Origin of the sequence: Pseudoalteromonas sp. SWYJZ98 (genome assembly GCF_015864495.1) — a bacterium.
Classification (GTDB): Bacteria; Pseudomonadota; Gammaproteobacteria; order Enterobacterales; family Alteromonadaceae; genus Pseudoalteromonas; species Pseudoalteromonas distincta.
The window spans coordinates 1-57,671 of record NZ_JADYXA010000017.1; the positions used below are offsets into that span (position 1 = coordinate 1).

The following is a 57,671-nucleotide window of genomic DNA, read 5'->3' on the forward strand; positions in this document are numbered from 1 at the left end:
AAGGGCCGTTGAAGACTACAACGTTGATAGGCAAGATGTGGAAGTGGTGTGAGCCATTAAGCTAACTTGTACTAATTACCCGTGAGGCTTAACCATACAACGCCAAACGCGTTTTATGCGATAGTGAAACAAGCGAAGAAGTTAATATAACTAAAGTAGATATTACTTAGAAAGACTTAAAAAATATTATCAGATATTTTCCAAATTCAGTTAATGCGTAGAGATACGAATTAACGCCCAAATTTGCTTGGTGACAATAGCGTTTTGGACCCACCTGACTCCATGCCGAACTCAGTAGTGAAACGAAACAGCGCCGATGATAGTGTAGCATTTGCTATGTGAAAGTAGGACATTACCAGGCTTCAAATTGTAGAAAGCCCGACTAGAAATAGTCGGGCTTTTTTACGTCTGCAGAAAAGTGATTCAGGGATTCTTCTAGAGCGAAGGACTTCTTAGTAAATAATTTATATCGATCAGCAATAATATTTAATCAATTTGAGGGATTAAATCTGACCCTAACTGCGTTAAAAACCTCAAATATGAAACACCTGAATAACGAATTTTTGCCCTTCTTTTATCGACTCCGCTTAGTTATTGCTCTAATCTCAATTTATAGTCTGTTCCATTATCTCGTTTATAAAATGTGACAGAGTTCGTTTAGGTAAAATTAGAATAATAAGGGCTTAATCATGAGTAAAGTTGAAAACCATCCGCATGGTATTTTTTGTTGGTCAGAGCTTTGTACGCACAATTGGAAAGACGGTAAGGCGTTTTATACATCATTATTTGATTGGGGGCATGACGATCAACCTATTGGAGAGAACATATACTACACCATGCTACAAAAGCAAGGTGATGATATCGCTGCAATGTACGAAATGCCTAAAGAGCAAATTAGTGCAGGTATCCCAAGTCATTGGTTGGCTTACATTGCCGTCGATAATGTTGATGATTGTGCGCTAAAAGCAAAAGAACTGGGTGCTGAAGTTATTGCCGGTCCTCATGATGTTATGAATGCAGGTCGCATGCTTATGCTAAAAGATCCAGTAGGCGCAACTGTTGCACTATGGCAGGGGAATGAGCATACAGGTTGTAAGCACTTAGGTGAATTAAATACGCCTTATTGGCATGAGTTAGCAACAAGAGATAGTAAAGTAAGTCGAGACTTTTACTGTGCTTTACTAGGCTGGGAAAGCGAAATAAAGCCTATGGAAGGGATGGACTACATTTTATTTTTAGTCGATGGACAACCAATTGCCGGTATGCTTGAAATGACAAGTGAATGGCCTGATGATACCCCTGCTCATTGGATGATTTATTTTGCAGTAGAGAGTTGCGATGTAATTGTTAGCAAAGCCGCTAGCTTAGGTGGACAAGTATGTGTTCCTGCAACAGATATCCCCGATGTTGGTCGTTTTAGTGTTATATGCGACCCTCAAGGTGCTGCATTTTCGGTGATCGAATCTGTTATGGATGACGTTTAAACACAGTTACATTAGCTTTAGCGTTAATTTGCTCGCTAGTTTGATATAATACTCGTCAATTAAATCGTCAGAAAGTGCAGAGAACGCAATGGAATTTGAACAAGATAGTAATTTAACCCTCCCTTTATTTCTATTAGATGAATCATTAAGTAATAGAGACTTAGAGCAGCCTGATTTTGAAATATCAATTGGACTTGATGATGAGTTACTTGCTCAAATTTGCCAGAACCCAAGTGAAGATAGCAGTGTCGCTATTACTGTTAGCGGTTATGAGTTGCTTATAACTAATCCTCTGTACTTAGCTATATTAGATCAAGAGCACGATGCGCAGATAACATTAACGCATGGCCCTCTTTTAAGTATTGTTTTGAATACTGAAGGTCAGAATACATTCGTTTCTCCTCAAATGGATATGATGCCCACATTTGATTTAGGTGATGAGGACGACGAATGAGAAAAATACTAATAAGTACGATAGCACTCATTATTTTAAGTGGTTGTGCATATTTGGGAAATGCTCACTACGATGATCTTTTTGGACCTGAACAAACACAAGAGAGAATGGTGCCTCATACCACAGGTGCTGGTGCTGATTTTTTACAAAATGTAAAACCTGTACTCGATACCCGCTGCGTCGTTTGTCATGGTTGTTACGATGCACCATGTCAACTGAAGCTCTCATCCCCTGAAGGTATTGACCGGGGGTTGAGTAAAGAGCTTGTTTACGATGGAACTCGTTTATTGGCAACGACCCCAAGCCGTTTATTATTTGATGCAACTAATACTCAGCAATGGCGAGAAAAAAACTTTACGCCAGTGCTAAATGAGCGCGTGCAAAGTGAAGAAGCTAACTTAGCGGGCAGTGTGTTATTTAATAGCTTAGTGTTAAAGCAAAGCCATGAATTGCCAGTAAATGAAGTGTTAGGTGATGAGTTTGACTTTTCGTTAGCGCGTTCGCAAACCTGCGCAACAATGGGTGAGTTCGATCGATTGGCAAGTGATCAACCTCATGGCGGCATGCCTTATGGTTTACCTGGTGTTTCGCGTGAAGAGTTTAATCATTTACAGAACTGGCTTAAAGGTGGTGGTAAAATGTCACATATTCAGCCACCGAGTAAATATGATCAGAATAAAATAGCGGGCTGGGAAGCATTTTTAAATCAAGATAGCTTAAAGTATCAGTTATCAGCACGGTATATTTATGAGCATTGGTTTTTAGCACATATTTATTTTACTTCAGAAAACCCACAAAGCTTTTTCAAACTAGTTCGCTCAAGTACGCCTCCTGGTGAGGAAATAAAGTTAATTAACACGCGTCGCCCATACGATGACCCTAAAGTTAGCCGTGTTTATTATCGTTTTATGCAAGAGCGTACAACCATACTTTCTAAAACACATTTACCTCTTGAGCTTAATGAAGCTAAATTACTGCGTTTATATGAGCAGTTTATTGCACCAGATTATAGGGTTACGCAAATGCCGAGTTATGAGGCTAAGGCAGCATCTAACCCTTTTAAAACTTTCGAAGTTATTCCAATTAATTCTAAGTATCAATTTATGCTTGATGAGGCAGAGTTAATTATTATGGGCTTTATAAAAGGGCCTGTTTGTCGTGGTCAGATTGCTTTAAATGTTATAAACGATCATTTTTGGGTGGCGTTTGCTGATCCTGATAAGGTTGCGACCCCTGCTGTAGGGGAAATGCTAATGCAACATGAAGAGGCATTAGAGCTTCCTGCCGCTGAGGAAAGTAATGCCTTACCCATTTCTAGCTGGGTTAAATATTCAGTTCGCGAGAAAAAGTATTTACAGGCGAAAGTTGAGCTGGCTAACAAAATGTTCAAAGGTGGTGAGCACCTTACAACAGACTTACTTTGGAAAGGTGATGGGCATAATAAAAATGCGGCACTAACTATTTTCCGCCATTTTGATAGTGCAACTGTAGTTAAAGGTTTTATTGGTCAAGAGCCTAAAACCACCTGGATATTAGATTATGCTTTGTTTGAGCGTATTCACTATTTGCTTGTAGCAGGCTTTGATGTGTACGGAAATATAGGCCATCAATTAGTGACACGCCTATATATGGATTTTTTACGTTTAGAGGGAGAGCAAAACTTTTTAGCATTGTTACCTGAGGCTAAACGTAATCAAATCAAAAAGCAGTGGTATCGTAACTCACCACCTGACTTATCTAAGTTCTTTAAAAATAACCGAGAATTTAGTCAGCCAAGTGGTATTAACTATAAAACTGATGATCCACAGCATGAGCTATATACTTTGATGAAAGAAGCCTTAGCGCCAGTTTTAAGTGAAAGATACAACTACACTGAAGTACCAAAGCCGTTAAATGTAGTAAGTAACATGCCAGCAAAAGCGGTAAACTTGTTACCTCAGCTTTCCTTTGTACTTGTAAAGCAAAAAGATGATAGCCATAAGGGCTACACTATTATTCACCATAATGCGCACTACAATATTTCTAGTTTACTAAACGAAGATGGTCAACGTGCTTATGAAGAAGATACCGCGACTATTGTTCCTGGCTTTATCGGTGATTACCCCGCAGCTATTTGGTATTTAAATAACGAGCAGCAAGTAAATGCTTTTGCCGAGCAATTGCCTATGATGCAAATAGAAGCCGATTATGGTGCTTTGAAATCTAAGTTTGGTATTCGACGTACTCATCCACAGTTTTGGCAATACAGCGATATATTGCACGATACAGCTAAAAAGTATCGTGGGATAGAATATGGAATGTTCGATTATAATCGATTAGAGAATCGCTAATATAATTTTACTACTATGGCCCAGCTTGATGCTGGGCTTTTTTATTGGGTATTAATAATTCGCTTAATTATTTTGACTGATTCTTCGTTTTAAAAAATTAGTCTACACTTATATAAAAAACTGGTTTATACATGTTCAATATTATTAAAAGCGTGAGAACACGTTACCGATGGGCACTAATTGCAATAGCGCTATTAATAAGTGGCTCTGCTTTATTAATGCAGCATAGTTTTTCTGTTCAGAAGTTTGATGCAAAAATTATTAACATCGCTGGTAGCCAGCGTATGCTCTCACAGAAAATTGCTTGGCACAGTAATGCTATGCTTAACATCAGTAATTACTCGCCAGCTCATACTGAGTCACTTGAGAAGTCCCTCAATACATTTAAAAAGTCCCATCAAACATTATTAACTAAAAACTCTGATGACGAATACATTTACTTAAATCCAGCGTTAGTAGACTTATATTTTGGTGAAACGATAGGGTTAGATAAAGCGGTATTTGACTATATAGAACAAACAGAGCGGCTTTTGTATCAGCAAGGAGAGATAAACCACTCAGTATTTTCTATAAAGCATGTTGAAACGTTATTAACAAAGCTTGATAAGGCAGTGAGCTTATTTGAATCTCAAGCTGTTAAAAAAGTAAATTGGGTCGCCAACCTAGAGATACTATGCTGGTTATTGGCAATGACATTATTACTTATTGAGTTAAGATTTGTTTTTATACCAATGGAAAAAGAGGTTTCAGACACGCTTTTAGAGCTACAAAAACAAAAAGATTTTGTTTATCAAACAAGTCAAAATAAAGAACATTTTATTGCCAGAGCTAGTCACGAATTTAGAACACCTTTGCAGGGACTTATTACGTCTATTGAGGAGCTAGAGGTTTCTGATAAACAGCAAAGCGTTAAAACCCAGCTAACTATTGCGCGCTTAGGTTAATAGCCATATTAGATGAATTACAAGACTTGCAGGCTTTAAGTGCAGGTAAATGGGTACCGCATTTAAATGACGAAAACCTTTTAGAGTCGTGTAATAAAGTAGTAATAGCTTACAAGCATGCGTGTAAGCAAAAAGGCCTAAAACTAGTTAGCTCTTTAGATGAATCGTTAAATTGTGTATGTAAATTGGATCATCAACGTTTGCAGCACACACTTACAGAATTAATTAGTAATGCAATTAAGTTTACACAAAAAGGTGAAATTACTGTTTCAGCTAAGCTTTTAAATGATGAATTTCATTTAACAGTGAGTGACACTGGCAGTGGCTTTTCGAAGAAGATTACCAGTCTTGAATTTGACTCATTTAAACAAACCAATCACTTTCAAGGGTTGAGAACAGGCCTAACCCGGGTTCAATACGTTGTAAAAGCACTGCATGGTGAAATTACTTTTACAAATAATAAAACTCATGGTGCTTTGGTGTCTTTGTGTTTACCAGTAACAATAAGTAAAGCCCTCCCAACACCTCTTAAAGTAAACGACAAGCTAACGTGTTTAGTCGTTGAAGATAATCCATTAAACACCATGTTATTAACCCGCATACTTAGCTTATTAGGTTTAAGCTATGATTGCGCTGAAAACGGCAAAGTCGCGTGTGATATGGTGAGTGAAAATCAGTACGATATTGTTTTTATGGACTTAAATATGCCTGTAATGGATGGGTTTGAGGCGATTAAAAAATACGCTCTGATCTTAATAAAATAATGCCAATTATTGTTATAACAGCAAATACTTCACAAAATGATATAGAGCGAGCTTATAAATACGGGGCTAACCTTCATATGCATAAACCAATAAGTCAGCAAGCAATTAAAGACGCATTAAATAGTATTAGCGTTGTTAGTGAAATAAATTAATTTTGCAGATAACAAGCTTGCTAAGCACTTTTAATATACGTTAACTTGCTGTTTTAAGGTTTATTAGGAAAAGTTAGTGCAGTCAATTACGCTTGAGCAATTTAATGGTTACTTACAAGGACAAGGCAAAAGTCGTTACGACATATGCAACCTAGATTGGCAAGTTAATCTAGGAGAACATTGGCTGCTTCTAGGTGCTAATGGAGCCGGTAAATCTGCTCTGACAGCTGCGTTAATCGGTGAAGCTAAGTGCGAAAGTGGTCAGCGTATAAGTAGTATTAATAAGCTTATGCTCGTGTCTTCAGATTCGCATAAACAGTTACTAGCCCAAGAATTAGCGCATGAAAAGCACAGCCTCGTTAAAGATCTTATTTTTACAGAGCATAGTAATAATGATGAGTTATTAGCGCAGCTAATAGAGTTATTTAAATTTAGCTCATTACTAAATAGGCATTTTAGAGACCTTTCAACGGGTGAAACTCGTAAACTCCTACTTATAAAAGCACTCAGCTCCCATAGTGAGTTAGTCGTGCTTGATGAGCCATTTCATGGACTCGACGTACAATCTTGCCAGCAGCTCAATAAAATACTCATAGAACTTAGCCAAACTATTACTTTTGTTTTTGTACTAAACCGCCTAGACGAAATCCCTTCATTCATTACTCACTATGGCTATGTAAGCCAAGGTTGCTTGTTACATACTTTAGCGAAGCCAGACAGTGAGCAATTGAGTGATTTACTAAAACTACTTCATTTAGAACATACCTCATTGGATGTGCCATCTCCTGATACCGAACAAGAGCAAAAGGCATTCACCGGTAATACCTTAGTTAAATTGAGTAATGCTAAAGTTAGTTACAGTGATGTAAGCATATTCAAAAATCTCAATTGGACTATAGAAAAGCATCAGCATTGGCAGCTCAGTGGAGCGAACGGTTCAGGCAAAACATGCTTATTAAATTTAATAACAGGTGATAACCCACAGTGTTATAACAATGACATTGAAGTGTTCGGTTTTAAACGTGGGACAGGGGAGAGTATTTGGGATATAAAACAGCATATTGGTTTTATATCTAACGCGCTACATATGGATTACCGCGTAAGTATATCGGCTTTAAATACTGTTATTTCAGGATTTTACGATAGCATAGGTTTATATCAAAAACCGAGCGACGCACAAATTAATATTGCTCAACAGTGGCTGGCATTTATTGGTTTAAGTGATAAACAAAATACCTCATTCACCCAGCTATCGTACGGCGATCAGCGTATGTTGTTAATTGTGCGGGCTATGGTAAAACATCCAACGTTACTTATTTTAGATGAACCTTGCTTAGGCTTAGATGAAGCAAACAGGCAACGTGTACTGCTACTAATAGAGAAAATTTGTGCTGCCAATACAAGTACTGTGATTTATGTAAATCATCATGCGGCAGACAAAATTAAAGGAATAGAGAATTACTTAAAAATGGAAGACTTTCATTAAAAGCTCAGAGAAAGGTTGAGGGGGAATTCACTCAACCCATTTTTATTTTAAAGACGAGTAACGCTAAAACCTTTATCTCGAAGTTGTTTAAGTAACCCGTGTTTTTCAGGTAAATGCAGAGCGCCTACAGCAATAAATAGTTGCTCGTTTGCTAAACGCGGTGTGAGTTGTTTAACCCAATTATTATTGCGGTTAGTTAGCATTACTTGCTCGCTAATTTCACCGTAATTACTGTCATCAAAACTCATGTTGTAGTAATCGGTTAGTGTATCCATGTCACCGCTTTTCCATGCATTAACTAACTTGATAAAGTAAGTATTAATATCGGCTAGTTGCTCAAAGGTTTCTTCAATCATTTCATTGCTTAATAGCGCCATACCATCAAACATTTGTAGTTGTTGCTCTAGGGTTTCAAGCTCGCCAATTTTAATATTATGCTCTTTAGCATAACTAAGCACTTGCTTGTCTATACCGGTTTTATCTGAATATCCTGCATTTTGAAATTCAATTTGCATCATAGTCACCATAACAGCCCAAGGCTTTAAGCCATTAAACATAGCAATATCAATCGACTTTTTAGCAAAGTAATCTTTTAGCTTGGTATAATTTTGCTTTGAAAGCTCAGTTTGCAGTGTTTTACCGTCACTTAGCATCATAAATGGCATTGAGCGCTGCTGCATTTCAAGTGGAGTAAGTTTGCTTATATCAACTTCAACAATCACTTCTTTGCTTGCGCTAATCGCATCGGTTACATTTTTAGGTAAGCCTTTCATGCTGGCATCACCAACGTGTACGGTGCCAAATAAGTAAGAGCTAACGCCATTTTTTTCTATTTTATATAAGGCAGGAGCAGCATAGCTGTTAAGGCTAAATGTTATAAGTAATGCCACAATAAAAAAGTGGCTAATACGGGTAAGAGCATTCATGGTTTGTCCTTAAAATCTCAAAATTAGTAGTGTAAATACTAACCTAAATTTACTTCAGAGGTAACGTTAATATAAACGTTAACGTATTGTTTTCGGTATTACTGGCCGTAATAGTAAAGCCATTTAAGTTACATAAGCTCTGTACAATTGATAATCCTAAACCATGGCGCTGGTTATTAGTTCTAGATGAATCTAGCTGATAGAGCGGGTCAAAAATAGCAGTTAGCTGTTCATTACTTAGTGGTTTATTTACTTTGTTACTAACAGAGATGGTCATGTTTGTGCTGTTATTTACGGCAGTTAATTTAATTGGCGCCTCAGGAAGTCCATAAAATAGTGCGTTATCGATTAAGTTACATAAAATGGTATTTAAACTAAATTCGTCAGCATTAAGTGTAATCTCGTCACTTATTTCGTTATTTAAACGCGTTTTAATACTTGGATGCTTAAAGGTCAGCTCATCAATAATTTGATTTACTAAGTTATTTAGCATGATATTTTGTGCATCCAATTGCATAGCACTACTACTTGAGCGCTGCAATAATAAGAGGTTGCTAACAATCGTTTTCATACGCTGTGAAATATTAAGCACATCACTGGTATAGGTGTCGCTAATGCGTTTATCGTCAGGGTAGCGAATAGCCACCTCTGAGAGGCTTATGAGTTCAGCTATTGGGGTTTTAAGCTCGTGTGCAATGTCGCTTGTTAGGCGTTTTTCATTACTATAGAGTTGCTGATTAACGGTAATAAACTTATTTAGCTCGTTACGTATAGGTTCTATTTCTTCTACTTTAAAGTCGCTTTCTATTGTTTGCGCAACACCGGTAATATCGAGTAACTTAATTTGGTCGTTTAAATTGTGTAGAGGATGCAGGCCTTTATTTACAATACGTGTCACTAAATAGCGCACACCAAACACACCAAGCACACAGGTTAAAATAAAGACTACATCAATAATAATCAGTACTTTATTAAGTTCGGCTGTCGGCGCTGCGATTGCAAGCGTCATGGTATTAAAAACAGCAGAGTGAGTGGGATTTCTATCATCTTTTTGGGCTACAAAGTGACTTATAAGTGCTCGGCCATCACGCCTGTTAGGAAGCTCGTAATCTATAATTTTAGATTCGTTTATCGGCATTTCTAAAAAAGGCAGGTTAGCATTTTCATAAAGCGCTAATGAGTCCGAGCGCTCAAACACATCACGGCCATGCCATAACTGGTAAAACTCCGTGGCATCGGCTGCTTCATACTCCGACATAAACTCACCAGCAAAATCAAATTCAACCACGTTGTTGTCATCTTCAACTAAGGTTTTTAAGTAGTTAGCTTTGTTAGTTAAAGACTGATTAAACTGATCTTCCACCCAAGTATCAACACTTAAATCAACGGTTAAAAATATGGTGAATAAAATAACCGAGATCACAGCGCTAATATTATTAACGAGTTTACGTTTTATTGAGTGACTTTTATTTTGTTGTTGCGACATAACCAAATCCACGTTTGTTTTTTATCGGGAGCTCGCCATCAAACTGTCTTACTTTTTTACGTATGGTTGAGATGTGTGCTTCAAGCGCATTTTTAGAGAGCATATCAAACTGACCTACCACGGCTTCACTTATAAGCTCGAGCCCTAATACTCGCTCTGGAGCGTTAAATAAGCATTCTATTATTTTGTATTCATTACGCGTGAGCTCAATGGCATGTTGCTTGTAATGAAGAGTTTTAAGGGAAAGATCTAATACGCAATCACCTACGGTAAGGGTATTTTGTTGGTTTTGCAGTGAACCGCGACGAAGTAATGCAAGGACACGAGCATGGAGTTCTTCAAACGAAAATGGCTTAGTTAAATAATCGTCAGCGCCTTTCATAAGGCCGCTAATTTTATCTTGAGGCTCACTTCGTGCCGATAAAATTAGCACACGGCTTTGGCTATTACTGCTGCGCAGTGCTTGTAAAATACTCATGCCATCAACGCTCGGTAGCATTAAATCAAGTACGAGGAGGTCGTAGTTTCCACTTAGTGCCATACTCAACCCTTCTGAGCCATCACCAGTTTCATCTACGGTAAAACCAAGGTTGCTAAGGCCAACTTGCAAGCTGCGTCTTAGTGCTTCAGAGTCTTCAATAACGAGGATTTTCATGTTTACTCGGTTTATAAAAATAGCCTTGTTACTTTAACAAGGCTTTATTATCAAGTCACTTGGTTAATGATACCAACCATTTGTATAAGCTAGATTACCTAAGTTCGCATGGGCCAGGGCTTTTTTTACTAATTGCTCATCGTTTTCACATGGCACAAGCTGGTTATTGCTATACGTATAGGTGGTTGCTGGTTTTTGTGGTTGTAACACCACCACTTTATTATCGTGCATGTAGGCAAAGTTTTTGTCGTATTGCATCATTGCGCGTTGTTTGTTGTCGCTAATTGGCTTTGATAAATCATGACCTATCATTGGGTGCTTACCACTTGCGCCAATTAAAGACAGTAGAGTAACAGGAATATCGAGCTGACTGGCTAGTTGGCTATCTCGTTTATGGGTAATACCTTTTCCAAAAATAACGGCCGGAATTTTAAAGTGATCAACCGGTACTAAATTTGAACCCGATACGCGCGAGTCGTGATCGGCAATAACTATAAACACGGTATCATCCCAGTAGCTCGATTTTTTAGCTTTTTCGATAAAGCTGCCTAGTGCGTAATCGGCATACTTGGCAGCATTATTACGAGTTTGTTTTTGTTTATCGTACAGCGTTATTTTATCGTCAGGAAAGTCATACGGGCTATGATTAGAGCTTGAGAATATAAGGCTAAAAAAGGGTTTTTTTTGATTTTTAAGCTTAGTAAGTTCTATGTTGGCTTGGTCGTACAAGTCTTCGTCTGATGCGCCCCACGAGCCATTAAAGTCTATTTTTTTAAAGTTATTTGTATCTACGATACTTTTAAAACCGTTGCCTAAAAAGAAGCTGCGCATGTTATCAAAATGGCTTTCGCCACCATAAATGAACTGCGTGTTGTAATTTTGCTTCGCTAAAAAATCAGCAATGGTAAAAAAGTCGCGTTGTGATTTATCAAGCTTAACAACTGCACGCGAAGGCGTTGGTGTAAACCCTGTAATTACTGCCTCAATTCCACGTACTGAACGTGTGCCCGTGGCGTATAAATTATCAAACCCCCAGCCTTGTTTATAAAGGGCGTCTATATTAGGTGTAAGCGGTAAACCGCCAAGCGTGCCTACATAACGAGCACCTAAACTTTCTTGTAAAATAATGACTAAATTTTTGGGTTTACCTGTATTACTTGCGCGATGAAACGTTTTTGTAGGGGCGGTTACATCGCTAAATGCGGCTTGCGTATTTTGCATGTTATTACGCACAATACTAAGTAATTCATCGGTGGGCATTTTACCGTAATAGTCTTGGCTCGATTGCTCATTAGAAAGTTGCTTAACTGCAAACGCGACGCTATAAAGTGAGTTAAGGGTTAAGTCGTTAAGTAAGTGATCAGTAGAAAACGAGACCATGGCGGGGTTAAGTGGTCTGTGCCCTAATGAGTTGCGGGCGCCAAAAATAGTTAAGCATACTAAAATAAGCGCTAAAATTGATTGATTTAAACCTGTTAGTGATGACTTGCTTTGCCATTGATTGCTAAATATTTTACTTGCAAATTTACAGCTTAAAATAAGTGCTATAACAGCAATAAATACTTCTAACTTATAGCCTGAAAAAATCATTTTTGAGACTTCTTTAGGATAAATTAAATATTCTATAAATAAGCGGTTTGGGCGTAAATCGTACTCGTTTATAAACGTAGGCGTAATCACTTCAAAAAAAACAAGTAAAGCAGACATCGTCACTAAATAAATTTTAATGAGGCCGCGTACTTTATTTTGCCACCCTACGCTTTGCATCAGTAAAATAAGTAGTAATGCGGGCATAATAATGTAGCTTAGAGTGGCTATATCAACTCTTAAACCACCTATAAATATAGATAACCACGCATGCGATCCAAATACACGCTCCCCTTGCCATACACTTAATCCAAAGCGAGCAAGTGTTAAAAAGCTAAGTGCCAAAACAGCAAATACAACAAAAATCCATACAGGGCCAAGTGTATTTTGTATTTTAGGTATAAAAGTTAGCTTTATGCCCATAACACAGCCCACCAAATAAGAGCGGCAATTAGCATAGCTATAAACACGCTTGCAGAGGCTATATCTTTAGCTAGCCCCGAAAGCTCATGGTATTCACTGCCAATTCTATCAACTACAACCTCAACTGCCGTATTTACCAGCTCAGCAAACAATACAAAAAGCAGGCTAGCTATAAGCAGTAATTTATCCCTTAGTGCAATTTCTTGAAGCCACACAAACACACCGAGTAATGAAAACAGTGCTAGCTCTTGTTGAAACGCCGCTTCAAATCGACTCATCCATTTTAAGCCGTTAAAAGAATGGCTTAAGGTAAAAATAAGGCGCATTAAGCCTTGGCGTTTTATAACGGTTTTATTACTCATAGTTTTATTTCGCTTGGTGTTGTTTGGCAGTTAGCAAGTAAATCGAGCGATGCCTGATACGTTTTGCTTTTAATGCCAATTAAATTTAAAAGGGTGTGAAAAATATTGTTGTGTGAGCGTGCAGCGCGGGTGTCTAAATTAGCTAAACAGGTATTAGTAATGCGCTGATTATGCTCATCAGCCCACATATAAAGAGGAACGTGCGTTTGTGTGCTAGGTGCAAAGCTATACGGAAAACCATGTAAATAAGCACCGGCTTCGCCAAGTGATTCACCATGATCAGAGACATATAAAAACTGCTTATCTATGTTGTTTGGCAGCGCTTTTAATTGCTCAATTACCTGGGCGTTAACAAAGTCGCTGTACGCAATTGTGTTGTCGTAGGTATTAACTAATTCATCGAGTGAGCAGTTTTGAATGTCGCTTCTGTCGCACGTGGGCGTAAATTGCTTAAATTTTTCTGGGTAGCGTTTAAAGTAGGTTGGTCCGTGTGAGCCCATCATGTGTAGGACGATAACGGTATTAGCTTGGTTTAAATTAGCGAGTTTGCGCTTAAGTGGAGCAAGCAGTGCTTCATCAAAACAATATTTTCCATCGCAAAGCGCTGATGGGGTGATTGGGATATCAATGTTAACAACACGGGTGCATACGTTTTTACAGCCGCTGTTGTTATCAACCCACAGTACGTCGCTGCCAGCTTGTTGTGCTAAATCAATCAGGTTTTGTTGGTTGTCGGCAGCTAATCGATCAAAGTTATCTTGTGTTTGCAGTGAAAACATACACGGCACAGACACTGCAGTAGCGGTGCCACAAGACGCCACATTATTAAAATACGTCACATTATACTTTTGTGTATAAGGGTTGGTGTTGCGCTTATAACCTTGATACGCAAAGTTTTCTGCTCGTGCGGTTTCGCCAACAACCATAACTGTTACGCTGGTGGTGTTAGGCGCAATAAGAGTGGGTGTTGCATCTATATTTTTAAATTCTATATTGGTATACAGCAGCTGATCGCGCATATATTTATAACCGCTAGAGAGGTATTGAAACGGAATAATTTCTTTTTTCAAAATGCGGTTGTTACGACCAGTGGCTGCGTAATCGGCGTAAAAGTTAGCGACCACTAAAGCAATTAGTGAGCAGCACGCTACAATAAGTTTTATACGACTAATTGCTTCTTGGTGAGGGCGGGTAAAGTGTATTTTTACTTTGCTTAATATAAAAACAGGTAGCGCACAAAACAGTAGTAGAAAGCCTATGAGCTGCGGATTTAAATAGCTCAGCGCTTCGCTTGAATCAGTTTCGAACGTGTTTTGAATCATTGAATAGTCAAACACGACGCCGTAATTTAATGAGCCGTAAAGTACGGCACTCGAAATTATCAGTAAAAGGTAGTTAATTGGTTTTAGTAACCACCTAACCGACACTATTGAAAAGAAAATAATTAAAAGGCATAACAACAGCAGTGGCACTGAAAGTAAAAATAGCCATGAAAAAGATGCAAGGGAGGTGATGGCGCTAAACGAACCTTGAATAAAAGGAATGTTTATAACTAAACAGTAATAACAGGCAATCATCACTACAAAGGCATTTGCACTACAGTGAATGTAAAACCGCTTACTACGATTTGGCTTTTTTTGTGCTGGTGTTTGGCTAGTTATGTTCATATTTAGGCTCGTTTAAAATAACAACGCCATGCTATGCAACAACACTTAAGAGTCGCTTAAGAGAACCTACGCATTACCTGAAGGTGATAAATAATTTTATTTATAAAAATATTCTCAAAAATTAATCAAACCTTAAATAAGGGATATAAGAATAGTGAATTTCTGAGATTAAAATTAGAGCATAAAAAAACCACTACCAGCTTGTATAATGAATTTTAAAACCTGATAAATTGCCTTTTAGTCTTTTTGTTAGATTAACTTTGGTGTTGACTTAAAGGGCCTAGCGCGGTACTAATATAAAAAGAGAGCGAAGGAATAACCTTCGCGATAATTGAACAAAATTTGGTATTGATTACATGCTTACAAACGCACTTAACCTAGTCCTGATTATTATCGTGGTGATTATCCCCGCGAGGGCTTCGTAGTGCTTTAAAAACTTAAGCATTAAAAAAGCCCTCCGCACTTAACCGTTCGGAGGGCTTTTTAGTTTTAAGGGTAAAATTTGTAATTGGGTTGTCACTGAGGAATGAGGGTTTATTAATGACAGGCGCAGAACTAACAATCGACTTATTGGCCAAACACGGCGTAAACGAAGTATTTGGCTACCCAGGCGGAGCTATTATGCCAATTTACGATGCGCTGTATGGCGCGCCAGTCAAACACTACCTAACTCGCCATGAGCAAGGTGCAGGGTTTGCAGCTGTTGGTTATGCTCGTAGCACACGTAAATTAGGCGTATGTTTTGCAACATCGGGCCCAGGTGCAACTAATTTAATAACCGCTCTTGCTGATGCGATGATGGACTCAGTACCATTATTGGCGATCACCGGCCAAGTGCCTACTGCAGCGATTGGTTCAGATGCGTTTCAAGAAATAGATGTACTAGGTATGTCGCTTTCGTGTACTAAGCACAGCTACATGGTAGAACGAGCTGAAGACTTAGCAGAGATATTACAAGAAGCAATTCATTTAGCGCAAAGCGGCCGCCCAGGTCCCGTACTTGTCGATATCCCAAAAGATATTCAAATGGCTCAAGTCCCTTTTAAACCTTGGCTAGCAGCTGATGAATACTTACCAGAGTTAGATTTAAAGCAAGTTGCTATTGCTAATCAATTGTTGAGTGAGGCTAAACAGCCTGTAGCGTATGTAGGTGGTGGTGTACAAGCCGCTGATGCGCAAGACGAGCTAATGCAATTTTTAAATAAAACTCAGATGCCAGCTGTATCTACACTTAAAGCGTTGGGCAGTGTATTACCAGATTACGAACATTACTTAGGTATGTTGGGTATGCATGGTGGTCAAGCTGCTAATATCGCAGTGCAAGAATGTGATGTACTTGTATGTATAGGGGCACGCTTTGATGACCGCGTAACAGGCAACTTAGCTAAATTTGCAGCTAAAGCTAAAGTAATCCATTTAGATATAGATGCTGCTGAAGTTGGTAAGCGAAAACCTGCTAAAGCTTCATTAATTGCTGATTTAAAGACGTCGTTACCCGCACTTGAATGCTTTGTAACACCTAAAGCTTGGTGTGACACAAATAAAGAAATGAATATTAAGCATGCGTGGCGTTACGACTACCCAGGTGAGAAGGTTTTTGCACCGTACTTATTAAACCAACTAAGCCAACGCATGCCAAAAACAGGGGTTGTGTGCTGCGATGTAGGTCAGCACCAAATGTGGGTAGCACAACACATGAAGTTTACTCATCCGAGTAATCATTTAAGCAGTGGTGGTGCAGGGACAATGGGCTTTGGTCTACCTGCGGCTATTGGTGCACAAGTAGCACGCCCAGATGACTTTGTTATCACTGTATCGGGCGATGGTTCTATAATGATGAATATTCAAGAATTGGCCACTATTCGTCGTAACAATTTACCTGTAAAAATATTAATTTTAGATAACCAGCGTTTAGGGATGGTTCGCCAATGGCAAGAACTATTTTTTGAAGGGCGTTATTCTGAAACTAACCTGTCGGATAACCCAGACTTTGTGCAATTAGCTGCTGTATTTGGTATCCCAGGGCAAACAATTACTCACGCTAACCAAGTTGATGATGCGATAACTGCATTAGTTAACAGTAAAGGTCCGTACATAGTACATGCCTGTATTGATGATAAAGAAAATGTTTGGCCACTTGTACCACCTGGGGCTGCTAACGACGAAATGATGACGGAGAAAGCAAAATGAAACATAGCCTAACTATTGCATTAAAAAGCCAAAGTATAGCGGTAGAGCGCTTTTTACGAGTGGTGCGTCATCGTGGTTTTGACCTTACGCATTTTCAGCTCAATATGGACGATGGTTTTTATAATGTAGACATGACGGTAGATAGTGATAAACCAATTCACCTTTTAACCAGCCAGTTAAATAAGCTGGTGGATGTCAAAGAAGTCACTTTACAAAATTTACAGCAACAACAGGCTGTGTAATTACGAACTGAAAAACAATTTACGAGTAACTGAATCACTCGGTTACTCACCAATTTTAGAATGAGGAATGCCCGCTTATTTTGCGGCAAAAACTGAGGTAACTATGGCTAAATTAAGAAGTGCAACAACAACTGAAGGGCGTAAACGCGCAGGCGCTCGTGCATTATGGCGCGCAACAGGTATGACCGACACCGATTTTGGTAAGCCGATTATTGCCGTAGTTAACTCGTTTACACAATTTGTACCAGGGCATGTTCACCTTAATCAGCTAAGTGAACTTATGGCTGAAACCATTACACAAGCCGGTGGCGTCCCTAAAGAATTTAATACTATTGCGATTGATGATGGTATTGCAATGGGTCACGGCGGCATGCTTTATTCGCTGCCTTCACGCGACTTAATTGCTGACTCAGTTGAGTATATGGTAAATGGTCATTGTGCTGATGCGATGATTTGTATTTCAAACTGCGACAAAATTACTCCAGGAATGATGCTTGCAGCACTACGCTTAAATATTCCGGTAATATTTGTATCAGGCGGTCCAATGGAAGCTGGTAAAACTAAGCTTGCTAACATCGATATTAAACTTGATTTAGTAGATGCCATGGTTAAAGGCGCTGATGAATCGGTAAGTGATGCAGATTCAGAGCAAGTAGAGCGCTCTGCGTGTCCAACATGTGGCTCGTGTTCAGGCATGTTTACTGCAAACTCAATGAACTGTCTGCTAGAAGCGATTGGTTTAGCATTGCCAGGTAACGGCACGACGCTTGCGACTCATAAAGACCGTAAACAACTTTATGTTGAAGCGGGGGCTCGTATTGTTGATTTATGTCGTGAGTATTATCAAAAAGATAATCAAGATGTATTGCCACGTGCTATTGCTAACAAAACAGCCTTTATGAATGCAATGGTTGTTGATATTGCAATGGGTGGCTCGTCAAATACGGTATTGCATTTACTTGCTGCAGCGCAAGAAGCGGGCGTTGATTTTGATATGTCGCACATTGATGCGCTCTCTCGTAAAACACCATTTTTATGTAAAGTTGCACCAGCGACACCTGAATATCACATTGAAGATGTGCACCGCGCAGGCGGCATGATGGCAATCGTACGTGAACTTGGCAAAGCAGGCTTAGTTGATATGTCAGTTAATCATGTTGCTGGGTCAACTATGGCTGAGCTCGTTAAAAAATGGGATGCAACAGATCCTACTAACGAAGCAGCGCGCAAATTTTACCGTGCTGGCCCTGCGGGCATTCGTACCACTAAAGCAATGAGCCAAGAGTGTCGTTGGGACGAGGGCGATAACGACCGTGTTAATGGGTGTATCCGAAGTGTCGAACACGCTTTTCGTCAAGATGGTGGCTTAGCTGTACTTTCGGGTAATTTAGCAGTTGATGGCTGTATTGTTAAAAGCGCTGGCGTTGTTGATGAAATGCTACATTTTGAAGGTACTGCAGTCGTGTACGAGTCACAAGATGATTCTGTAGAGGGTATTTTAAACGATGAAGTAAAAGCCGGTGATATCGTGGTTATTCGTTACGAAGGCCCTAGAGGCGGCCCAGGTATGCAAGAAATGCTATACCCAACTAGCTACTTAAAATCAAAAGGACTAGCTGAAAAATGTGCACTTATTACTGATGGTCGCTTTTCGGGTGGTACTTCGGGTTTATCAATTGGTCATGTGTCACCAGAGGCGGCAAGTGGTGGTGCAATTGCTTATGTTGAAAATGGCGACAAAATCATTATTGATATCGCAACCCGTGAAATTACGTTAGCGTTAAGTGATGAAGAGCTTGAAGCACGTAAACAAAAACAATTAGCACGCGGAAAACTGGCTTACAAACCAGTTGATCGTGAGCGCTATGTATCGTCTGCTTTAAAGGCTTATGCATTACTTGCAACAAGTGCTGATAAAGGCGCAGTGCGTGACTTAGCTAAATTGGAGGCGCTTAGTTAATTATGGTCTCTCAAGAGCTCGATTATTTTCGCGCTATTATTCAAGCAAACATGGAGCCTTTGGCTAAAGTTACCGAGGTCAGCGAAATGGCTGAGCTCGGTGCTAAATTAGGTAACCATGTTTGGTTAAAGCGTGAAGACCAACAGCCCGTGTATTCATTTAAATTACGCGGTGCGTATAACAAATTAAATAAATTACCTAAAGGCTCAGTGGTTATCACTGCTTCAGCGGGTAATCACGCTCAAGGGGTTGCACTAAGTGCTTCTCACTTAGGGCATCAAGCTACAATTGTAATGCCAGTAACAACGCCTGAAATAAAAGTAAGTGCGGTACGTGCGCTAGGCGGTGAAGTTGTGCTACATGGGCATCATTTTGATGCCGCAAAAGCACATGCGCTTGAGCTTACAGAGCAACGAAACGGTATATTTGTTCCACCATTTGATGACCCAGACGTCATTGTTGGTCAAGGTACTGTAGCGCGTGAGCTTATGCAGCAATTAAACGAGCTTGATGCGGTGTTTATTCCTGTTGGCGGCGGCGGTTTACTTGCTGGGATGGCGGTTTATATTAAATCGCTGCGTCCAGATATAAAAGTAATTGGTGTAGAAGCCGACGAAAGTGCATGTTTACAAGCGGCACTTAAAGCAGGTAAACCGGTAGAGCTTGAGCGCGTTGGCAGTTTTGCTGATGGCGTAGCGGTTAAAATTATTGGCACTGAAACATTTCGCTTAGCGCAAAAGTTTTGTGATGAAGTTATAACCGTCACCAGCGACGAAATATGTGCTGCCATGCAGGATATTTTTGTATCTACCCGTGCAATAGCAGAGCCTTCAGGTGCACTTGCAACGGCAGGGCTTAAAAAGTGGAGCCAGCAGTCGGGGTTAAAAGGGTTACATTTAGCGGCTGTTTTATCCGGTGCTAATTTAAACTTTGATCGCCTGCGTTATGTTGCAGAGCGCACTGCGCTGGGTGAAAAAAACGAAGCGTTATTAGCGGTTACTATTAAAGAAGAAAAAGGCAGCTTTAAACAGTTTTGTGCTTCTTTAGGTGGCCGTGCTATTACTGAGTTTAACTACCGTTATGCAGGACCTGGTGAAGCACAAATATTTGTAGGTATTGCCCTGCGCCAAGGCGAGCAAGAGCTTAATGAGCTAAAGCAAGACTTAACAAATAATGACTACCAATTTTGCGATCTGTCGGATAACGAACTCGCTAAATTACATGTGCGCTATATGGTTGGCGGAAAAGCACCCGAGCAATTGCATGAGCGCTTACTTCGCTTTGAATTTCCAGAGTATCCAGGTGCGCTTGCACGCTTTTTAGATACTTTAGGTAGCAATTGGAACATTACCTTATTTCATTATCGTAATCACGGTGGTTCGATGGGGAATGTACTGGCAGGTTTTGCTATTGAGCCGAGTCAGTATGAGATGTTTAACGAGCACTTAAACCGTTTAGGTTACAGTGTACAAGATGAAACACAAAATCCGTGCTTTAGCCAATTTTTAACATCAAAGCCCCAAGCAGAAAAAGCCGAAAAACTCGCCTCAGTATAATCCTTCTTTAAAGGCAGGCACCTAACTAGGGTGCTTGCTTTATCGCACGTTTTACATATAGTTACAGGTAATCAACATACTTTTTGAGGACACCTAGTTGCTATTTAAAGGATTAATCATTGGATTGTGCTTTTTTTGTAGCCATATCGCGGCGCAAGAATCAGTCACATTACAGCTAAAATGGACACATCAGTTTCAGTTTGCTGGCTACTATATGGCAAAGCAAAAAGGCTTTTATAATGAAGCGGGCCTTGATGTAACCATTAAGCAAGCTAATCCAATGCAACCTGATACCTTTGCTCCTGTCGCCAGTGGCGAAGCACAATTTGGAGTTGGGCACTCTGGTATTTTACAGCAACGTATTAATGGACAACCTCTTGTTGCTATGGCTGCCTTATTGCAATTTTCACCTTACTGCTGGATGGTTAAAGACACGTCTGATATTTTTCATCCACGTGACTTTGTTAATAAACGTATCACTGCGGTAAGCAAAAATGATGGTACCGAACTACTTATTATGCTTAAACGCAGTGGCGTTGATGTGGATAAACTCAAAGTTTACGATGGCGAAAATCCAGGCCAGGCTTGGATTGAAAACAAGCTAGATGCTATGCAAGTGTATGTTACTACAGAGCCTTATTATATGACTCAACAAGGCGTAGCTCATCGACTTGTTTGCCCACAGCGTTATGGTATGGACGTATATAGCGACATTTTATTTACCAGCGAAAACATGCTGAAGAAAAATCCTCAAACGGTCGAAAAATTCTACCAAGCGAGCCTAAAAGGATGGCGTTATGCAATGATGAACATGGATGAAGCCATTGCAGTCACCCAGCAAAACTATGCACCGGGTAAAAGCTTTTATCAGCTCGCTTTTGAGGCTGAAGTACTAAAAAGTTATATAACCCCACCCACCACCAGTTTAGGACATATGTCGATAGCAAAGTGGCGCTTAATTGCGGACTTATATGGCATACCGCAAAACGAATTTGACGAAGTAAAATCTCACTTTATTTATAAATACCAAGAACCTGAAAAGATGCAGTTATCGTGGATGCTCATGGCAGCTATTTTGGTAAGTATTATTTCAATACCTTTGTATTTACGGCTGATTTTTAGTAAAAATTAACTGCTTAGGTAATTCCCGAAACTGATATAATTAATTGTCTTTTTTATTTTTTAAGCTGTTATGACTTTAGCTGAGCAATTTTTAGCACTTGATTCACTTTTAATGCGTCATCGTCAGTATTGGCAGTGCACTGCATTTGATTTTGACACTATACCTTGGCCAGAGCTACAAGGCATACTTAGCGAACTAACTGATGACCAGGTAAGCGTTCTTGATAACGATCAAAACCAGCTATACCAATTTTTTAGCCAGCACATAAACCAACTTGATGAACTTGTAAAGTTATGCGAGTTACCTAGCACAGCCCACTCTCGAGCTGATTATCCATTTTGGATAAGTAACGGCATTAAAGGTCGTAAGTTTGCACAGTTACAAGATTTTGTATCTGCACTACCTAATACCAAACAACCTGTTTTAGAGTGGTGCGCGGGTAAAGGGCACTTAGGTCGAATGCTTGCGTTTAATGGCGCAAGTAATGTACATAGTATTGAACTTCAACAAAGCTTATGCGAGCAAGGACAAAAAAGTGCACAGCAACAAGGCTTAGCAATGCACTTTAGCCAAGCAGATGTATTAAAAGACGATATCACTCAATTTTTTAATACAGACATGCATGCTGTAGCGCTTCACGCATGCGGTGGCTTACACCAAGCATTTATGCGCCAAGCAAGTTTAGCGAAAGTACAGCAAATTAGCTTTTCACCTTGTTGCTACCATTTATTTACGGCTAATGAGTACCGTGCAATGAGTGAGGTTGCAAATAAAAGTGAGCTTAATTTAACGCATCGTGATTTAAAGCTCGCATTACAAGAAACCGTCACAGCGCCCTCTCGTCTGGAAAAAGTACGTAAAACAGAACTTGAGTGGCGACTTGGTTTTGATGCACTAAGAAAGTCGATCACTGGCGAGCAATATTACGTAAGCGTACCGTCGGTTAACAAAGCTATATTCTCAGATTCGTTTAAATCGTTTTGTTCATGGGCTGCAGATGAAAAGGCAATGAAATTACCTCAAGGTATTGATTATATTAAATATTTAGAGGTTGGGGTGGCTCGAAAAAAAATAACTGACCGAGTTGAACTGGTTCGACATGTGTTCAGAAGAGCGATTGAAGTTTGGCTTGTGCTCGATCGTGCTTTATATTTGCAACAGCAAGGTTATCAAGTAAGCGTTAAAACGTTTTGTGAAAAGCAGTTAACGCCTCGTAATATTTTGATTCTTGCTAATGTCCATTAAATTTCCGTCCTCGACTTAATAAGAGATGCAATGAGAAAGTTAAAAAATTTATTCGATAACAACAAACGTTGGGCTGCTCGTACAAGTGAAGCAGACCCTGAGTTTTTTAAAATTTTATCTATGCAACAAAATCCAGAGTATTTATGGATTGGTTGTTCAGACTCTCGTGTACCTGCAAATCAAATAGTTGATTTATTACCAGGCGAATTATTTGTACATCGTAACGTTGCTAACGTGGTTGTACACACTGACCATAACTGCTTATCGGTTATGCAGTACGCTGTAGAGGTTTTAAAAGTAAAACATATAATGGTAGTAGGTCACTATGGTTGTGGTGGCGTACAAGCCGTTTTAAACAATGCTAAATTTGGCTTTATTGATAATTGGCTACGCCATGTAGGAGATGTAAAAGAAAAGCATCTTGAACAACTTGACGCAATGCCAGAAAGCGAACGCTTAAGCCGCCTTATTGAGCTAAATGTAATTGAGCAAGTACGTAATGTGTGTCGTACTAACATTGTGCAAGATGCCTGGGAGCGCGGCCAAGAACTAAGCGTTCATGGTTGGGTTTATGGTTTAGAAAACGGCCATCTTCATGATTTAGAATCTGTAGTAACGTGCGCGAGTGAAGAAACGCAAAGCTACAAAAAAGCAGTGCAACACGTATTTAAAAAAGTGGGTGAAAATAAATAAATCCATGACTAAAACGGCGGTGTTGATAGGTGCTACAGGCTTGGTCGGTAATGAGTTGCTCCATAAGTTACTTAATAGCGATCGTTATACAAAAGTAGTTACGTTAAGCCGTCGAGTTCTGCCTGTCACACATGCAAAGCTAGTTAATCACGTTATTGATTTTGAAAAATTAACTCAATATGTTGAGCTTTTTAAAGGTGATGTATTGTTTTCGTGTTTGGGCACAACCCGTAAACGAGCGGGCTCGATACACGCTCAGCGTAAAGTAGATTTTGATTATCAGTTTATAGCGGCGCAGTTAGCGGCATGTAATGGCGTTACGCATTATTGCTTAGTGTCATCAAGCGGGGCGAATACGCACAGTAATAGTGCTTATTTGAAAATGAAGGGAGAGCTTGAGCAACATATTAAAGCACTCCCTTTTGATAAAATAAGTATTTTACAACCATCTTTATTATTAGGCGATCGTGAGCAATTTAGAGTGGCAGAAAAGATAGGCAGTATTATTTTTCCTGTTATTACACGATTTGCGTTTTTAAAGCGTTACAAACCAATAACTGGCGAACAAGTTGCGCAAAAAATGCTGAGTGTGAGTTTAGCTCAGCAGGCTAAGTTGTCTTATTATGTACTTGATGAGCTATTTGAATAAACTTGGTAAAACGCAAAAGGCAGCCTGAGCTGCCTTTTTTGTACATTAAATTAATACCAATTTTATTAAAAAAATGATCATCCTAGTGTATTAAATAACTCACTAACTACGTTAAAAATTATTTATATAGAACAACTACGTACCATAATTTTAGCCTTGTTATTGAGCTATTTTCTTATCGCTATAATAGAACACTAATTTAATGCAATTGGTATAATTATTCAGCGTCAGTTTTAGCGCTAAGTTGTTGCTCAAGCAATGAAATTTTAGCTTCAAGTTCGGTTAACTTTTCGCGAGTACGAATAAGTACTTGGCTTTGCACATCAAATTCTTCACGGCTCACAAAGTCCATCTCAGCAAGCTTGTTTTGTAGAACTTGCTTTGTTTTACCTTCGAGTGTGTCTGCTAGGTTTTTTACACCTTGCGGCATATTGCTAGTAATTTGCTTAGCAATTTCTTCAAGTTTTGCTGGGTTGATCATATTTGTACCTTCGGCATTGCCTAAATGATAATAACTAATATTACCTTATACCCACGGTATTTAACACATGATCATCTTTACCTTAATTAATTAAGGCAATTGCTATGCTCGCTGTAATGGTTACGTTAAAATTGCGCGTCTTTTAAATTTCTTTGGTCGTTATGAAACTCAATCCTAAACAAGATGAAGCCGTAAAATATATTAGTGGTCCCTGCTTAGTACTCGCGGGCGCAGGCTCTGGTAAAACCCGTGTTATTACGAATAAAATCGCTTATTTAGTGAAAAAATGTGAGTACAAAGCGCGAAATATAGCCGCCGTTACTTTTACCAATAAAGCAGCCAAAGAAATGCGTGAGCGAGTACTGCAAACGCTCGGTAAGCAAGACGCTAAAGGTTTATGGGTATCAACGTTTCATACACTCGGTTTAGAAATAATAAAAAAAGAGTTAAGCACATTAGGGTTTAAACCCGGCTTTTCGCTATTTGATGATCAAGATACCAATCAGCTTCTTAGTGAACTCACCGAAGATGAGCTCAAAAAAGACAAGGACTTACTCAAACTACTTAAAATGGAAATTGGTAGCTGGAAAAACGAATTAGTACTGCCAGAGCAAGCAATACGCGAAGCGCGTGATCCGCAAAAAGCATTGTTCGCGCAGTTATATGGGCGCTATCAAAACCAGCTGCGTGCTTATAATGCACTGGATTTTGATGATTTAATTATGATCCCTACTTTGTTACTTACTAATAACGCCACATCTCGTGAGCGCTGGCAGCAACGCTTTAAATACTTGCTGGTGGATGAGTATCAAGATACCAATACAAGCCAATATCAACTTGTTAAATTGCTAGTAGGCGAGCGTGCCCGTTTTACTGTGGTAGGTGATGACGATCAATCAATTTACTCATGGCGTGGTGCTCGCCCGCAAAACTTAGTGTTATTAGGTAAAGACTACCCAGGGCTTAGACTTATAAAGCTTGAACAAAACTATCGAAGTGCAGGGCGAATACTAAAAGCGGCTAACATTTTAATTGCCAATAATCCTCACGATATTGAAAAAAAGTTATTTAGTGAACTAGGTTATGGTGAGCCGATTAAAGTAATAGGGTGCCGCGATGAAGAGCATGAATCTGAGCGTGTGGTTGCTGAAATAATTTCACATAAGTTTATGAAGCGAACCAGCTATAAAGATTACGCGATTTTATATCGTGGTAATCATCAAGCACGTGGCTTTGAAAAATCACTAATGAGTAACCGTATCCCTTATAAAATTAGTGGCGGTATGTCGTTTTTTGCTCGCTCAGAAATTAAAGATATTATGGCGTACTTACGCCTATTAGTTAATCAAGATGATGACAATGCGTTTTTACGTATCGTAAATACACCACGACGCGAAATAGGTACGGTTACCCTTGAAAAGCTTGGTACGCTTGCTAATGAAAAGCACGCGAGCTTGTTTGCTACCTGTTTTGATAACGATTTGGGCTACAGACTAAAAGGGCGTGGCTTTAATGCGCTTGCTGGGTTTGCACGCTGGGTTGTTGAGCTATCTGATAACGCAGTACGCGGTGATACGCTCGAAGCTGTTAAAGACTTAGTGCGTAATATTAATTACGAGGCATATTTGTACGAGTCGTCACCGAGTGCAAAAGCGGCTGAAATGCGTATGAAAAACGTATCAGAGCTGTATCGTTGGATAACAGATATGTTGACCGGTGATGCCGACAACGAACCAATGACATTAGCCGAGGTTGTTAGCAAGCTAACCCTTCGCGATATGCTTGAGCGTAACGAAGAAGAAGATGAAACCGATGCAGTGCACTTATCAACACTACATGCATCAAAGGGCTTAGAGTACCCGTACGTATTTATGGTGGGTATGGAAGAGGGTTTACTTCCGCATCAGGTAAGTATTGATGAGGACAACGTAGATGAAGAACGTCGCTTAGCTTATGTTGGTATTACTCGCGCACAGCAGGAGTTAACACTTACTTACGCAAAGGTACGTCGTCAATTTGGTGAAACCTCACAAACTGAATTAAGCCGATTTGTACAAGAGTTACCGCAGGACGATCTCGCGTTCGAAAACAAAAAGGCGCCAAATACCCAAGCAGAGCGCATGGAAAAAGGCCAAGCAAGAGTCGCTAACCTTCGCGCCATGTTTAAAAAGCCTGAGTAATACCTCAGGCTAACTTTATAGAGACTGAGTTGCTTGCACTTCAGGTAACTCAGAGCATACTAAAGCGTGTTGTTTACCTACAAAAAATGCCAAACCGTGTTTATCTAATAAAGCTCTAAAATTAAGTATTGAAGGGCCTTTAGCAATGACCTTCATTGCTTTGAGCTTTGTAATTGCAAGCACGCCCTGTAGCTGAAAATCGTAACTTTCTTGTTGTAAAACACGTTTACTAAAGGTCGAGCTAAGTAGTAAATAATCAAAACTAATATCGGTTAGTAAATTAAGTTCGCACCTGTCTTTAGCAAAATTGTTTAAACCAATTGAATAACCAAGTTGTGATAGCGTTTTGAGGTTTTTTATTTGCGTTGCACATGCGTGGCGAATTTCTTGTTCATCAAATAATAAACAGAGTTGGCTTTGTCCTTGTTGTTTATTTAGCGTATCTGTAAATAAAACAAATTCGTGTTCCTCAAGTAGCAAACCAGAGCAAGGAACCAATGCCATAGCTACATTTGCAGTAATTGCTTGTGCATAGGCGCGTTGTAATAGTTGTAACTCTACTTGCAGATGCTGCTCTTTATCTGATGCAAACTTTTTCAAAATATCAAAGCTAGTAAAGCCAAGCATTGGGTGTTCACCAAATGCTTCAAATAAAGATTCAGACTGTTGTTGCTCATCAAGCGTAATTATTTCTGAGCTTCTAAAACTCATAGGTAATATATCAAGGTGATGTTGTGCTTTTAGAGTCTGCGCAGGTATTGATTGCGTTAATAGCGGATGAAATAACTCGTAACGATTTTTTCCTGAGTTTTTGGCGTGATACATGGCGGCATCGGCATCACGAATAATTTCATCTGTATGCGTATAGCTTTTCTTTGAGTAGGTTATCCCTATACTTGCGCCACTTTGTAAAGATTCACCTTTGAGATAAAAGGGTTTTTTCATTAAATCTATAATACGATTTGCAACATCTTCTGCTTGTTGAGGCTCAGTTAAATGGGTTAATAAAATAACAAATTCATCCCCGCCTAAACGTGCTAGTAAATCATGCTCGCGTATACATTGGGCAAATAACTCACTCACGTTAATTAAAAATTGATCGCCTGCATGGTGGCCAAGCTGATCGTTAATATCTTTAAATTTATCTAAATCGATAAACAAAACAGCAAAGTGGTGCTCAGGAAAACGTTGATAATGTTGTAGCGTTTTTTCGAGCTGAGTTAAAAATAGACTACGATTAGGCAAGCTCGTAAGTGAATCGTGATGTGCATCATGATAAAGCTGCAGCTCTATTTTTTTTCGCTCATCTATTTGCATTTGTAAGTGCAGATTAGTTTGACGCAATTCTTTGGTTTTTTCGTTTACTCTAAATTCGAGTTCTTGATGGCTTTTTGCAATTGCTTGATTGACGAGTTTTGTTTGTAAAACAGCTGCAATTTGATGCGATACAAAGGTAATTAACTCGCAATCATCCCGGCTAAAGATATGTTTGTTATCGTAGGCTTGGCAAACAATAAGGCCGATAACACCTTGAGCTGTTTTAAGTGGAGCGCCTAACCAGCTAGTGGCCATTTGCTCTTTTGGTACAGGTGCTGAACGTTGTACTACACCGCTTTCTATTAATTCTTTTGCTCTACATGGGTGTATTAGTTGTGTTTCTTCGGTGCTTATTACCAGTTCGCTATAACCTTTAGCAAAGCGTCTTGGCTGTGTATTTTCTTTAAATTCATCGACGCAATAAGGAAAACTAATCCACCCTGTTTCTTTATCATAAAGTGCAATATATAAGTTTTCTGCGTAGGTAATTGTTTTTATTATTTCGTGTATTTTAAAATAAGCGTCATCAAGGTTTTTAGCTTGTGTTGCTATCTCAGATATTTTAAATAGAATTTGTTGGCGTTGAAGTGCGCGTTTACGCTGCTCTATTTCAAGGTTTAGTGCATCGTTACTTTGAGTGAGTGCGCGGGTGCGAATTTTAACTTCTGACTCAAGAAGCTCTCGTTTTTTTACACGCTCTATTGCTGTTGCCAAATAAAGCGACATAAACTCAAGTAATTGTATTTGCTGTGAGCTATAGCCTTGTTTTGTATCGTAACTTTGAGCTGCTAATACACCGATAATATTGTGTTCTTGGTAAACAGGTACGCCTACCCAGTGTTCGGCAGGAGTGCCTAATGCTTTAAATAAACCTTCTGCTGCAGCATCTTGCATTTGCTGCTTGGTAAAACATGTGGTTTTACCCTGTTTAAATACATAACCCGTGGCGCCTTCATCAAAGCTATTTGATTGGTTAAGGGCGACGGCAATACCATCTTTTTCATCTGAAAAGTAAGAAAGTTCCAGTGATTGACTGTATTGATTTAGCAGCACCACATAAAAACTTTTACTAGGTACGTACTTTTGTAAAATATCATGGATGGCGGGGTATAGCAGGGTCAGCTCGGCCACAGTACTTGCCTGCTCTGATAATTGGATCAGGGCATTTTGTAAGTGATGTGATTGTTTGTATTTCTCGAGAAGCGCTCTAAGGCGTTTATTTTGATACGCCAATTTACTCGATACTGATAGTTTATCTTCCAATGATCTAACCGGCTATTTTTATTGTATAGTTATTAGCCTTATACTTTCACTTTTAGTGCTTATCGTCAAGTTGATATTCCTACTAAAGCAGTAGCTAGATACACTATTTTAGGCATTAAAAAAGGCTTACAGAAGTAAACCTTTTTTATATTTCAATCGAGCTTATTTAGATGTCATAAAGTCGATAGCAGCGCTAATCTCATCATCAGAACAATCCATACACGTGCCTTTTGGAGGCATAGCATTAAAGCCATTTAGCGCATGCTCAAGTAAAGTATCTTTACCTTTAGCAATACGTGGAGCCCAATCGTCAGCCGATTTAGGCGCGCCTAGTGCACCGGTGCCGTGACATGCAAAACATGCACCTTGATATACTTGCTCACCAGAACGAGGACCTGTAGGCACCGCTGCAACTGCAGCTTTATCGCCTTCAAGGTATACAGCACCAACCGGCGCGAGACGTGCTTTAATTGCATCTTCAGTCATAGAGTTATCATATGGCTGTGCGTATGCAGTGGTTGCTAGCAATAATAATGCTGCAGCTGTTAATTTTTTCATTTTGCCTTGCTCACTTCGATTTGAACGTGATCAATCACGATTAAAGATGACGGAAATTAAACCGATTATAACTCTCTGAGCCAATTTATAAAATGCTAAGAGCCGTTTTTATTAATAAAACTGACTACTTTTTGCGTTAACGCAATAAAATTTAATTATTTACTGTTTTTTGTTAAGCAATTTAATAAGCGTAATCAGTCATACAATTAACTTTTTAGATCCTAAGATCAAAATCAATTTATTGATAATACGCTACTAACTAGTTTTGCGATCCCTGCGTCGGCTTCAAGAATCGATTCTGCCAACATGTAAGCAGGGGTGGTAACTAACTTATTTGGTTCATCGATAACTACACCGTTAACCGCACAATCTATATGTTTAGCGCCTAATGTGCTTAGCGCTTGTGCTGTCTCTACATCGTTACCAATAGTAAGTGCGGCGTTATCGTAAATAAATGGGATCAATGCGGGTGCAATACACATATAACCTGCAGGCTTATTTGCTTTTGCAAATGATTTACAAGCATTAAGGACTTCCTGATTGATATTTGCTTTTGCGCCTTTAATTGCAAAATCGCATAAGTTTTTTGCAGCACCGAAACCGCCAGGTACAATTAATGCGTCAAACTGAGTCACGTCTAGTTCAATCAGCGATTTAATGTCACCTCGTGCAATGCGAGCAGCTTCTGTTAATACATTGCGTTTATCAGGCATTACTTCACCTGTTAAATGGTTTATGGTATGAAGTTGCTCAATATCTGGTGCAAAACACTGATACGTTGCGCCATTTTTGGCTATATGTAATAAAGTTAAAATTGCTTCATTAATTTCACTACCATCGTACACACCAGACCCTGCTAATATTACTGCTACGTTTTTCATGCTTTTGTGCCCCTAAAGTCTTTTTTATAAGTCGATCGGATGAAGTTTAACATGCTCAAAATTTCTCGCGAAAATAAATTTTTAGTACAAAAATCATTCGCAGTGCAAGTCGTTTTGCGGTTTATGCCATTTGCGATCACTTTGCCTTTAAAAAAATTATAAAGGATCGCTATGATCTTCGATCCATTGTGCTAGAATACTCCTCCGGTTATTTAAATGAACGCGAATAATCAAAGTGAATAACAACAGAAGTAGTCGTTAGAAAACCTTTTTCCACATTGGTTTAAAATAATAAAAAAAGAACCTCGTATTATTTTTTTTAAATTAAAACATACAGTTAAAGTATTTTCTAGGCATTTTATAATGCTTTGGAAGAATAGCTCGTGGCTGTTATCTACACACTTATCCACAGCTTGCTCTAGTTTTAATAACACGATAAACAGTAATTCACAGTCGTTTTATTTACTACCTTATGGCATGCTTATAATTACCTTAATTTTTTGCATTTAGGATCCAAATTCACCATGGCTCAGATCCCCGAAAACCCGCTTATTTTAGTTGATGGTTCGTCATATTTATTTCGTGCTTATCATTCTCCGCCGCATTTAACTAATTCTAAAGGTGAGGCTACGGGCGCTATTTATGGCGTGATCAACATGCTTAAAAGCTTGATCAGACAATATGATCCCTCACACATGGTGGTTATATTTGATGCTAAAGGCAAAACGTTCCGTAACGATATGTATAGCGAATATAAGGCAAATCGCCCGCCGATGCCGGATGACTTACGTACGCAAATAGCACCAATACATAGCATTATCAAAGCGATGGGTTTTCCGCTAATTAGTATCGAAGGCGTTGAAGCTGATGATGTTATTGGCACATTTGCACGCATTGCAACTGAGCAAAAACGGCATGTCCTTGTCTCCACTGGTGATAAAGATATGGCGCAACTTGTAAATGAACACGTTACATTAATAAACACGATGACCGACAGTATTTCAGATCCCGTTACCGTAGTTGAAAAGTTTGGTGTAGGCCCCGAGCTTATTATCGATTACTTGGCACTAATGGGCGATAAGGTCGATAATATCCCAGGTGTTGAAGGCTGTGGTCCAAAAACGGCCGTTAAGTGGTTAGAGAAATATGGCTCGTTGCAAGGTGTAATGGATCACGCAAGTGAGATTAAGGGTAAAATAGGTGAAAAGTTAGCTGCAGCTCTCGATCATCTGCCTTTAAGCTACGAGCTTGCAACAATTAAGTGCGATGTTGAAGTCGAATCAGATCTTGATACGTTCAAACTACAAGAGCCAAATAAAGACGAATTAATTGCACTATATGGTGAGTGCGAATTTCGTCGTTGGTTAGCTGAGTTACTAGATAACCCCAAAGATGCAGAAACACATCTAGCTGTACCTACCGAAGCCACTGAATTACCAAAAGTAGAAGATGCTCATTACGAAACTATTTTAACGCAAGCGCAATTTGATACGTTAATAGAGCAATTAAATAGTGCCGAGTTATTTGCATTTGATACAGAAACTACCAGCCTTGATTACATGAAAGCGCAATTAGTGGGTATGAGTTTTGCCGTAAAAGCGGGTGAAGCTGTGTATTTACCTCTAGCGCATGACTACCCGGGTGCGCCTGAGCAACTAAGTCTGGAATTTGTAATGCAAAAGCTAGGTCCAATTTTGGCCGATGAAAACAAAGCTAAAGTAGGGCAAAACCTTAAATACGACAAAAGTGTATTAGCGAATGCAGGTTTTGCGTTAAACGGTATTAAGTTTGACACCATGCTTGAGTCATACGTATTTAATAGTGTGGGTACACGCCACGATATGGACTCGCTAGCACTTAAATATCTAGGTCATAAAAATATTAGCTTTGAAGATATTGCTGGCAAAGGTAAAAAGCAACTTACCTTCAACCAAATTGAACTTGAAAAAGCTGCGCCTTACGCTGCAGAAGATGCCGATATTACTTTGCGCCTACATGAAGTGCTTTGGCCAAAAATAGCGGCTGATGAAAAGCTAAAATCTGTATTCGAAGATATAGAAATGCCACTTGTTAGTGTGATTTCTGATATTGAACGAACCGGCGTTGCAATAGATAGTAATATGCTTGCAGCACACAGTATGCGTTTAGGCGAGCGTTTAATTGAGCTTGAAAAAGAAGCATTTGAAATAGCAGGGGAACCATTTAATTTAAGCTCTCCTAAGCAACTACAAGTACTGTTGTTTGAAAAGCTTGGCCTGCCTATTATCAAAAAAACACCTAAAGGTGCACCTTCTACCGCAGAAGAAGTATTGCAAGAGCTTGCTCATGATTATCCACTACCTAAAGTAATCATAGAGCATCGTGGTTTATCAAAGCTTAAATCAACTTACACTGATAAATTACCATTAATGGTGAATGAGAAAACCCAGCGTGTGCATACGTCTTATCATCAGGCAATTACAGCAACGGGGCGCTTGAGTTCAACCGATCCTAATTTACAAAATATTCCTATTCGTTCAGAAGAAGGGCGTCGAATTCGTGAAGCGTTTATAGCTGCAGATGGTTATAAAATTGTCGCTGCCGATTACAGCCAAATTGAGCTGCGTATTATGGCGCATCTTTCACAAGACAAAGGTTTATTAAATGCATTTGCTAACGGCTTAGATGTACACAGTGCAACTGCCGCTGAAGTATTTGGTGTAGAGCTTGATGATGTAACTACCGATATGCGCCGCAAGGCAAAAGCAGTAAATTTTGGCTTAATTTACGGTATGTCGGCATTTGGTTTAGCACGTCAACTAGATGTGCCGCGCCACGAAGCGCAGCATTACATAGATAAGTATTTTGAGCGTTTTCCAGGTGTATTAGAGTACATGGAAACAACACGCGAAAAAGCGGCTGAAAATGGCTATGTTGAAACAATATTTGGTCGCCGCCTACATTTGCCAGAAATAAACGCACGTAATGGGGCGCGCAGAAAAGGAGCCGAACGTGCTGCTATTAATGCGCCAATGCAAGGTACTGCTGCTGATATTATTAAAAAGGCAATGCTGAGCGTTAACCGCTGGGTACACGAACAAGCGCCAAATACGATTAAGTTACTTATGCAAGTTCACGATGAATTGGTATTTGAAATTAAAACAGACTGCGCACCAGAATACACAAAGCATATTTGTGAGCTGATGTCGCAAGCTGCAGCGCTTGATGTGCCGCTTATTGTTGAAGCCGACGAAGGTGACAACTGGGAACAAGCCCATTAATGCAATTTGAGCATTTTAATTAAAGCGCCTTTTGGCGCTTTTTTTATGTTTAATAAAAATGGCGAATAACAGCTATTTAATTAGCTATATGCAAGCTTTAGTTAAAATAAGGTTAATTTAAGCAACTATTTGTATTAAATAGTTATATGTTCGTCAATTCGAGCTATTTTACAGGAATATGATTGTATTTTAATGCGTGCTTTTGCTAAAGTCCCGCCTGTCCTATCCTGTAGGACATCCTGTTGATGATGCATCTGAAAGGGTGCAACAAATTGATAGCTTCTCCCCAGTTTGCTATACCGGCCTACCAACTTGTTTGGTGGGCCGTTTTTTGTTTTATGCCTAAAAATCCTATCTAATTAATTCTTTTTTTGCGCTATACCAATTGTATTGTTCATTCGTCACTTCGAGGTGGTTTGGGTACATCGCAGGTGATACCATCGAAGTGCTATCATTTTTATTCTTTTCATTTTATTACTAAGGAGTGCGTTATGTTTAAAGCATTAGCTATTGCAGGTTTTTCTTTATCAAGTTTAGTTATTTCTAATGTTGCTCAGGCCAATTGGCAGCTAGTGAATGATAAAAGCCAACTAAGCTTTGTTTCAATTAAAAAAGATTCGATTGCTGAAGCTCACCATTTTACTAACCTTGAAGGTATGCTTTCTGATAAAGGTGAGTTTAGCGTTAATGTTGATTTAACATCAGCCGAAACTCTAATCCCTATTCGTAATGAGCGTTTAGCTACATTTTTATTCGAAGCGGCTAAATTCCCCAATGCTGTTTTAACTGCAAATTTAACTAAAGAGCTAAGTAATATCAAAAAGCCTGGTCAATATGTATTGAAGGGTATTAAAGCTGAGCTTGATTTTCATGGTAATAAAAAACCATTGGCAATTGATGTACTCGTTAACAGCACGCAAAGTGGTGATTTAACGGTATCATCATTAACACCTATTATTATTAATAGTGATGATTTTGGTGTAACCGAAGGCGTTAAAAAGCTGCAAGAGTTAGCGGGCTTGCCTTCAATTGCCACAGCTGTGCCTGTTACATTTGCAATAACACTTAAAAAACAGTGATTTCTTTAAGTGAGCTTAGCAAGCGATTAAGCGAGCCAAGCAAACCTTTTGATAGTTGGCAGCCTAACCATTGTGGGGAGCTGCCAATTGTTATTAATAATGAAGGGAAATGGTTTTACGATGGCAGCGGAATAACACGCCCAGCCATGGTGAAGCTGTTTGCTTCTGTATTGTGTAAAGAAGATGAGCAATTTTATTTAAAAACCCCTGTCGAAAAAATAACAATAACGGTTGAAGATGCACCGTTTATTATTGTTGATTGGCGTTTTGAAAATACAGCGCAAGGGCAAGTGTTGTGTTGTATTGATAATTTAGCTAGGCAGTGGCTAGTGAGCGCTCAGCAGCCTTTGTATATAAAAGACTACAAAGGTTCAAAGGTGCCTTATTTAAAGCTACCGTATGGTTGTAGTGCGCGAGTTTCACGCAGTGTATTTTATCAGTGGGCTGAAAAAGCCGAGTCTGATAAGCTCGGCTATTTTATTAAATCTGCAGGAAAGCAGTTTTATTTATCGTAACGCCAGCGTTTAAGCCTCTGGGTTTGTTTCGTCAGTGATTGTTTCATCGGTAGGTGGTACAGCAATAACAGGGCCTAAAAACCATTCATCTAGCTTTTTAGCTACTTCTGGTAAACCGGTGCCTTTTAATGATGAAAACGCATGAACTGTAATATCCCCATCAAGCGTGCTTAATTCACGGCGAACTTGCAGTACTTGTGATTTACGAGGGCCTTGCTTTAGTTTGTCGGCTTTAGTTAATAGTGCCAATACTGGAATCTCACTACCAATTGCCCAGTTAATTAAATCACGGTCTAAATCTTTTAATGGATGACGAATATCCATTAAAATAACAATACCTTTTAAGCTTTGACGCTTTTGCAGATATTCACCTAACGACTTTTGCCATTTCTTTTTCATTTCGATTGGTACTTTAGCAAAGCCATAGCCTGGTAAATCGATAAGGCGCATATCGTCAACATCCGCTAAATCGAATGTATTGATTAGCTGAGTACGTCCAGGTGTCTTACTTGTACGTGCTAGCTTCTGATCGGTTAATGCATTTAATGCACTCGACTTACCTGCATTGGAGCGACCGGCAAACGCAACTTCAATTCCCGTATCAGCAGGTAATTTAGTAATGTCGGGAGCGCTTGTTACGAAAGACGCAGTATTATATTTGATACGAGATTTGAGCACAGGCTCTCCTAAAACTTAAAAAAATAACATTGAGTAAACCAAATTCACTCAGGGCGCGTATTTTATACTATAAAGGATGTATTAAAAAGCGTATTTAACCACCTAAAAACAGCACCTATGGTACATTTAAAACATGTTAAAGCTTAATCTAAGTCAAAACCCTGTAAATTATAAGCTTAATATGTGTAGAAAACGTGCCAGAGAATTTATTATCGTGTAGAATATATGTATTACAACATCACGATTGTAGATGATACAGGGTCGGAAACAGAGAATTCACCATGAAAAAAATAGCACTATCTTTAACAATATTGCTTGGTGCGTTGTCAGCAAGCAACGCAACAGCATTTGATGGCGATGTAAACGCAGGTAAAGAAAAATCAGCAACGTGTGCGGCTTGTCACGGCCCAGACGGTAATGCGCCGGTTAATATTTACCCAAAAATTGCAGGTCAACATCCAGATTATATCCTTAAGCAACTTCAGGATTTAAAATTAGGTATGACGTCAGGCGGCAAAGAAGGGCGTATGGATCCAGTAATGAGCGCTATGGCTATGCCACTTAGCGAGCAAGACATGAAAGATCTAGCTGCTTATTTTTCTTCAATGAACATGACTGAAGGTGCTACACCTAAAGATGTTGTTGAAGTTGGCGAAATGCTCTTTAAAGCAGGCGATGCGGAGCGTGGGATTCCTTCATGTGCAGCATGTCATGGTCCACGTGGTAACGGTTCATCACTTGCTAAGTTTCCAAAAATTTCTTTTCAGCATCCTGGATATATCAAGTCTCAACTTGAAAAATTCCGTGATGGAACTCGTCACAATGACTTAAATGGCATGATGGGCGATATAGCGAAGAAATTAACAGATAAAGATATTGAAGTACTTTCTCAGTACTTAGGTGGTTTACACTAAAGTCGTATTTATTTAGCAATTAATAATAAATACACTACAATGTTTTACAAAAAGCAGCCTTGGCTGCTTTTTTTGTGCGTAAAATTAACGATATCACCCGTTAAAATGTAAGACATTGACCATGCGTTAGTGTGAGAAAAGTCTTCTTTTTATTTTTTATTTGTCATTAACCTATTGTATTTTATTGTTTATTTGAGTTTAGAATGTAATAAGTATAATAAAAGTTATATAAGCCAGTTGTAACAAAATCATTAACGAGTAAATTAACCACTGTCGCAAAAGAACAATAACAAAACGGAAACAAGCTATAAGGAAAGTGGCGCGGCATGACTACATAGCACAAGATTGGTGCTACTAAAGGAAATAATAAAAAAGTGTCAGAATGACCGAAAATAATAAAAAACTCATGGAAGTTTAATAACAAAAACAAAATGGAATGTAACAAGGAACGTAAAAATAATAACAATACGGACTGATAATAATAAAAATAATAAAGACTAAAAAAAGTCGAAGGGAGAAGTGTCCAGATAATGGCGCTCAGATTAGCAGGCGGTAGAGATGTTTTCTCTACCGCCTTTTTATTTGTCCTGTTACAATACCCACCGTTTAAAATTAGCGATTAATTAGCTAAGGCGCTTTTAAATGAGAAACCCAACCTCTATAGCGCAAACTGAATTCTTCTGGCTAGGCCAGCACTGCGATGCCCATTAATTTGCGCTTCGCTCAAAACCTCTTAAGTGAGATGATCAAGATATGAGTAGAACTAAAAAGTCACGCAAAAGCCCAGCAAACGGACCTGTTCGTATAAGCCAAGATAAGCTTAAAGAAATGCGCGCATTAAAAGAGCAGCGAGTTAAAAAAACCAAAGGCGCAAAGCCGGGTTCTCGTAATGCGCCAGATTTACTAGATAGCGAAAGCCAAAATAGTAATCATGCGCCTAAAGATAAGCGTGTAGGCAGTAAAAAGCCTGTGCCGTTAATCGCAACCGCGCCTGAGCCTAAAGTTGAAATGAAACGCAACTTAAAGCCAACTATTGAGCTGAAAAAAGTAATCGAGCCTGAATTTACACCTGAACAAGAGCTAGAAGCACTTGAGAATGACGAACGTTTACTTAAACTAGTAGAGCGTCATGAAAAAGGTGAAATGCTAACAGGTAAAGATGCGAAGTACTTCAATAGTCGCATTGCCCGTCATCAGGCGTTATGTGAAATTCTTGGTATTGAAGATGAGGACGAAGACGAGTTTGAAGATGACCTTGAAAGCCAAGGCAATTCTGACTTCGATCAATACTTATCTGATGATTTAGCCAACGAATGGTTAGATGAAGACGACAAATAGTAAGGATAAATAATGAGTACCTCGGTAATTTTAGCCTTACTTTTAGGCGCTGCTATCATAGCTGGTTTGGCATTTTATGCGGGTCAGTTGCTGTATAAGTTAAATGCGCAAAAAAAGTTAATTGCTAAAACGCAGGCTGAACAAAAGCAAAAGCTTGAAAAGTCGCGTTTAAAGCGAAACGCAAAACTAGCCGATAGTATTCATTTAATCGCACGTGCAATGAATGAAGAGCAGTGTGAGTTTTCTGAAGGCTGTTTACGCATATGGGTACTTATCTCTCAGTATGCCTTTGAAAGCGAGCGTGATTTAACGACGCAGTATCCTGGTATTTATAAAATGTATCAGGTAGTTAAAGAAATGCCGACGCACGACGCACGTAAAAAATACTCTAAAAAAGAGATTTTTAAGCTGGATAAAGCTCGTTGGCAAGCTGAAAAAACACTTAAAGATGAAGTTAAAGCTGATTGCGCTAAAATTATCATCGAGTTTAAAGCCGCTCCAGGTAGCGATAAAGTCGTTTTTAATTAAAGCTACAACTTAAATACAAAAAGCAGACCTAGGTCTGCTTTTTTTGTGCTGATGTATTTATTATCCATAGTTCAGGCTAAATCACTCTTGAAAAGCGCGTTGCGTTAATTTGTTTTTGTAAGTGAGCATCGAAGCACATACAAATAATACGAATGAATAAGTTACCGCGTGGTGTTACGCTAATTTTATTATCAATTATAGTTACTAGTTCATCTTTTATAAGTGGCGCCAGCGCTACTAATGCATCCTCAAAGTAGTCATTAAATATAAGCGCGTGTTTTTCACTAAAGTCTTGTATATCTAATTCAAATTGGCAAATGAGCTGTTTAATTGCATCAGCACGAATTACATCATCATTTGTTAAGTGCACTCCTTTATTAAGAGCACTGCCGCTTTGTGTTTCTACGCTGTGGTAATAATGTTTTAATTCTTTTTGATTTTGTAAAATGGCGGTGCCAATTTGTGAAATTGATGACACGCCTAAACCTAATAAATCACAATTTCCATGGGTTGTATAACCTTGAAAATTACGGTGTAACTTGCCTTCATTTTGCGCAACAGTTAGTTCATTATCAGTTTTTGCAAAATGGTCCATACCAATAAATTGATAGCCTGCTTGCGTCATCTGCTCCAGCGTATTTTTAAACATGGTGAGCTTATTATGAGCACTGGGTAAATCTGCATCTTTAATCTTACGCTGTGCAGCAAAGCGCTCTGGTAAATGCGCGTAGTTAAACACTGATACTCTATCAGGGCTTAACTCAATAAGTTGCTCTATAGTTTGTTTAAAGCTTTGTGGTGTTTGCAGTGGCAGACCGTAAATCATATCTGCATTAATAGATTGAAACCCCAACTGGCGAGCTTGTGTAATTAATTGCTTGACGGTATCTGCATTTTGCGGGCGATTAACAGCAAGTTGCACGTCATCGTTAAAGTCTTGAATCCCAAACGAGACGCGGTTAAAGCCAAGCATCCTTAAATCAACAAGCATATTATCGGCAAGTGAGCGTGGGTCTATTTCAATGCCGCGCTCTGTCGTGCGTGTAAAATTAAAGTGTTGTTCTAAAAGCTTAATTAAACGGGTCATTTGTTTTGCGGTTAAAAAGGTGGGAGTACCGCCACCTAAATGTAATTGCTCAACCGTGTAGCTTTTAAATAAAGGCGCTTGGGCAGTAATTTCTTTTGCTAAAAAGTCGAGATACGTATCTGCCTTAGATTGATGACGGGTAATTATTTTATTACAGCCACAGTAGTAGCAAAGCTGACTACAAAACGGGATGTGAATATATAAAGAAAGAGAGCGACTTGTTGACGATTCTATAGCGCTTAGTAGGTCTTGTTGCTGATATCCGTCACGCAGTGATAAAGCCGTGGGATAAGAGGTATAACGCGGACCAGACACATTATATTTGTTTATTAGGGTTTCATCCCATTGTGGAAGTTTAATCATCACGCGCACCTAAGTATTTATTTAGGAGGGATTATAAAAAAGTACTCAGGAAGGCGGTTTGATCTATAACAAAAAAGGTGCCGAAGCACCTTTTTTAATAAAATATCAATTAATACAGTCTAATTAATATGTAACAGTATGAGCATCTTTAAGGTATTGAAATAATTCTTTATAACCTTTACCTGGCTTTTCAGCTTTCGCTTCTTTTGCTGCATTACGAACTAATTGGCGCATTTGTTGACGATCAAGAGACGGAAACTGCTCAATAGTCTCATTGATAAGGTCATCACCTTGCTCAATTAAATCTGAACGTAATTGCTCAATTTTTTTGACCAATACTTCAGCTTGGTTATTTTTATTAAGCATCACATCGATAATCGCTTTAATATCATCAATGTTTTCTACAGTACGCAGTGTTTTAGCGATGTAATTTAAGTGGCGGCGATACGCGTCGCTTTTGTTACTTATTTTATCAGCAACAACCATCGCTTCTTTTAAATCGTCATTTAATGGCAGGCGTTCGCGCTGTTTTTTACCCATTTCGGCAATTTCAGTACCTAACTGATGAAACTCTTGCGCTTCGCGTTTAAGCTCCGTTCTTGATACATATTCAATTTCTTCTTCAATTTCAGCAGGCTTGCCTTTTTTCTTTGCCATGGGGTGCTCTTAAATAAAAATAACTTTTGCCATTATACATGAATATGATACTTAGGAATATTAGCTGATGTGATGCATTGAGTGTGTTAGCATTTAAATATAAGAAATGCGTGCATTATGCCTCTAAGGCTCAGGACTTAATTTATGAAAAGCCAACAAAACGATCCAATTTATTCTCAAATATCGCAAGTTAAAGATGCGGTAGCAGAAGTACTCGAACATGCTAAAAAATTAGGCGCTACAGCTGCAGAAGCTGCGATGTCTAGCACGTCTGGTTTATCGGTTAGTACACGAATGGGTGAAGTAGAAACCATTGAGTTCAACCAAGACGGCGGCTTAGGCATTAGTGTATATGTTGGTAATAATAAAGGCTCGGCGTCAACTGCTGATTTAAATCCAAAAACATTGCGCACGGTAGTCGAAAAAGCGATTGATATAGCCAAATTTACATCTGATGACCCATTTAACGGCGTTGCTGATAAAGAGTTACTTGAATTTAATCCTAAAGATTTAGATTTATATCATCCTTGGGATGTAAGTCCTGAGGAAGGCATTGAGCTTTGTCATGCTGCTGAGCAAGCTGCATTAAATGCAGATGAGCGCATTGTTAACTCTGATGGTGCGAGTTTTTCATCGCATCAGGGATTACGTGTTTATGGTAACAGCCACGGTTTAATTGCAGGCTTTCCACGTACTCGTCATAGTATTAGTACTATGGTAATAGGTAAAGATGGCGAACACATGCAGCGCGACTCTGCTTATACAGTTGCTCGCGATCAGGCTGGTTTAAATGATGCGGCGGCAGTGGGTCTTGAAGCGGCAGCTGAAACCTTAGCTAAATTAAACAGCCAAAAGTTAGGCACAATGAAAGTGCCTGTTATTTTTAGAGCAGATATTGCAAATTCATTGTTTGGTCACTTGGTGTCGGCAATTGGTGGTGGCGCGCTTTATCGTAAATCAAGTTTTTTACTTGATAGCTTAGGCACTCAGGTATTTAGTCATTGTGTGAATATTGCTGAGCGCCCACATATTTTAAAAGGGTTGGCATCGTCACCGTTTGATAGCGAAGGTGTTAAAACATTCGATAGAGAAATTATTCAAGGCGGCGAGTTACAAACCTATTTATTAGCAAGTTATGCCGCGCGTAAAATGAATATGACGCCAACAGGGCATGCAGGCGGTATACATAACTGGCTCGTTGAGCAAACTCATAACGATTTAACTGCACTATTAAAAACCATGGGTACTGGCTTATTAGTTACAGAGCTAATGGGGCAGGGCGTAAATACCGTAACGGGTGACTACTCTCGTGGTGCTGCAGGTTTTTGGGTTGAAAATGGTGAAATCCAATATCCGGTAAGTGAAATTACTATTGCTGGTAATTTAAAAGACATGTTTAAAGGTATTTCTGCCATTGGTGGTGATATAGAACGCCGTGGTGGTATTCAAACAGGCTCAGTACTAATAGAGCAAATGCAAATAGCCGGCGCGTAGTATTAATACGCAGTGTATACTTAGACCCAGAGTATTATCTCTGGGTCTAAGTGAGTTTTTACGAGGTGTAAAATGGCTAAAGATAGATATGCACCAAAACCGCTAACCGATATTATGGCGGGGTTAAATAATCGTTTATCGGCTTATGCAGGCAAAAGCCAAGCACTTGATACACAGCAAACCTTATTAAAAGATTTTTTAGGCCCTAAATTGGGTGATAAATGCCGAGTTAGTAATTACCGAGACGGCACGCTAATGATAGAGGCGGTATCTGCGCCTATCGCGCTTAGGCTTAATTATTTAAAAATGGATATGCTTTCACACTTTAGAGCAGCTGGAATGGCAGAGCTTGGACAAATAAAAATAACTGCAAATCCTCAAGCAACTCAGCGATTAAGTACCGCGAATAAATCGGGCAGCCCTACAGTTACCAACTCACGGAAAATGAGTGAGCAAACCGCTAATTACTTAAATGCGATAGCGGCTTCTGCCCCCCCTTCATTAAAAGAAAAACTAGAGCGTTTAGCGCTCCACGGAAAGAATAAAAGTTAGCCTTAGCCACCCACTATATTGTTATTGGTAGGGCTATTTTTGCAGCTCACCGCATTCAAAATACTTTGTTACATATTCCATTTTATTGTTGGTCTAATGAGGTTTATGATACTGCGTGGTGTGCTTTATTATTTAAAGCTCCCTTGATACCCATTCCATTAAGTAAAAGCGTACAGGCAGTGCTATTTTTACTCCTGCTATATTCAAGAATTTAATGGAGTTGGTATTAAATTCTAACTAACAAACGGAATCATTATGAATAAAGTAACAATGGCCGCTGCGAGTATAGCGCTTGCACTTGGTCTAGTAGGTTGTGGTGAAAAACAACAAGAAACTAAAGTAACCGATACTTCTGTAGTAACAGCACCCGCTGAAAAGCCACTAGAGCTTGGTATTGAATTAGCTAATATGGATAGTTCAGTACGCGCACAAGACGATTTTTATTACCATGTAAACGGTGAGTGGCTAGCAAAAACTGAAATACCAGGTGATAAATCTAACTACGGTTCTTTTTCGCAGTTATATGATGAGTCACAAAAAGCGATGAAAATTGCCCTTGAAAGTGCAGCCGCGAATAAGGCCGCTAAAAAAGGCAGCGATGAGTATAAAATTGGCGCATTTTATAAAAGCTACATGAATAAAGATGCGCGTAATGAGTTAGGTATTACGCCATTACAACCGTCATTAGATACGATTGATAGCATTAAATCTAAAGCTGATTTAGTGGGTTTAATGGCTAAAATTCAAAAACAAGGCGGTACTTTACCATTTGGTTGGTTTGTAAATAACGATGCTAAAAACTCAAGCGAGTATGCATTGTATTTATCTCAGTCGGGTCTTGGTTTACCAGATCGTGATTATTACTTAAATGATGACGAAAAATTCACTAAAATTCGCGCTTCTTACGAGCAATACATCACAGATGTTTTAGCAACGTCAGGCGTTAAAAATGCAGCAGAAGCTGCCAAGAGCGTACTTGCATTTGAAAAAACACTAGCTGATGCTCAGTGGAGCCGTGTGCAAAGCCGCGATGCAACTAAATCTTATAACAAGATGACAGTAGCAGATGCTAGTAAGCTAATGGGGGAACTTGATTTAGCCGCATTCTTTAAAGATGCCGGCGTGAGTGTAAGTGATATTATTGTACGTCAACCAAGCTACTTAGAAGCGCTTGCTACTATTTATAAAGATACTGATTTAGCAACGTGGAAAAACTACTTAAAATTTCATTTTGTAAGCGGTTATGCAGAGCTACTTAGTGAAGACTTAGTTAACCTTAACTTTGACTTTTACAGCACAACACTTCGTGGCGTAGAAGAACAAGCACCACTTTGGAAGCAAGCGGTTGACGCATCTAACAGTGTACTTGGTGAAATTTTAGGTAAGGTATACGTTAAAGATAACTTCCCGCCAGAAGCTAAAGCGCGCATGGAAGAGTTAGTTGATAACGTAATTAAAGGTTATGGCGTTGCTATTGAAAATCTTGAGTGGATGAGCCCTGAAACAAAGCTTGCAGCGAAAGAAAAATTAGACAAATTTACGCCTAAGATTGGTTATCCAGATACATGGAAAGATTACTCAGAGCTAGAGATTAACTCAGATGAACTAGTAGGTAATTACATCCGTTATAGCGAATGGGCATACGCAGACATGATTGCTAAATTGGGTAAACCAGTTGATCGCTCTGAGTGGCACATGACTCCGCAAACAGTAAATGCGTATTACAATCCAGTAAATAATGAAATTGTATTTCCAGCCGCTATTTTACAACCACCATTCTTTAATTTAGAAGCAGATGATGCTGTAAACTACGGTGCAATCGGCGCGGTAATTGGGCATGAGCTTGGCCACGGTTTTGACGACCAAGGTGCTAAATACGACGGTGACGGTAACTTACGTAACTGGTGGAGTGAGACTGATCTTAAGCAATTTGAAGAGCGTACAGCGGCTTTAGTTGCACAGTATAACGAATATAAACCATTTGAAGATGCAAGTGTTAATGGTGAGCTAACGCTTGGCGAAAACATTGGTGACTTAGGTGGGTTAACAGTTGCGCATAAAGCGTATATGCTATCTTTAGGTGATAAAAAAGCACCCGTGATAGATGGTTACACAGGCGATCAACGTTTCTTTATGGGTTGGTCACAAATCTGGCGTCGTAACTACCGCGATGAAGAGCTACGTAATCGTTTATTAACAGACCCTCATTCACCAAGCCACTACCGTGTAATCGGTATCTTGTCGAACATGCCTGAGTTTTACGAAGCGTTTGACGTAAAAGAAGGTGATAAAATGTATATCAAACCAGAAGATCGCGTAAAAATCTGGTAATTGCATTACTATAAATAACAAAAAACCAGTAAGTTTTTAGCTTACTGGTTTTTTTGTATCTAGAATTTGTTCATCGACTAAGCACGCGTGCATCCATTCTTCGTTACTCAGTATGTTTTTATAAAGCGCGAGTTGGTTTTGTGCTCGCTCTAAATTATGCTCTGCATGAGATACTTTAAAGTACACATCGTTATTTAAGTAATCAGTTAAAAAGCGCACACTTAACATGAGCGGCATTATTTTAGCGCCTAATAATAAGCTTTCTTGCTCTAGTATACTCATGCTACTTTTTAATGGCGTTACATAGCCTTTAACAATGGCTGAAAATATATCTTTTCGAATAACAACGTTGTGTAAGTTAGTTGAATCCTCGGCTTCGGGGGAGCAAAATGTACGTACCATGTCGCCAAAGTCATAAAGCCAAAATCCTGCCATGCAGGTGTCTAAATCAATAACTGCTTTTGCTTTGTGAGTTGTATTACAAAATAGCATATTATTTATTTTTGTATCGTTATGACACACTCTAAGGGGTATATGTTTAGCTACCTGACTAAGCTCAGTAATTAAATGCTGCTGCGTTAAGCAATACTCTATTTCACCATTGCAGTGCTTTACTCTATTAACTACGTTGTTAGTGATTGCGGTATTTAATTGCTCAAAGCGCATCGCTAAGTTATGAAAACCAGGAATTACAGTGTGTAGCTGTTGCGCATCAAAATCTTGTAATGCATGAGCAAATACGCCAAAGGCGTAAGCCGCTTGCTCGCACTGCTGGGTATTTTTAACAACGTCTTCGCTGTAGCTATCGCTAATATAGTTAAGGACGCGATAATACGCATTATCAATTTTTATTAAGTGTTCGTCGCTTTGTGTCGCTATATGTTTGATTATTTCAAGCGGGTAATTATTTTGCAGTTGTTTAGCATTTAAATGCTGCTCAATTAGTTTTGCATTACTCACTAACTGAGCAGGGTATTTAAATACCTCAGTATTTAGTTTTTGCACAATAAACTGTTTATCAATACTTGTAAGTAGCCATGTACTATTTATATGGCCGCTACCAATCGCACTAACTTGAGTTAGCTCAGGGGGCAGTGCTAACAGTTCGCTTAGCTTATTTTGTATTGAGATATTCATTGTGCTCACTTATGCTCTTTTTTTATGCGTATCGGGCAACTATTTTTTCGATAATTTCAGCATTCGCTTCAGGAAAGTCATAATTTTCTAATTCAGTAATTGCTACCCATTCGCTAGGTTGCCCTTCAGCGCCATATGCCTCACCGCTAAAGTTACTTACTACGTGTACATCTAATTTAACGCATTTATCGCCGTAGTCATGTTCAATCACCATCAATTGGCTAGAGCTGTGAATGGTTAGTCCAACTTCTTCAATAAGCTCGCGTTTAAGTGCAACAAACACACTTTCTCCAGCTTCAACTTTACCACCAGGAAATTCCCATAAACCGCCTTGATGTTGTTCATCTGCACGTTTACAAATGAATATAGCGTTATTTTTCTTAATAACACCAACAGCTACATGTACAATTTCTATAGTCATTACTTTAAAACTCCATAAAAAAAAGCGACGCTAGCGCCGCTTTTTAATAAGCTACTGACAATATTGGGTTATTTTAATTTACCGCAACACTGTTTGAATTTTTGACCTGATTTACAAGGACAAGGGTCATTACGACCTACTTTTGGTTCTGTACGAGCCATTACTGTCGCTGTTTCTGGCGCTTCGCCACCTACGTGCTCAGCTTCTTCATGTTGGTATTCGCGAGGAGCATTTTCACTTTTACGGTGTTGCTCTTCTACTTTTTCAACATCTTCTTCTGCGCGTACTTGTACTTTACTTAGAATGCTTACAACATCTACTTTCAAGTTTTCAAGCATTTCAGAGAACAGCTCAAACGATTCACGCTTGTACTCTTGCTTAGGATTCTTTTGCGCGTAACCACGTAAATGAATACCTTGGCGTAAATGATCCATTGCAGCAAGGTGATCTTTCCAATGCTGATCAAGGCTCTGAAGCATAATCGCTTTTTCGAATTGACGTAATACAGAATCGCCAACTTGCTCTTCTTTTTGCTTGTATGACTGCTCAACCGCCTGCTCAATACGCTCACGAAGCTTTTCTTCGTATAGTTTATTGTCATCTGCTAACCACTGAGTAATAGGTAACTCAATTAAGAAGTCTTGTTTTAAACGCTCTTCAAGGCCAGGAATATCCCACATTTCAGCAAGGCTTTGCGGTGCAATATATTGATCAATTGTATTGCTAAGTACGTCACCACGAATTGCAGTAATAGTTTCTGAAATATCGCCTTCTTCAAGTAGTTCGTTACGCTGAGAGTAAACAACACGACGTTGATCGTTTGCTACATCATCGTACTCAAGTAGTTGCTTACGTACATCAAAGTTACGTGCTTCTACTTTACGCTGTGCATTTTCAATCGCACGGTTAACCCATGGATGTTCAATTGCTTCACCGCGTTGCATACCGAGTTTACGCATCATGTTCGTCATGCGCTCACCGGCAAATATACGCATTAGCGCATCGTCCATCGATAAGTAAAAACGGCTTGAACCAGCATCACCTTGACGACCAGAGCGACCACGTAATTGGTTGTCTATACGACGAGATTCGTGACGTTCAGTACCAATGATATGTAAACCGCCGGCATCAATTACTGCATCATGGCGAATTTTCCAAGCTGCTTTAATTTCAGCAATTTGCTCATCAGTTGGGTTTTCAAGTTTTTCAACTTCACTGTTCCAGTTACCACCTAACACGATATCGGTACCACGACCGGCCATGTTTGTTGCAATTGTTACTGTTCCTGGTAGGCCAGCATCTGAAACGATGTCAGCTTCTTGCGCATGAAATTTAGCATTAAGTACATTGTGCTTAATTTTTTCTTTGCGTAAAAACTGCGATAAATACTCAGAGCTTTCAATTGAAATAGTACCAACAAGCACCGGTTGTCCACGGTCTTGGCAGTCTTTAATATCAATTAAAATAGCTTCGTATTTTTCTTCTTGCGTTAGGTAAACTAAATCGGCGCGATCATCACGAATCATCGGTTTATTAGTTGGCATAACAACGGTATCAAGGCCGTAGATTGACTGAAATTCAAATGCTTCAGTATCGGCTGTACCTGTCATACCTGCTAACGTTTCGTATAAACGGAAGTAGTTTTGGAACGTAATAGAGGCAAGTGTTTGGTTCTCGTTTTGAATTTTTACACCTTCTTTTGCTTCAACAGCTTGGTGTAAACCTTCTGACCAACGACGACCTTCCATTGAACGACCAGTATGCTCATCGATAATAATTACTTCGTTTTCTTTTACAACGTAATCAACATCTTTTTGGTATAGCTTATGAGCACGAAGAGCGGCATAAACATGGCTTAGTAGCGTAATGCTTGCTGCTGAATAAAGCGAATCGCCTTCTTCAATTAAGCCGCGCTCAGTAAGTAGCTCTTCTACTTTAATTTGACCACGTTCTGTTAAATGAACTTGCTTAGATTTTTCATCGATAGTGTAATCGCCGTCACCTTCAATGCCTTCTTCGTCTTCTTTTTCTTGAAGCTCAAGTAAAGGAACGATGGTGTTTATTTCAGTGTATAGCTCAGAGCTATCCTCAGCTGGGCCTGAAATAATAAGCGGGGTACGTGCTTCATCAATTAAGATTGAATCCACTTCATCGACTACAGCATAAAATAATGGACGTTGAACTCGTTCATCAATGCTAAAAGCCATGTTGTCACGAAGGTAGTCAAAACCAAATTCGTTATTAGTACCGTATGTAATGTCAGCAGTATAAGCTAGCTTCTTTTGCTGCGGCATCATACCTGGTACGTTACAGCCTACTGTAAGGCCTAAAAATTCAAATAACGCACGGTTGGTTTCAGCATCACGTTTAGCAAGGTAGTCATTCACGGTAATTACGTGAACACCTTTGCCTGTTAAGCCGTTTAGATAAGCTGGTAGAGTAGCTGTAAGTGTTTTACCTTCACCGGTACGCATTTCTGCAATGCGACCTTGATGTAAAACCATACCACCTAATAACTGCACGTCGAAATGACGCATGCCATTTACACGCTTTGACGCTTCACGTACCACAGCAAAAGCCTCTGGTAGAATGTCGTCAAGGCTTTGTCCGTTATCGTAACGTTCTCTAAACTCAGCTGTTTTAGCTCTTAAATCTTCATCAGAAAGCGCTTCAAGTTTCGTTTCTAGCGCATTGATTAGCGCGACCGTCTTTCTTAAGTTTTTAATAGTGCGGTCATTGCGACTACCAAAAAGCTTGGTAAATAAATTAGATATCATGATAAAACCGTTACAATGTATTCTTTGTCAGCCGAGTATCGGCTAACCCATTTTTAATAATTGGTAATTAATATGTGCTTTTAAGTAACACTTAGAACATATTAATTAGCAATTTTGTAATAAACTGTTCAAAAAGCACTGTTTATTACGTGCGCTACTATACCAGACTCTGCCAAACAACAAACTATCTCAATAAAAAGATCGGTGTATAAAATCGAAAAATTTGATCTGGTTCGTAAAAATCACTTTGTATTACTCAATTACAGTAAAAATAGCAGCGAACTGTAAAGATATGGTGCTAAATAAATTAAAAACAAGGGTTATAGTTGCGCTTAAGTTTTACGCTTAAACACAACTATTAAATACATGTTTTATAATTTAAATTGATTAACCGTTTTGTTAAGCGCCGCAGCTAAATCACTTAAGTCACGAGCTTCGTCAGCGAGGGTGTGCGCATGGTCAGCGGTACTGTTCACTAAGTTATTAATTGCCGAAAGGCTCGTATTAATATCCTCAGCAACAACAGTTTGCTCCTCGGTAGATGTGGCTATTTGATGACTTTGGTCTTGTACTTTAGTAACCGACTGCGCAATATTGTGAAGTGAGCTAAGCACTTCTTTAGTTTGAAGCACTGAGCCCTCGGTTTGATCTTGTCCTTGTTGCATCATTACTGAGGCTTGTTGAGCTATTTGCTGCAAGCGCGAAATCATATTTCGAATATCGTCTGTTGATTCTTGTGTGCGACTTGCAAGTGAACGAACTTCATCAGCAACAACGGCAAAGCCTCTACCGTGTTCACCGGCACGAGCAGCCTCTATAGCCGCATTAAGTGCAAGTAAGTTGGTTTGATCAGCAATGGAATTAATTACATCGACTAATGCACCAATGTTATTACTTTCTTGCTCAAGACCTGCAACCACTTTAGATGCTTCGCCAATATGTAATGCCAGTTCAGTCATTACTGTTTGCGCCTGTGTAGAACGGCTAGCTCCTTCAGCTGTAATTGCTTGTACTTCTTCAGCTGCGTTATTTGTGTGTTGTGCGTTACGTGATATTTCAAGCACAGTAGTCGCCATTTCAGTTACCGCTGCGCTCACGCTATCAACTTGCTGCTTCTCTTGCTGAATTTCAGAATTTGTTTTCTCAGAAACACTTCTTAACTGGGCCGCTGCATTACTTAGTTGTTCTGCTTGCGCTGCGGTATCAAGCATCATGGCGTGCAACTTATCAATAAAAGTGTTCATATGATTGGCCAGCTGTCCCACTTCATCTTGACTATTAATATCAATTTTTTGAGTAAGATCGCCTTCGCCCGATGCTATATCACGCATAATGTGCGTAAGCGTTGTAATGGGTTTTGAAATCATGTGGGTAGCCCATAAAATCATGGCTAATATAATGATTAAGATAATAATTACCGCCGTTGTTGTAGCGGTTACAGCAGCATTTACGGGCTCATCAATCATAGTAGTTGGGATAAGTAGACCTACATACCAATCTATATAAGGCTGCTCTAGCTGCAAACGATGGTAAACCACATAAAACTGCTCACCTTTAAAAGTAACCATTTGGCTGCCTTCAAGGTTATTTCGCATTTGTGTATTTAACTCTTTAAAGCCTGCTGTATTTGTAAATTGTTGCTCAAGCGCATCGAGCCCTTCTTTACCATTTGCACCTTCATCTGTAATTGAAAGTTTATGCCCAGTGGCCTTTGAAAAATGTACTACTTTTTGATTGCCATCGAGTAAAAATCCATAACCTTGGCCGTTAAAGCGAATATTTTCGACCATGTCGTTAATTTTGTTTAATTGTAAATCAACACCGCCCATACCGATGAGTTTTCGCTGAGCGTTATAAACAGGTTGTTGTACTACTGCGGATGCTACGCCTGTGGTTAAATCAACAGAGATTGGACCTACATAAAGCTTGTTAACTTGCATGGCTTCTTGCCACCACCCACGCTTGTAGGCGTAATAAGGCTGGCCGTTGTAGTGACTTGTACGCTCGTTTTCTTTAAAGTATTCACCGGTGGTTGCTGAGGCAAAAAAGGCCGATAAAATGTTTTCGTCATTTGAGCTTAAACGCACAAAGTCTTGGTTTACTTCGTTGTAACCTGGCGCGCTTTCGAGTGCTTGATCGCGTGTATCCCAATTTTCAAAAAAGTTGATTAAATGTGGGTTATTAACAAAGGTTGATACCATTTTACCGTACATCGCGAAGTAACTTTGCATTGAAAGTTGCTCGGCCTGTAGATAACTTTGTGCTTCGTTTTCTATGTTTTCTCTAGAGAGATTGGCAATGTGTTTAACAAAAAATGTTGAGGCGATAATTAGTAAAACGGTAATTGTTCCACCAATCAATAATAATATTTTCTTCCGTAATGATAAATTATTTAGCATGAGTACACATATTTTTATTATTTATGAAATTATATCTAATCATATCTTACTTAAAATCTCTATAAAGTTAGATAGAAAGAACTAATTATGCGTTTAAAATAAAGGCTTATACAAAAATGACAAATAAAAGTAATAAATTAGTAGTATTAGGTGCAGGCTGGTTAGGACATGCTTTGTGCGTAAGTGCACAAAAAGCTGACTGGCAAGTACAAGGAACGCATAGAACAGATATACACGAGTTTGACTTTGAGCGTCAGTTTACACTTGAAGATGGACAATTAAGGCATCAAGTTGATTTACAAGGTGCTTATTGGGTATGTGCTATTCCACCACGTAGCAGGCACAGTGAAAGTAATTATCCTGAAACACTCACCGCAGCGCTTAAGCTTTCAAAGGAGCTAAACGCAAAGGGCTTTTTATTGTGCTCATCAACCGGGGTGTACGATCAAGAGCCTGGTGTATATAGTGAAAGTAGCGATATTTCATGCACAAACGAGCGCCAAATAAAGCTTTACGAAGCTGAAGAGCAAGTGCTTGAACAAGATGGCAAAATACTTCGTTTAGCTGGCTTACTAGGGCCTAATAGAGAACCGGGGCGTTTTGTGGAGGGTAAAGAACTCAACACATCAAGTGAGCAAGTGGTGAATATGGTGCATCAACAAGATGTGATCAATGCTATTTATGCGGTGATAGAGCACTGGCAAGTAGGGCAAAATATTTATAATGTGGTTAATCCCGCGCACCCCACAAAAGCTGAATACTACGCGATGAAGTGTCAGCAACATGGTGGTGAAATGCCAACGTTTACAGGAACTGAACCGGCTGAGCGAAAAATATTAGGCTCAGCCATTGAAGCCTTAGGGTTTAGCTATCAGCACGGTATTTAATATGCTGAAGGCAGGGGACTGCTCTCTATAAAGTCGCATAGCTTACCTTCACTTAGTAATGTGTTAGCAGCTTCGATATCGGGAGCAAAGTAGCGGTCTTTATCATAATAACTCACATGCTCGCGTAACAACGCTTTAGCGCTTTGCACTTTATTTGATGGTTCAAGCGGCTTTCTAAATTCTAGCCCTTGAATCGATGCTAACCATTCTATTGCCAAAACACCTTGGGTATTATTGGCCATTTCATCTAAGCGCCTTGCTGCAAAGGTTGCCATAGAAACATGATCTTCTTGATTTGCAGATGTAGGCAAGCTATCGACCGAAGCCGGATGCGCTAATGATTTGTTTTCTGACGCAAGCGCTGCTGCGGTAACTTGGGCAATCATAAATCCTGAATTTACCCCGCCGTTTTCAACTAAAAATGGCGGTAATTTGGATAGGTTTGAATCGATAAGTAATGCAATTCGCCTTTCTGCTAATGCGCCAATTTCGGCAATTGCGATAGCTAAGTTATCGGCGGCCATAGCAACGGGCTCAGCATGAAAGTTTCCACCCGATATTATGTCGCCTACATCGGCAAAAACTAGCGGATTATCGGTTACACCGTTTGATTCACACAGTAGTACTTCGGCGGCTTGACGTATTTGGGTTAAACATGCACCAAGAACTTGCGGCTGGCAGCGCAGGCAATATGGGTCTTGTACTTTTTCACAATTAATATGTGAGTCACTAATTTGTGAGTGCGTATCGAGTAATTCTCTAAATACGTGCGCGGTGTCTATTTGTCCGCGCTGACCACGAATGTCATGAATACGTGCATCAAATGGCGCGCGACTGCCCATGGCAGCTTCTATACTGATAGAGCCAATAACACAGCTTTGTGCGTACAAGTCTTCGGCTCTAAATAATCCCTGAAGTGCAAATGCAGTAGAGGCTTGCGTGCCATTTAATAATGCTAAGCCTTCTTTGGCTGCAAGTGTTAGGGGTTCAAGTCCCGCTATTTTTAACCCTTGTGCTGCGCTAATTATTTCTCCTTTATGTCGCATTTGACCTTCAGCTAATAAAGGTAGACACATATGCGCAAGAGGAGCTAAATCTCCCGATGCCCCCACGGAGCCTTTTTTAGGCACGCATGGATATACTTCGCTACTAAGCAGCTGCATAAAAAATTGGATTACTTGCAGGCGAATGCCCGAATAGCCACGTGAAAGCGAGTTTACTTTTAAGGTGATCATTAACCTTACTGTGCTGTCATCCATGTATTCACCAATACCCGCAGCGTGTGAAAGTACAATGGAGCGCTGTAATAATTCAAGTTGGTCGTCGGCAATTTTAGTATTGGCTAATAATCCAAAGCCGGTGTTAATTCCATATACAGTGCGGTGTTCATTGATAACGTTTTGAACGGTTTGCGCGCTGGCTGCTATTTGCGACTCGGCATGCTTTGCAAGGCTCAATTTTACCGGTGAATTATTAATTTTTCTTAGTGTGTTTAAATCAAGTGATCCGGGTGTGAGAGTAAGTTCAAACATGATCATTCCTCGTTTAACATAGGTAGGTCTAAATTTTGTTCTTTAGCGCAGTTTTTTGCTATGTCGTATCCGGCATCAGCATGGCGCATTACACCTGTTGCAGGGTCGTTCCACAGTACACGAGCAATACGCTCTTTAGCTTCATCAGTACCATCGGCAACAATAACTACACCAGAGTGCTGACTAAACCCCATGCCTACACCACCGCCATGATGAAGCGATACCCAAGTAGCACCGCCTGCGGTATTAAGCAGAGCATTTAATAGTGGCCAATCGGAGACCGCGTCGGAGCCATCTTTCATACTTTCAGTTTCACGGTTAGGACTGGCAACTGAGCCTGAGTCGAGATGATCTCGTCCAATAACTACCGGCGCTTTAAGCTCACCGCTTTTAACCATATCGTTAAAGGCAACAGCAAGGCGCGCTCTATCTTTTAAACCGACCCAACAAATACGTGCAGGCAAGCCTTGAAATTGAATTCGCTCACGCGCCATATCAAGCCAATTATGCAAATGCTTATCATCAGGAATTAGCTCTTTTACTTTTGCGTCTGTTTTGTAAATATCTTCAGGATCGCCAGATAGTGCTACCCACCTAAACGGACCAATCCCTTCACAAAATAATGGACGAATATACGCAGGCACAAATCCAGGGAAATCAAATGCATTACTCACGCCTTCTTCTAGGGCCATTTGACGAATATTATTGCCATAGTCGGTTGTTGCTGCGCCCGCATCTTGCAGTGCCAACATCGCCTTTACTTGGACTGCCATTGACTGTTTAGCCGCTTTTATAACTGCTTGTGGGTTATCGATTCGCATTTTAGCTGCGTATTCCATACTCCAATCTTGTGGCAGGTAACCGTTAAGTGGATCATGAGCTGAGGTTTGATCGGTGACTATATCGGGAGTAATACCACTTTTTACTAAGGTACTAAAAACATCAGCCGCGTTACCGAGTAAACCCACAGAAAGCGCTTCACCTTTTATGCAAGCATCTGTTATTAATTTTAGTGCATGCTCAAGATCTGTGGCTTTTACATCGACGTACCCTGTTTTTATCCGAAAATCGATACGGCTTTCATCACATTCCACCACTAAGGCACTAAAGCCAGCCATGGTTGCAGCTAATGGTTGTGCACCGCCCATTCCTCCCAAGCCACCTGTTAACACCCACTTACCTTTGGCATCGCCTGAGAAATGTTGTTTTGCCATAGCTACAAAGGTTTCGTAAGTGCCTTGAACAATTCCTTGAGAGCCAATATAAATCCAAGAGCCAGCGGTCATTTGGCCGTACATCATCAAGCCTTTCTTATCTAACTCATTAAAGTGTTCCCAGTTAGCCCAGTGCGGAACAAGGTTAGAATTTGCAATTAATACCCGCGGTGCATTGCTATGAGTTTTAAATACCCCCACTGGTTTACCTGATTGCACCAATAAGGTTTCGTCATCTTCAAGGCGCTCAAGCGTCTCAATTATTTTGTCATAGCTTGGCCAATCACGGGCTGCACGGCCAATACCACCATATACAACAAGTGCATGAGGATGCTCTGCAACTTCAGGGTCTAAGTTATTCATTAGCATGCGCTTAGCAGCTTCTGTTTGCCAGCTTTTAGCACTTATTTTATCTCCATGAGGTGCACGTATTACGCGACTTGTGTCGAGTCGGTTGTTCATGTTTTGCTCCTGTTGTATATACAAGGTGATTTGTTATAAAAAAAGCGCAGTAAGCGCTATTGTTTGTTATTTTTTAAATGTTAAGTGGCCACCTAAGCGATATTTACTGCCAGGTGATACAAGGCGCGCAAAGCTTACAATGCCTTTAACAGACCAGGTGCGTCGGATCACTTGTAAGCATGGCTCTTCATTATATAAGTTTAACCATTGGCACATTTCGCTGTTTGGCATAATGGCCTCTACTGTATGCCTTGCTTGGGTAAGTGGGGCAACACTAGATAGATATTCATGAGGTGTAAGCATGCTAAAGTCTTGTTGTAAGTAGCCAGTCGCAAGGGCAGGGTTTACAAAACGCTCTTCTAGCTGCAAAGGGCTGTCGTTTTCGTTATGCACAAGTACACTTCGATATACAACACTGTCAACCTCAACACCAAGTGCAATGGCAATAGGTGCGACTGCATTTATTGATTCGAGTATGAGTACACTACAGGTGTAGTTGCCGTTACGCTCTTTTACTTCATCAGCAATATTTTTTATTTCAAGTAACGATGACTGCGATTTAAATGTAGCTACAAATGTACCTAACCCTTGGCTGCGGGTTAAAATACCTGCCTCGGTTAATTCGCTTAGTGCTCTGCGGGCTGTCATCCTGCTTACACTAAATTGACTACTTAGTTCGTTTTCAGAGGGAACACGTTGGTTTTCTTGCCACGTACCGCTGCGAATTTTATCAACAATGAATTGTTTTATTTGCGCAAATTTAGGTGTCGTCATTAAATTTATGGTTACATTAAAAATAAACTATATAAATAAGATGACACAATTACCTTGTATATACAAGATGGGTTGTTAGACTATATTTTCATTATTCACGGTGTAAAAAGGGCTGCGATATGCAAAGCACAACACAAAATTATGAGTTAGAAGAAATCGACTTACTTTTAACTGATGCCAATATTGCCACTATGGATAGCAATATAAATGCCCC

44 protein-coding genes, 2 rRNA genes and 1 pseudogene (1 of these 47 running past the window's edge) are annotated in these 57,671 nt (G+C 39.5%); 27 read left to right on the forward strand and 20 right to left on the reverse strand.

All coding sequences use genetic code 11. The features are described from left to right. The 7 genes and pseudogenes from I6F10_RS11445 to I6F10_RS11475 form a co-directional block, all read left to right on the forward strand. A 23S ribosomal RNA gene (locus I6F10_RS11445) occupies positions 1-96 on the forward strand; the annotation flags it as partial. Positions 97-246: 150 nt separating this feature from the next. Further along, positions 247-361 (forward strand): 5S ribosomal RNA (rrf, locus tag I6F10_RS11450). Positions 362-689: 328 nt separating this feature from the next. Then, on the forward strand, positions 690-1,484 hold the full coding sequence (locus I6F10_RS11455; protein WP_165742830.1) for a VOC family protein: 795 nt from the start codon (positions 690-692) through the stop codon (positions 1,482-1,484). Positions 1,485-1,572: 88 nt separating this feature from the next. Beyond that, on the forward strand, positions 1,573-1,938 hold the full coding sequence (locus I6F10_RS11460) for a hypothetical protein (protein ID WP_002959878.1): 366 nt from the start codon (positions 1,573-1,575) through the stop codon (positions 1,936-1,938). Then, the gene (locus I6F10_RS11465; protein ID WP_197098863.1) at positions 1,935-4,268 is read left to right on the forward strand and encodes a fatty acid cis/trans isomerase; all 2,334 of its coding nucleotides are present in this window, start codon (positions 1,935-1,937) and stop codon (positions 4,266-4,268) included. Before I6F10_RS11460 ends, I6F10_RS11465 begins: the two co-directional genes overlap by 4 nt. A gap of 131 nt (positions 4,269-4,399) precedes the next feature. Continuing rightward, positions 4,400-6,128, forward strand: a pseudogene (locus tag I6F10_RS11470) (response regulator). A 76-nt stretch (positions 6,129-6,204) separates the two neighbouring features. Next, positions 6,205-7,614, forward strand: coding sequence for an ATP-binding cassette domain-containing protein (locus I6F10_RS11475; protein WP_197098864.1), 1,410 nt, complete (start codon positions 6,205-6,207; stop codon positions 7,612-7,614). 47 nt (positions 7,615-7,661) lie between these two features. Here I6F10_RS11475 and I6F10_RS11480 read toward each other — a convergent pair whose 3' ends face one another. From I6F10_RS11480 to I6F10_RS11505, 6 genes are all read right to left on the reverse strand, one after another. Next, complete coding sequence (locus I6F10_RS11480; RefSeq protein WP_033038531.1) at positions 7,662-8,540, reverse strand: TraB/GumN family protein; 879 nt, start codon at positions 8,538-8,540, stop codon at positions 7,662-7,664. Positions 8,541-8,589: 49 nt separating this feature from the next. Then, positions 8,590-10,026, reverse strand: coding sequence for a sensor histidine kinase (locus I6F10_RS11485; protein ID WP_197098865.1), 1,437 nt, complete (start codon positions 10,024-10,026; stop codon positions 8,590-8,592). Beyond that, positions 10,007-10,681, reverse strand: a complete 675-nt coding sequence (locus I6F10_RS11490) for a response regulator transcription factor (protein ID WP_024591423.1) — start codon at positions 10,679-10,681, stop codon at positions 10,007-10,009. Before I6F10_RS11490 ends, I6F10_RS11485 begins: the two co-directional genes overlap by 20 nt. A gap of 63 nt (positions 10,682-10,744) precedes the next feature. After that, positions 10,745-12,691: an LTA synthase family protein gene (locus I6F10_RS11495; RefSeq protein ID WP_197098866.1), complete on the reverse strand. Its 1,947-nt coding sequence runs from the start codon at positions 12,689-12,691 to the stop codon at positions 10,745-10,747. Next, positions 12,682-13,053, reverse strand: a complete 372-nt coding sequence (locus tag I6F10_RS11500) for a diacylglycerol kinase (protein ID WP_007582120.1) — start codon at positions 13,051-13,053, stop codon at positions 12,682-12,684. The genes I6F10_RS11495 and I6F10_RS11500 overlap by 10 nt, the downstream gene beginning before the upstream one ends. Further along, positions 13,050-14,720, reverse strand: a complete 1,671-nt coding sequence (locus tag I6F10_RS11505) for a phosphoethanolamine transferase (RefSeq protein WP_165742834.1) — start codon at positions 14,718-14,720, stop codon at positions 13,050-13,052. The genes I6F10_RS11500 and I6F10_RS11505 overlap by 4 nt, the downstream gene beginning before the upstream one ends. Positions 14,721-15,260: 540 nt before the next feature. Here I6F10_RS11505 and ilvG point away from each other — a divergent pair. From ilvG to I6F10_RS11545, 8 genes are all read left to right on the forward strand, one after another. Continuing rightward, a complete protein-coding gene (ilvG, locus tag I6F10_RS11510) occupies positions 15,261-16,910 on the forward strand; it encodes an acetolactate synthase 2 catalytic subunit (protein WP_002959891.1) in 1,650 nt (549 codons plus the stop codon). Continuing rightward, positions 16,907-17,152: an acetolactate synthase 2 small subunit gene (gene ilvM, locus I6F10_RS11515; protein ID WP_002959893.1), complete on the forward strand. Its 246-nt coding sequence runs from the start codon at positions 16,907-16,909 to the stop codon at positions 17,150-17,152. Before ilvG ends, ilvM begins: the two co-directional genes overlap by 4 nt. 103 nt (positions 17,153-17,255) lie before the next feature. Continuing rightward, entirely contained in the window at positions 17,256-19,112 is a 1,857-nt protein-coding gene (gene ilvD, locus I6F10_RS11520; protein WP_024596945.1) for a dihydroxy-acid dehydratase, read from the forward strand. Between the two features lie 2 nt (positions 19,113-19,114). Next, the gene (gene ilvA / locus I6F10_RS11525) at positions 19,115-20,668 is read left to right on the forward strand and encodes a threonine ammonia-lyase, biosynthetic (RefSeq protein WP_039485942.1); all 1,554 of its coding nucleotides are present in this window, start codon (positions 19,115-19,117) and stop codon (positions 20,666-20,668) included. A gap of 97 nt (positions 20,669-20,765) precedes the next feature. Continuing rightward, positions 20,766-21,800 (forward strand): ABC transporter substrate-binding protein, encoded by a 1,035-nt coding sequence (locus tag I6F10_RS11530; protein ID WP_165742835.1) that lies wholly within the window; start codon positions 20,766-20,768, stop codon positions 21,798-21,800. Positions 21,801-21,860: 60 nt separating this feature from the next. Beyond that, positions 21,861-23,036 carry a methyltransferase gene (locus tag I6F10_RS11535; protein WP_165742836.1) on the forward strand — a complete coding sequence of 392 codons (1,176 nt, stop codon included), beginning with the start codon at positions 21,861-21,863 and terminating at the stop codon, positions 23,034-23,036. Between the two features lie 30 nt (positions 23,037-23,066). After that, positions 23,067-23,729, forward strand: coding sequence for a carbonate dehydratase (gene can, locus I6F10_RS11540; protein ID WP_002959903.1), 663 nt, complete (start codon positions 23,067-23,069; stop codon positions 23,727-23,729). 4 nt (positions 23,730-23,733) lie between these two features. After that, positions 23,734-24,378: an NAD(P)H-binding protein gene (locus I6F10_RS11545; protein ID WP_024596948.1), complete on the forward strand. Its 645-nt coding sequence runs from the start codon at positions 23,734-23,736 to the stop codon at positions 24,376-24,378. 217 nt (positions 24,379-24,595) lie between these two features. On the opposite strand, the gene ubiK is transcribed toward I6F10_RS11545, so the two are convergent. Next, the gene (gene ubiK, locus I6F10_RS11550) at positions 24,596-24,859 is read right to left on the reverse strand and encodes a ubiquinone biosynthesis accessory factor UbiK (RefSeq protein WP_165742837.1); all 264 of its coding nucleotides are present in this window, start codon (positions 24,857-24,859) and stop codon (positions 24,596-24,598) included. Positions 24,860-25,020: 161 nt separating this feature from the next. Here ubiK and rep point away from each other — a divergent pair, with 161 nt between their 5' ends. Continuing rightward, positions 25,021-27,039, forward strand: a complete 2,019-nt coding sequence (rep, locus tag I6F10_RS11555) for a DNA helicase Rep (protein WP_165742838.1) — start codon at positions 25,021-25,023, stop codon at positions 27,037-27,039. Between the two features lie 15 nt (positions 27,040-27,054). On the opposite strand, the gene I6F10_RS11560 is transcribed toward rep, so the two are convergent. The 3 genes from I6F10_RS11560 to elbB all read right to left on the reverse strand — a co-directional run bounded on the left by I6F10_RS11560 (position 27,055) and on the right by elbB (position 31,058). Next, positions 27,055-29,619 carry a diguanylate cyclase domain-containing protein gene (locus tag I6F10_RS11560; RefSeq protein WP_165742839.1) on the reverse strand — a complete coding sequence of 855 codons (2,565 nt, stop codon included), beginning with the start codon at positions 29,617-29,619 and terminating at the stop codon, positions 27,055-27,057. A 162-nt stretch (positions 29,620-29,781) separates the two neighbouring features. Next, positions 29,782-30,177 (reverse strand): c-type cytochrome, encoded by a 396-nt coding sequence (locus I6F10_RS11565; protein ID WP_165742840.1) that lies wholly within the window; start codon positions 30,175-30,177, stop codon positions 29,782-29,784. Positions 30,178-30,410: 233 nt separating this feature from the next. Beyond that, positions 30,411-31,058: an isoprenoid biosynthesis glyoxalase ElbB gene (gene elbB / locus I6F10_RS11570; protein WP_165742841.1), complete on the reverse strand. Its 648-nt coding sequence runs from the start codon at positions 31,056-31,058 to the stop codon at positions 30,411-30,413. A 524-nt stretch (positions 31,059-31,582) separates the two neighbouring features. On the opposite strand from elbB, the gene polA reads away from it, so the two are divergent. The 3 genes from polA (at position 31,583) to I6F10_RS11585 (ending at position 35,912) form a co-directional block, all read left to right on the forward strand. Then, positions 31,583-34,318, forward strand: a complete 2,736-nt coding sequence (polA, locus tag I6F10_RS11575) for a DNA polymerase I (RefSeq protein WP_002959914.1) — start codon at positions 31,583-31,585, stop codon at positions 34,316-34,318. A 491-nt stretch (positions 34,319-34,809) separates the two neighbouring features. Then, positions 34,810-35,397: a YceI family protein gene (locus I6F10_RS11580; RefSeq protein ID WP_024605301.1), complete on the forward strand. Its 588-nt coding sequence runs from the start codon at positions 34,810-34,812 to the stop codon at positions 35,395-35,397. Next, positions 35,394-35,912: a DUF1285 domain-containing protein gene (locus tag I6F10_RS11585; RefSeq protein ID WP_165742842.1), complete on the forward strand. Its 519-nt coding sequence runs from the start codon at positions 35,394-35,396 to the stop codon at positions 35,910-35,912. Before I6F10_RS11580 ends, I6F10_RS11585 begins: the two co-directional genes overlap by 4 nt. 9 nt (positions 35,913-35,921) lie before the next feature. On the opposite strand, the gene yihA is transcribed toward I6F10_RS11585, so the two are convergent. Continuing rightward, entirely contained in the window at positions 35,922-36,590 is a 669-nt protein-coding gene (gene yihA / locus I6F10_RS11590; protein ID WP_007377272.1) for a ribosome biogenesis GTP-binding protein YihA/YsxC, read from the reverse strand. 281 nt (positions 36,591-36,871) lie between these two features. Here yihA and I6F10_RS11595 point away from each other — a divergent pair, with 281 nt between their 5' ends. The 3 genes from I6F10_RS11595 to I6F10_RS11605 all read left to right on the forward strand — a co-directional run bounded on the left by I6F10_RS11595 (position 36,872) and on the right by I6F10_RS11605 (position 39,370). Then, positions 36,872-37,504, forward strand: a complete 633-nt coding sequence (locus I6F10_RS11595; RefSeq protein ID WP_024596955.1) for a c-type cytochrome — start codon at positions 36,872-36,874, stop codon at positions 37,502-37,504. Positions 37,505-38,257: 753 nt separating this feature from the next. After that, positions 38,258-38,842: a Der GTPase-activating protein YihI gene (yihI, locus tag I6F10_RS11600; protein WP_165742843.1), complete on the forward strand. Its 585-nt coding sequence runs from the start codon at positions 38,258-38,260 to the stop codon at positions 38,840-38,842. 12 nt (positions 38,843-38,854) lie between these two features. After that, the gene (locus tag I6F10_RS11605; protein WP_149593325.1) at positions 38,855-39,370 is read left to right on the forward strand and encodes a DUF2489 domain-containing protein; all 516 of its coding nucleotides are present in this window, start codon (positions 38,855-38,857) and stop codon (positions 39,368-39,370) included. Between the two features lie 76 nt (positions 39,371-39,446). On the opposite strand, the gene hemN is transcribed toward I6F10_RS11605, so the two are convergent. Together hemN and yjgA are read right to left on the reverse strand one after the other, a co-directional pair. Further along, positions 39,447-40,820, reverse strand: a complete 1,374-nt coding sequence (gene hemN / locus I6F10_RS11610; RefSeq protein WP_165742844.1) for an oxygen-independent coproporphyrinogen III oxidase — start codon at positions 40,818-40,820, stop codon at positions 39,447-39,449. Positions 40,821-40,943: 123 nt separating this feature from the next. Next, complete coding sequence (gene yjgA, locus I6F10_RS11615) at positions 40,944-41,477, reverse strand: ribosome biogenesis factor YjgA (RefSeq protein ID WP_165742845.1); 534 nt, start codon at positions 41,475-41,477, stop codon at positions 40,944-40,946. 144 nt (positions 41,478-41,621) lie between these two features. On the opposite strand from yjgA, the gene pmbA reads away from it, so the two are divergent. From pmbA to I6F10_RS11630, 3 genes are all read left to right on the forward strand, one after another. Next, the gene (pmbA, locus tag I6F10_RS11620; RefSeq protein WP_165742846.1) at positions 41,622-42,971 is read left to right on the forward strand and encodes a metalloprotease PmbA; all 1,350 of its coding nucleotides are present in this window, start codon (positions 41,622-41,624) and stop codon (positions 42,969-42,971) included. Positions 42,972-43,043: 72 nt separating this feature from the next. Next, entirely contained in the window at positions 43,044-43,523 is a 480-nt protein-coding gene (locus I6F10_RS11625) for a DUF721 domain-containing protein (RefSeq protein WP_002959934.1), read from the forward strand. A gap of 255 nt (positions 43,524-43,778) precedes the next feature. After that, positions 43,779-45,854 carry a M13 family metallopeptidase gene (locus I6F10_RS11630; protein WP_165742847.1) on the forward strand — a complete coding sequence of 692 codons (2,076 nt, stop codon included), beginning with the start codon at positions 43,779-43,781 and terminating at the stop codon, positions 45,852-45,854. 36 nt (positions 45,855-45,890) lie between these two features. On the opposite strand, the gene I6F10_RS11635 is transcribed toward I6F10_RS11630, so the two are convergent. The 4 genes from I6F10_RS11635 to I6F10_RS11650 all read right to left on the reverse strand — a co-directional run bounded on the left by I6F10_RS11635 (position 45,891) and on the right by I6F10_RS11650 (position 52,588). Next, entirely contained in the window at positions 45,891-46,991 is a 1,101-nt protein-coding gene (locus I6F10_RS11635; RefSeq protein ID WP_165742848.1) for a phosphotransferase enzyme family protein, read from the reverse strand. 22 nt (positions 46,992-47,013) lie between these two features. Continuing rightward, positions 47,014-47,412 (reverse strand): 8-oxo-dGTP diphosphatase MutT, encoded by a 399-nt coding sequence (gene mutT, locus I6F10_RS11640; RefSeq protein WP_165742849.1) that lies wholly within the window; start codon positions 47,410-47,412, stop codon positions 47,014-47,016. A gap of 68 nt (positions 47,413-47,480) precedes the next feature. Continuing rightward, the gene (secA, locus tag I6F10_RS11645; protein ID WP_165742850.1) at positions 47,481-50,189 is read right to left on the reverse strand and encodes a preprotein translocase subunit SecA; all 2,709 of its coding nucleotides are present in this window, start codon (positions 50,187-50,189) and stop codon (positions 47,481-47,483) included. Between the two features lie 371 nt (positions 50,190-50,560). Continuing rightward, a complete protein-coding gene (locus I6F10_RS11650) occupies positions 50,561-52,588 on the reverse strand; it encodes a methyl-accepting chemotaxis protein (protein ID WP_197098867.1) in 2,028 nt (675 codons plus the stop codon). Positions 52,589-52,704: 116 nt separating this feature from the next. Between I6F10_RS11650 and I6F10_RS11655 the strand changes: the two genes are divergently transcribed. Further along, positions 52,705-53,475: an NADP-binding protein gene (locus I6F10_RS11655; protein ID WP_197098868.1), complete on the forward strand. Its 771-nt coding sequence runs from the start codon at positions 52,705-52,707 to the stop codon at positions 53,473-53,475. On the opposite strand, the gene hutH is transcribed toward I6F10_RS11655, so the two are convergent. From hutH to hutC, 3 genes are all read right to left on the reverse strand, one after another. Next, positions 53,472-55,007 carry a histidine ammonia-lyase gene (hutH, locus tag I6F10_RS11660; protein WP_165742853.1) on the reverse strand — a complete coding sequence of 512 codons (1,536 nt, stop codon included), beginning with the start codon at positions 55,005-55,007 and terminating at the stop codon, positions 53,472-53,474. The two genes, I6F10_RS11655 and hutH, sit on opposite strands and share 4 nt — an antisense overlap. A 2-nt stretch (positions 55,008-55,009) precedes the next feature. Further along, the gene (gene hutU / locus I6F10_RS11665) at positions 55,010-56,683 is read right to left on the reverse strand and encodes a urocanate hydratase (RefSeq protein WP_165742854.1); all 1,674 of its coding nucleotides are present in this window, start codon (positions 56,681-56,683) and stop codon (positions 55,010-55,012) included. Between the two features lie 66 nt (positions 56,684-56,749). Beyond that, a complete protein-coding gene (hutC, locus tag I6F10_RS11670; RefSeq protein ID WP_002959947.1) occupies positions 56,750-57,457 on the reverse strand; it encodes a histidine utilization repressor in 708 nt (235 codons plus the stop codon). 119 nt (positions 57,458-57,576) lie between these two features. On the opposite strand from hutC, the gene hutI reads away from it, so the two are divergent. After that, positions 57,577-57,671: the beginning of an imidazolonepropionase gene (hutI, locus tag I6F10_RS11675; protein WP_165742855.1), read on the forward strand. The gene runs 1,153 nt beyond the window's last position; the window shows 95 of its 1,248 coding nt (coding positions 1-95); the start codon lies at positions 57,577-57,579; its stop codon lies beyond the right edge, outside the window.

Coding starts and splice junctions, on each gene's coding strand:
- I6F10_RS11455 (WP_165742830.1), top strand. CDS start 690: ATGAGTAAAGTTGAAAACCATCCGCATGGTATTTTTTGTTGGTCAGAG.
- I6F10_RS11460 (WP_002959878.1), top strand. CDS start 1,573: ATGGAATTTGAACAAGATAGTAATTTAACCCTCCCTTTATTTCTATTA.
- I6F10_RS11465 (WP_197098863.1), top strand. CDS start 1,935: ATGAGAAAAATACTAATAAGTACGATAGCACTCATTATTTTAAGTGGT.
- I6F10_RS11480 (WP_033038531.1), bottom strand. CDS start 8,540: ATGAATGCTCTTACCCGTATTAGCCACTTTTTTATTGTGGCATTACTT.
- I6F10_RS11485 (WP_197098865.1), bottom strand. CDS start 10,026: ATGTCGCAACAACAAAATAAAAGTCACTCAATAAAACGTAAACTCGTT.
- I6F10_RS11490 (WP_024591423.1), bottom strand. CDS start 10,681: ATGAAAATCCTCGTTATTGAAGACTCTGAAGCACTAAGACGCAGCTTG.
- I6F10_RS11495 (WP_197098866.1), bottom strand. CDS start 12,691: ATGGGCATAAAGCTAACTTTTATACCTAAAATACAAAATACACTTGGC.
- I6F10_RS11500 (WP_007582120.1), bottom strand. CDS start 13,053: ATGAGTAATAAAACCGTTATAAAACGCCAAGGCTTAATGCGCCTTATT.
- I6F10_RS11505 (WP_165742834.1), bottom strand. CDS start 14,720: ATGAACATAACTAGCCAAACACCAGCACAAAAAAAGCCAAATCGTAGT.
- ilvG (WP_002959891.1), top strand. CDS start 15,261: ATGACAGGCGCAGAACTAACAATCGACTTATTGGCCAAACACGGCGTA.
- ilvM (WP_002959893.1), top strand. CDS start 16,907: ATGAAACATAGCCTAACTATTGCATTAAAAAGCCAAAGTATAGCGGTA.
- ilvD (WP_024596945.1), top strand. CDS start 17,256: ATGGCTAAATTAAGAAGTGCAACAACAACTGAAGGGCGTAAACGCGCA.
- ilvA (WP_039485942.1), top strand. CDS start 19,115: ATGGTCTCTCAAGAGCTCGATTATTTTCGCGCTATTATTCAAGCAAAC.
- I6F10_RS11535 (WP_165742836.1), top strand. CDS start 21,861: ATGACTTTAGCTGAGCAATTTTTAGCACTTGATTCACTTTTAATGCGT.
- can (WP_002959903.1), top strand. CDS start 23,067: ATGAGAAAGTTAAAAAATTTATTCGATAACAACAAACGTTGGGCTGCT.
- I6F10_RS11545 (WP_024596948.1), top strand. CDS start 23,734: ATGACTAAAACGGCGGTGTTGATAGGTGCTACAGGCTTGGTCGGTAAT.
- ubiK (WP_165742837.1), bottom strand. CDS start 24,859: ATGATCAACCCAGCAAAACTTGAAGAAATTGCTAAGCAAATTACTAGC.
- rep (WP_165742838.1), top strand. CDS start 25,021: ATGAAACTCAATCCTAAACAAGATGAAGCCGTAAAATATATTAGTGGT.
- I6F10_RS11565 (WP_165742840.1), bottom strand. CDS start 30,177: ATGAAAAAATTAACAGCTGCAGCATTATTATTGCTAGCAACCACTGCA.
- elbB (WP_165742841.1), bottom strand. CDS start 31,058: ATGAAAAACGTAGCAGTAATATTAGCAGGGTCTGGTGTGTACGATGGT.
- polA (WP_002959914.1), top strand. CDS start 31,583: ATGGCTCAGATCCCCGAAAACCCGCTTATTTTAGTTGATGGTTCGTCA.
- I6F10_RS11580 (WP_024605301.1), top strand. CDS start 34,810: ATGTTTAAAGCATTAGCTATTGCAGGTTTTTCTTTATCAAGTTTAGTT.
- I6F10_RS11595 (WP_024596955.1), top strand. CDS start 36,872: ATGAAAAAAATAGCACTATCTTTAACAATATTGCTTGGTGCGTTGTCA.
- yihI (WP_165742843.1), top strand. CDS start 38,258: ATGAGTAGAACTAAAAAGTCACGCAAAAGCCCAGCAAACGGACCTGTT.
- I6F10_RS11605 (WP_149593325.1), top strand. CDS start 38,855: ATGAGTACCTCGGTAATTTTAGCCTTACTTTTAGGCGCTGCTATCATA.
- hemN (WP_165742844.1), bottom strand. CDS start 40,820: ATGATTAAACTTCCACAATGGGATGAAACCCTAATAAACAAATATAAT.
- yjgA (WP_165742845.1), bottom strand. CDS start 41,477: ATGGCAAAGAAAAAAGGCAAGCCTGCTGAAATTGAAGAAGAAATTGAA.
- pmbA (WP_165742846.1), top strand. CDS start 41,622: ATGAAAAGCCAACAAAACGATCCAATTTATTCTCAAATATCGCAAGTT.
- I6F10_RS11625 (WP_002959934.1), top strand. CDS start 43,044: ATGGCTAAAGATAGATATGCACCAAAACCGCTAACCGATATTATGGCG.
- I6F10_RS11630 (WP_165742847.1), top strand. CDS start 43,779: ATGAATAAAGTAACAATGGCCGCTGCGAGTATAGCGCTTGCACTTGGT.
- I6F10_RS11635 (WP_165742848.1), bottom strand. CDS start 46,991: ATGAATATCTCAATACAAAATAAGCTAAGCGAACTGTTAGCACTGCCC.
- mutT (WP_165742849.1), bottom strand. CDS start 47,412: ATGACTATAGAAATTGTACATGTAGCTGTTGGTGTTATTAAGAAAAAT.
- secA (WP_165742850.1), bottom strand. CDS start 50,189: ATGATATCTAATTTATTTACCAAGCTTTTTGGTAGTCGCAATGACCGC.
- I6F10_RS11650 (WP_197098867.1), bottom strand. CDS start 52,588: ATGCTAAATAATTTATCATTACGGAAGAAAATATTATTATTGATTGGT.
- I6F10_RS11655 (WP_197098868.1), top strand. CDS start 52,705: ATGACAAATAAAAGTAATAAATTAGTAGTATTAGGTGCAGGCTGGTTA.
- hutH (WP_165742853.1), bottom strand. CDS start 55,007: ATGTTTGAACTTACTCTCACACCCGGATCACTTGATTTAAACACACTA.
- hutU (WP_165742854.1), bottom strand. CDS start 56,683: ATGAACAACCGACTCGACACAAGTCGCGTAATACGTGCACCTCATGGA.
- hutC (WP_002959947.1), bottom strand. CDS start 57,457: ATGACGACACCTAAATTTGCGCAAATAAAACAATTCATTGTTGATAAA.